Raw genomic sequence first — 55,350 nt, forward strand, 5'->3', positions numbered from 1 at the left:
CTCACGACCTGCACCCCGGTCTACACGTCGAAGTACCGCTACATCGTGTGGGGCGAGCTGGTCCGTACGGAGAAGGTCGACCGCGACCGCACCAAGCCGGCGGAGCTGCGCTGACGCGGGCGTCACGACAGAGGGCCCCGGTCACCTTCGCGGTGACCGGGGCCCTCTGTTCGTGTCCGGGGACGTCTCCTACCGGCCGTTCGGGCCGCCGAAGATGCCGCCGCCTCCGCCCTCGACGGTGTTCAGGGTGACCGTGCCGCCCTTGTCCACCGGCTGGTTGGGCATCGGAGTACTCATGGCCACCTTGGCGTCCGGCTTGTCGACCGAACCGGGACCGAGTGCGACGACCAAGCCCATGGACTCCAGCTGCGCCTTCGCGTCCTGGTACGTCTTGCCCAGGATGTCGCCCGGGACGTTGACCTTTTCGGGCTCGGGGGGCCCTTGGAGACCTTGAGGATGATCGAGGTGTCCTTGCCGGCCTTCGTGTTCGCCTCGGGGTTCTGGCCGATCACCTCGTTCGCCGGCTTGTCGGAGTCCTCGTCGGACCTGCCGATGTTGGTGAAGCCGAGGCCCTTCAGCTGGTTCACCGCGTCATCGTACGAGCGGGTGCTGACGTCGGGCACGGTGAGCAGCTTCTCCGTGGCGACCTTGAGCTCGACCTCGGAGTTCTCCTCGGCCTTCGAGCCGCCCTTGGGCGACTGCTCCAGGACCGTGCCGGGGTCGGCCTGGTCGGACTCGACCGAGGTGACGTTGACCGTGAAGCCCTTGTCCTCCAGGGCCTTGCGGGCGTTGTCCTCGGACTTCTCCGTGACGTCGGGGACTTCGATCTTCGGCGCGCCGCTGGAGACGAAGACCGTGACGGTCTCCTGCTCCTTCATCTGCTCCTTGGCCGTCGGCGTCTGGCGGCAGATCTTGCCCTTGGGCTGGGCCTCGCACTCTTCCTTCGGGCCGACCTCGAGCTTGACGTTCGCGTTGTCGGCGAGCTTCTGGGCGTCCTTGACGGTGATACCGACCATGTTGGGCACGTCGAACGCGCCCTCGTCGCCGCCGTCCCCGCCGAAGACCGCCTTGCCGATGAGGATCGCGCCGATCAGCACCAGGATGCCCGCGATGACCAGCAGGATCGTCGAGGTGTTGCTCTTCTTCTGCTTGCGGCGGTCCGGGCGGTCGTCGTAGCCGTAGCCGCCGTCGTCCGGGTTGACCGGCGGCAGCATCGACGTGCGCTCGCCGTTCGGGTCGGTGGCCCGCAGGGCGGTGGTGGGCTGGTCGTTGTCGTACCCGCCGTAGCCGCCGTACCCCGCCGCTCCCATCGCGGCGGTGGCGGCGACCGGCTGGCCGTCGAGGCACGCCTCGATGTCGGCACGCATCTCGTCGGCCGACTGGTAGCGGTAGTCGGGGTCCTTGGTGAGCGCCTTCAGCACGATCGCGTCCATGGCGGGCGTGATCTCGGGGTCGAAGTTGCTCGGCGGCTGCGGCTCTTCCCGTACGTGCTGGTACGCGACCGCCACCGGGGAGTCCCCGACGAACGGCGGGCGGACTGTCAGCAGCTCGTAGAGCAGGCAGCCGGTCGAGTACAGGTCGGACCGTGCGTCGACCTGCTCGCCCTTGGCCTGCTCGGGGGAGAGGTACTGGGCGGTGCCGATGACGGCCGCGGTCTGGGTCATCGTCATGCCGGAGTCGCCCATGGCGCGGGCGATGCCGAAGTCCATGACCTTGACCTGTCCGGTCCGGGTCAGCATGACGTTGGCCGGCTTGATGTCCCGGTGGACGATGCCCGCCCGGTGCGAGTACTCCAGCGCCTGCAGGATCCCCACGGTCATTTCGAGCGTGCGCTCGGGCAGCAGTCTGCGCCCCGAGTGCAGCAGCTCCCGGAGCGTCGAGCCGTCCACGTACTCCATGACGATGTACGGGATGGAGACCCCGTCGACGTAGTCCTCGCCGGTGTCGTACACCGCGACGATCGCCGGATGGTTGAGCGAGGCGGCGGACTGGGCCTCACGGCGAAACCGGGCCTGGAAGGACGGGTCGCGGGCGAGGTCCGCCCGGAGCGTCTTCACGGCGACGGTGCGGCCGAGCCGGGTGTCGTGGGCGAGGTAGACCTCGGCCATGCCACCACGGCCGAGCACCGAGCCCAGCTCGTACCGGCCGCCGAGGCGACGCGGCTCTTCCATAACTGTTCCAGCCCTCTCCGTCAGTCCTGACCGCACCGGTGTGCGGTCCGGCGGTGTGCTGTTCGCGCATACGCTACCGGCCGCGCATCAGCTGATCGGCCGGGAGGCAATACCTGATATCCGACCGGTATCCGCGGAGGCGCATTTGCGGCCGGATGTGAGCGGCATCACTTCTCGCTGTCGATGACCGCCTTCATGACCGCCTTCGCGATCGGGGCGGCCAGGCCGCCACCGGAGATGTCGTCGCGGGTGGCGTCGCTGTCCTCGACGACGACGGCCACGGCCACCGGTGAACCGGAGTCGGTCTTCGCGTACGAGAGGAACCACGCGTACGGGTTCTCGCTGTTCTTCACGCCGTGCTGGGCGGTACCGGTCTTGCCGCCGACCGTGACGCCGGGGATCTGGGCGTTGGTGCCGGTGCCCTCCTTGACGACGGTCTCCATGATCGACTGGAGCTTCTGGGCGTTCTCCGCCGAGAGGGGACGGCTGAACTCTTCCTTCTCGTGCGTGTAGATCACGTCCAGATTGGGTGCCTTGCGCTCGGCGACCATGTACGGCTGCATGAGCTTGCCGTCGTTGGCCACGGCGGAGGCGACCATCGCCATCTGGAGCGGGGTGGCGCGGTTGGACGCCTGGCCGATGCCCGCCATGGCGTTCTGCGGCCGGTTGTCCTCGGGGTAGACGCTGGCGTTCGAGCGGACCGGGGTGAAGATCTCCTTGTTGAAGCCGAACTTGCCGGCCTCGTCGATCATCTTCTGGTTGCCCAGGTCATCGCTGATCTTGCCGAAGACGGTGTTGCAGGAGTACCGCAGCGCCTTGCGGAGCGAGGCGTTCTTGCACGGGATGTTGCCCTCGTTGGGCAAGGGCTGAGGGGGGCTGGTCAGCGGGAGGTTCCAGGGCAGCGGCGACTTCGTGTCCTCGTCGACGTCGGTGTAGAGCCCGTTCTCCAGGGCGGCGGCGGCGGTGACGACCTTGAACGTCGAGCCGGGCGGGTACGTCTCGCGCAGCGCCCTGTTGAGCATCGGCTTGTCCTTGTCCTTCAACAGGGACTGCCACGCCTTGGTGTCGTCTCCGCCGTTGCCCGCGAAGGTCGAGGGGTCGTACGAGGGGGTGCTGGCGAGCGCCAGGATCGCGCCCGTCTCCGGGTCGAGGGCGACGACGGCGCCCTTCTTCTTGCCGAGGCCCTCGAAGGCGGCCTTCTGCGCGGCGCTGTTGAGCGTGGTGACGACGTTGCCGCCCTGCTCGTCGTCGCCGGTGAACATCGACATGGTGCGGTTGAAGAAGAGCTGGTCGTCGTTGCCGGTGAGGATGCCGTCCTCGATGCTCTCCAGCTGCGTGGCGCCGAATGCCTGCGACGAATAGCCGGTGACGGGGGCCCACATGGGGCCGTCCTTCCAGACCCGCTTGTACTTGAAGTCGCTGTCCTTGGTCTCGGCGGACCCGGTGACGGACTTGCCGTCGACGATGATGTTGCCGCGCTCGTGCGCGTACCGCTCGATGCGGACCCGGCGGTTCTCGTCGCGGGTGTTGAGCGAGTCGGCCTTCACGTACTGCAGGTAGTTGGTCCGCGCGAGCAGGGCGAAGATCAGGACGCCGCAGAAGATCGCGATCCGGCGCAGTGGCTTGTTCACGGTCGGACCACCTGGGTCATCTCGGCGTCGGTCGAGGGTGCGGGCGCGGGCGCGGGGCGCCGGGCGGTGTCGCTGATGCGGATGAGGATGCCGATGAGGGCCCAGTTGGCGAGAACGGACGAGCCACCGTAGGCGAGGAACGGCATCGTCATACCGCTCAGCGGGATCAGGCCCATGACGCCGCCGGCCACCACGAAGACCTGGATGGCGAACGCGCCGGAGAGGCCTGCTGCCAGGAGCTTGCCGAAGGGGTCGCGGGCGGCGAGAGCGGTACGGATGCCGCGCTCGACGATCAGGCCGTAGATCAGCAGGACGGCCATCATCCCCGCGAGGCCGAGCTCTTCGCCGACGGTTGAGAGGATGAAGTCCGCGTTGGCGGCGAACATGATCAGGTCCGAATGGCCCTGACCCAGGCCGGTGCCGATCGTGCCGCCGGAGCCGAAGGACATGAGGGACTGCGCGATCTGGTCGCTCTGTGCCATCGTCGCCTTGCCGAACGGGTCGAGCCAGGCGTTCACCCGCTCCTGCACGTGGGGCTCGAACGAGGCCACACCCACCGCGCCTGCCGCCGACATCAGCAGACCGAAGACGATCCAGCTGGTCCGCTCGGTGGCGACGTACAGCATGATCACGAAGAGGCCGAAGAACAGCAGCGACGTACCGAGGTCGGTCTCGAAGACGAGGATCAGGATGGACAGGGCCCAGATGGTGATGATCGGGCCGAGGTCGCGTCCACGGGGCAGGTACAGACCCATGAAACGGCGGCTGGCGAGAGCCAGCGCGTCCCTTTTGACCATCAGGTAGCCGGAGAAGAAGATCGCGATGAGGATCTTGGCGAACTCACCCGGCTGGATCGTGAAGGAGCCGACGCTGATCCAGATCTTCGCGCCGTTCACCGGGGGGAAGAACATGGGGATGATCAGCAGAACGAGAGCCGCGGCCATCGAGATGTACGTGTAGCGCTGCAGGATGCGGTGGTCTTTGAGGACCATCAGGACCGCGGCGAAGAAGGCGACGCCGATCGCCGAGTAGAGCAGCTGCTTGGGGGCGTCGGGGCTGTACGACCCGTACAGGAACTCCGCGCGCCTGATCAGCCTCTCCGACTGGTCGAGCCGCCAGATCAGCACCAGGCCCAGCCCGTTCAGCAGCGTGGCCAGCGGCAGCAGCAGCGGGTCCGCGTACGGGGCGAACTTCCGCACCACGAGATGGGCGACACCGCCGAGCAGGATGAGCCCCGCTCCGTAGCCGAACATGCCGGAAGGCAGCTTGCCGTCCAGGGCCAGGCCCACGTTGGCGTAGGCGAACACCGAGATGGCGATGGCGAAGACCATCATCATCAGTTCGGTGTTGCGCCGGCTCGGCGCGTTGATCGCGCCGATCGTGGTCGTGTTGGTGACAACGCTCATGGTGCTGAAGGCCCCCTACGGCTCTACTTCTTACCGCACTGCGGGACCAGCTTCTTCTCTTCCTCCGAGAGGCTGGGCCCAGGAGTGGGAGTCGTGGAAGTCTGCTCGGACTTGGTGTCGCCACCGGTCTTGGCGGAGCTGGACGCCTTGGTGGCGTCGGTGTCCGTTCCCTGCGCCTGGCCCTCGTCGCCGTGTTCCTTCTCGGCGGCGCGGCGCTGCTCGTCCTTCTTGCAGGCGGACGCCTGGACGGAGAGCTCGGTGATCTTCTCGCGGGCGTCGGCGAGGCTGCCCTCGGCGATCGTCGCTTCGACCTTCTTGCGCTGGTAGGCGGGGAGGTACTTGAGTTCGATCTCGGGATGGTCCGTCTCGACCTTCGAGAGCGAGAGCCAGCCCAGGTCCTGGCTGATGCCCCGGTACAGCGCGACGTTGTCGTTCTTCGCGCCCACGTAGAACTGGGTCTGGGTCCAGCGGTAGCCGCCGTACAGACCGCCGCCGACGACCGCCAGCGCGAGCACGGTGTACAGGGACCGCTTCAGCCACTTGCGGCCGCCGCGCTTGACGAAGTCGTCGTCCGTGTAGGACGAGAAGGACCCCTCGGGCATGTCCCCGTAGTCGCCGTCGTCGCCGCTGCCGGGAGGGCCGAAGCTGCCCGAGGGCGGCGGTACGGGACGGCCGAGGCCGGCCGCGCGCCCGGCGGGCGTCTGCATCGCGCCGCCGTCGTTCAGCTGGGCCGCCTGGTTCTCGGCGACCGCGCCGACGACGACCGGGGTGTCACTGAGCTGCCCGGCCAGGGTGTCGTTGCTGTCGACGTCGAAGACATCGGCGACGATGCAGGTGATGTTGTCCGGTCCGCCGCCGCGCAGGGCGAGCTGGATCAGGTCCTGGATCGTCTCCTGGGGGCCCTGGTAGCTGGCGAGCGTCTCCTCCATCGTCTGGTGGGAGACGACGCCGGAGAGCCCGTCGGAGCAGATCAGGTAGCGGTCGCCGGCCCGGACCTCACGGATGGAGAGGTCGGGTTCGACGTGGTCGCCACTGCCCAGCGCGCGCATCAGCAGGGAGCGCTGCGGGTGGGTGGTGGCCTCCTCCTCGGTGATGCGGCCCTCGTCGACCAGGCGCTGGACCCAGGTGTGGTCCTGCGTGATCTGGGTGAGCACGCCGTCGCGCAGCAGGTACGCGCGCGAGTCGCCGACGTGGACCAGGCCGAGGCGCTGGCCGGTCCAGAGGAGGGCGGTGAGCGTGGTGCCCATGCCCTCCAGCTGCGGGTCCTCCTCGACCATCATCCGCAGCTGGTCGTTGGCCCGCTGGACCGCCGTACCGAGCGAGGTGAGGATGTCGGAACCCGGGACGTCGTCGTCGAGCTGGACGAGGGTGGAGATCACCTCGGAGCTGGCGACCTCACCGGCCGCCTGTCCGCCCATGCCGTCGGCGATCGCGAGAAGGCGGGGACCGGCGTAGCCGGAGTCCTCGTTGCCTTCCCGGATCATGCCCTTGTGCGATCCGGCGGCGAAGCGCAGGGACAGACTCATGCGCACCTCACCCGTCGGTTCGGGGTACAGCCGGTCTCGAGCCACACTGCCCACCCTCCGGTCGGGAGCCTGGCCGGATCCGATGCCCGGACCCCCGCGGCTCGCTCGCTCCGCTCGCTCATTGTCGTACTACTTCCGCAGCTCGATGACGGTCTTGCCGATCCGGATCGGCGCGCCCAGCGGAACAGGCGTCGGGGTGGTGAGACGGGTCCGGTCCAGGTACGTGCCGTTGGTGGACCCGAGATCCTCGACGATCCACTGGCCGTCACGGTCGGGGTAGATCCTGGCATGCCTGCTGGACGCGTAGTCGTCGTCCAGCACGATCGTTGAATCATGGGCCCGGCCCAGCGTGATGGTCTGCCCCTGGAGCGCCACCGTGGTGCCGGTGAGCGTGCCCTCGGAGACGACCAGCTTGGTCGGGGCTCCCCGGCGCTGGCGGCCGGGCTGCTGGCGCTGCTGCGGCGGTGCCGCGTTGTTCTGGCGCGCCTGTGGCGGACGTGCGTCGGACGCGGTGCGGCGTGAGCCGCGCTGCGTGACGCGCGTTCCGAACAGGTCGCTGCGAATGACCTGGACGGCCACGATCACGAACAGCCACAGAACAGCCAGGAAACCTAGCCGCATGACCGTCAGGGTCAGCTCTGACATTGCCCCCGCTTCACCCTTCGGCTTGCCGGTAAACGATGGTGGTGCTGCCCACGACGATCCGCGAGCCGTCGCGGAGCGTAGCGCGGGTGGTGTGCTGCCCGTCTACCACGATGCCGTTGGTAGACCCGAGATCCTGGATCGTCGAGGGCGTTCCGGTCCTGATCTCACAGTGCCGGCGGGAGACGCCGGGGTCGTCGATCCGCACGTCGGCTTCGGTGCTGCGGCCCATGACGAGCGTCGGGCGGGAGATCTGGTGGCGGGTGCCGTTGATCTCGATCCAGCGCCGCACCTGCACGTTCGGCAGGGAGGTGGGGGTGGCCGGCGGGCGGCGGTCCTGGCCGCCGTGGCGCCCGGCACCCGGCGGCGGGGCCGCGGGCATGGGCGGGGCGGAGGACGGCGGGTAGCCGTAGCCGCCGGGCGCCTGCGGGGCGGGCCGGCCGGGCTGGTTCGGGTAGCCCTGCTGGGGGGACTGGGCACCGTAGCTCTGCCCCTGTCCCTGCGCCTGTGACGAACTCGAGGCCAGCGTGCGGCTGCGGACCCGGTAGAGACCGGTGTCAAGGTCCTCGGCCTTCTCCAGGTGGACCTTGATCGGGCCCATGAAGGTGTACCGCTGCTGCTTGGCGTAGTCCCGGACGAGGCCGGAGAGCTCGTCGCCCAGCTGGCCGGAGTAAGGGCTCAGGCGCTCGTAGTCGGGCGCGCTCAGCTCGACGATGAAGTCATTGGGGACGACGGTGCGCTCACGGTTCCAGATGGTGGCGTTGTTGTCGCACTCCCGCTGGAGGGCACCCGCGATCTCAACCGGCTGGACCTCGGACTTGAAGACCTTGGCGAAAGTGCCGTTGACCAGTCCTTCGAGACGCTGCTCGAAACGCTTCATCACTCCCATGGGGCACCTCCTCCGGTGTCATCGTCCCTGTACTGCTTACTGATCGTATCCACGCGTCGGGAAATCGGCTGGTTCCCCTCGTCTGCCCTGTGGATGAGTGTCCCCCCTCACACGGATCGTAGAGGCGGCCTCCTCACAGTGTCCCGCACGTTGGGCGCACTCAGGAGGAGTGGGGGGCGACCGCTCCGGGTTCCCGGTTTCTTTCGGACGTTCATCGGACATCGGCCGAGCGTGCGGCGAGTGCCCGCCGAGCGGGCGGCGAAACAACGGATGTGAATCCACCCTGTCCAGCGTGCTAATCTTCCGGATGTCGCCAGGCGCTCGCACCGCAAAGTGAGAGAGTCTGGAAACACCACTCATGCGCGAGTGGCGGAACGGCAGACGCGCTGGCTTCAGGTGCCAGTGTCCTTAGGGACGTGGGGGTTCAAATCCCCCCTCGCGCACAAGAAGGAAGCCCCCCAGGCCTTGGCCCGGGGGGCTTCTTCAGTTCGGTCGGCAGTCTCCGCGGGTGTGCTTTGTTTCACGTGAAACGCCCGATTTACGACTGCGGGGCGTCGCCCGTCGCGTTGTAGCGCAGGAGGTAGGCGGCGAACCGGGAGAGGTCGTCCGCCGTCCAGTCCGCGAGGCGTTCCTGGTAGGCGGCCCGGCGGCTGGCCTGGGTGGCGGCGAGGGCCTGTGTGCCGGCCTCGGTGGGGTGCAGGACCTGGATGCGGTGGTCGTCCGGGTCGGGGTGACGTTCGACGAGGCCGAGCTTCTCCAGGGCGCCGATCTGCCGGCTGACCGTGGATTTGTCGAGCATGTAGTGCGCCGCCAGGTCGGTCGCGCGGCAGCCCTGCTGGTCGTCGATGTGGGCCAGCAGCGTGTACGAGACGAGCGGCAGCTCCGGATGGAGCCGGGCCGCCGCGGCCCGCGCGCGGCGGGCGAAGGCGGTCAGTTCGCGCTGGATGACATCCAGCGACTCCTCGCGTTCTCCGGGGGTGCCTGGCACGGGGTTCGCCTTCCTCTGAAGTTCAGTTGTATAGTACAACGGAATTGAAGTTGTAAAAGCCAACCAGTTGGGTTGTAAAAGCCAACTGGCTGCCGGTCGTCTGGAGTCCCCATGTCCGCAGGCCCCAGCGCCGCCGCCGGTTCGCCGGCGGGCGCGCTGCGTCACGTACTGAGCCATCTCGTCACACCCCTGCTGATGTGCATCGGCATGGGGCTCGCCTACCTGGGCGCCTTCCACGCCCCGGAGCCGCACGACCTGCGGGTGGACGTGGTCGGCTCGGGGCCCAGCGCGCAGGTGCTCGCGCAGACGCTCCAGGACGAGGGGGACGGGGCGCTCAGCGTGCGTACCGTCGCCGACCGTGCGACCGCGGCCGAGCACCTGCGCACGCAGGACAGCTACGGCGCCTACATCCCGGGCAGGGCACCCGAACTGCTCGTCGCGAGTGCCGCGTCCGACACCAGCGCGACGGTGGTCGAGAAGGTCTTCACCCAGGTCGCGGCCGGACAGGACGCCCCGCTGAAGGTGACGGACACGGCGCCCACGGCGGACGGAGACCCGACGGGCCAGGGGATCTTCTTCCTGCTGGTCGCCGTGAGCATCGGCTCGTACGCGTCCGTCGCCGTGATCGGCGGCGCCGGGGCGGTCCTGCGGCTGCGGGTGCGGGCGGCGCTGGCGCTGGGGGCCTCGCTGGTGGTGAGTGCCATCGGGGCGGTCTTCGCGGGGCCGCTGTTCGGCCTCGTGGACCACGGGCTCGCGGGCCTCTGGGCCATGGCCTGGCTCTACTCGGCGGGCATCCTGCTGATCGGTGTGGGGCTGCACACCTTCCTCAAGCGCTGGACCACGCTCGGCGTCATGGTGCTGTTCGTCATGCTCAACTTCACCAGCTCCGGCGGGATCTTCCGCCCCGAGCTGCAGCCCGGCTTCTTCGGGGCACTGCACTCCTTCTGGAACGGCGCGGGCTTCGTGGAGGGAGTACGCAGCCACGTGTACTTCGGCGGCCACGCGCTGGGCGGGAACCTGCTGGTGCTGGCGCTCTGGTTCGCCGCGGGCCTGGCGATACTCGGTCTCGCCGGTCTCGCCGAGAGGAAGCGCCGGCCGGCGGCCCCGTTTCCGGCCGCCCCCGCCGCACAGCCGGAGGCCGGGCACGAGGCCGAGGCGTCGGCCGGGGAGGAAGAGGAGATGGAGGAGGCGGTGGGGGTCTGACCAGCCACGGGGCTCCGCAGGGAGTTGTCCACAGGGGGAGACGGCGGTCGGTGTACGGCGGTACCGTCGGCGGCAGTTGATGTTGGGCGGGACCCGGCTGCGGCGCCGGGCGGGGGAGGCTGCGCGCCATGGACGGAACCGGGACGGCACTGCCGCCGGTGCGAGGGGTCGAGCCGGGCGGCGTGGAGGCGGTGGTGGGAGCCCCGCTCCCGGCCGGCTCGGGCGGGCCGCGGATACCGGCCGTGCCGGGATTCGCACGTCGCACGGACGGGGCGTACGCGGAGGCCGCGGCGGCCCCGAAGCAGGCGGGCAAAACGCTGCGTGCGCGAGTGCCCCGCTCTTCGCACGCGACGCTGGCCCTGCCGCCGGACCGGCCCGACGCGGTGCGCGCGGTCGAGGAGTCCAACCGGGGCCGGGTGCCGGGGCTGACGCCGATACGGGTGGGCCGGATGGCCGCAACCCCCTTCGCCTTCCTGCGCGGCTCGGCCGGGCTGATGGCCCACGATCTGGTCGGTACCCCGGTCACCGGAGTGACCGCCCAGCTCTGCGGCGACGCGCACGCGGCCAACTTCGGGCTGTACGGCGACGCGCGGGGCAACCTCGTCATCGACCTGAACGACTTCGACGAGACCGCGGCCGGCCCCTGGGAGTGGGACCTCAAGCGCCTCGCCACGTCCCTGGTGCTCGCGGGCCGCGAGGCCGGGGCCGACGAGGACACCTGCCGCAAGGGCGCGTACGACACCGTGGGCGCCTACCGGCGGACGATGCGGCTGCTGGCCAGGATGCCCGCGCTCGACGCCTGGAACGCCATCGCGGACGAGGAACTCGTCTCCCACACCGACGCGCGGGACCTGCTCGGCACCCTGGAGCGGGTCTCCGAGAAGGCCCGCAACAACACCAGCGCCCGTTTCGCCGCGAAGTCCACGGAGGACTGCGAGGACGGCGGCCGCCGGTTCGTCGACGCGCCGCCGGTGCTTCGCCGGGTGCCGGACGCCGAGGCCGCGGCCGTGGCGGAGGGGCTCGGGGACTATCTGGGCACCGTCTCCGAGGACCGGCTGCCGCTGCTGGCCCGCTACGCGATCCACGACGTGGCGTTCCGGGTGGTCGGCACCGGCAGCGTGGGCACCCGCTCGTACGTGGTGCTGCTGCTGGACCACCGCGGGGAGCCGCTGGTGCTCCAGGTGAAGGAGGCCAGGCCCTCGGTCCTCGCACCGCATCTGGCCGCCGCCGGGTTCGAGGTGCCCGAGGTCGCGCACGAGGGGCGTCGCGTGGTGCTCGGGCAGAAGCGGATGCAGGTCGTCAGCGACCATCTGCTGGGCTGGACGACGGTGGACGGCCTGCCCTTCCAGGTGCGGCAGTTCCGGAACCGCAAGGGCAGCGTCGACCCCGCCGCTCTGGCCGCCGACCAGGTGGACGACTACGGACGGATGACCGGGGCGCTGCTGGCGCGGGCCCATGCGCACAGCGCGGACCCGAGGCTCCTCTCGGGCTACTGCGGCAAGAACGATGAGCTGGACGAGGCGGTGGCGGACTTCGCGGTGACGTACGCGGACCGCACCGAGGCGGACCACGCGGAGCTGGTCCGGGCGATCGGGGCGGGACGGATAGCCGCGGAGCACGGGGTGTGAGGGGCGGGCGCGGCTCGTCGGGTGCGGGCGGCCCCTGCCGCCAGGAGGCGTGAGGGGCCGCGCGGCCGGTCGGGTGCGGGCGCGGTCGGCTGCCGGGCTGGCGGCGCGGGGCCTGCCGGGGCGACCGTGGGTCCACGGTGGGCGGGCCGGGGCCATACGCTGGACGGGTGACCCACGAAGCACCCGGGGTGCCGACCTCCCGGAACGACGATGACCCGCAGGACGAGGCACGGCCGGCCGCCGGCCCCGAGGAGGCGGCCGGGGCCGCGGGGCGGGAGCGGCCCGAGGCGCGGCTCGCGCGTGCCGTGCGGGTGGCCGAGCAGGCGCTGATCGAGTTCGAGATCGCGGTGGAGACGTTCCGGGTCGAGGTGGAGAACTTCTCCCGGCTGCACCACCAGCGGCTGGGCCCGATGTACACGCGGCTCGACGAGCTCGACGCCCAGATCGCCGAGGCGCGGGCGGCGAAGACCGGTGACCCCGAGGACCTCCGCAAGGCGGAGGAGGCGCGGTCGGTCGTGATGCCCATGCCGGGCGTGGACGAGCTCTTCCACGACTGGATGGACGGCGACGGGCTGTCCCCGGAGGCGTCGGCCATGCTGACCGATCAGCCGGTCCGGCCGCCGAAGCGGGTCCGGCCGGCTGAGGAAGCCCGCAAGCTCTACCGCGACCTCGTGCGCCGGGCCCACCCGGACCTCGCTCAGGACGAGACGGAGCGGACCAGGCGCGACGAGTTCATCGCCCGGGTCAACGCCGCCTACGGGCGCGGGGACGAGGCCGTGCTGAGGGAACTGGCCGAGGAGTGGGAGGCCGGACCGGTCGCGCCGCAGCCGGAGCTGAGCGAGGCCGACGAGCTCTACGCCCGGCTGGAGTGGCTGTCCCATCGCAAGGAGCTGCTCACCGAGGTCGCCCAGGACCTGGAGGAGAGCGCGATCGGCGCCATGCTGCGGATGGCTCCGGACGACCCGGACCACCTGCTGGAGGAGATCGCCGAACAGCTGCTGGGTGAGGTCTCACAGCGCGAGGCGGAACTCGCGGCTCTGGTGCAGTAGCGTTTTCGGTGACTCCGGAGCGCACTGACGAGAGAAGGCATGACCCATGAATTTCGGCCCGCTTCCCACGGTCGACGTCGCGTCCGTACCGGCTGACGGCCTCGTGCTGGACGTCCGGGAGAACGACGAGTGGGCGGCCGGCCACGTCGACGGCGCCCTCCACATCCCGATGAGCGACTTCGTGGGCCGCTTCGGTGAGGTGACCGAGGCCGTGGAGGACGGCCGGCGCGTGCACGTGATGTGCCGGGTCGGCGGCCGGTCCGCCCAGGTCACCCAGTACCTGGTGCAGCAGGGCATCGACGCCGTGAACATCGACGGCGGCATGCTCGCCTGGGACGGCGCGGGCCGCCCGATGGTCACCGACAACGGGGCGCCGGCGTTCGTCGCCTAGGGCGTGTCCGGCGCCTCAGGGTCGGACGCGCCCTAGTTCGGCCGGAGTCCCGGGCCGCAACCGCGGCCCGGGACCGGTCGTCGGCCGTCAGCGGTCGAAGTCGAGTTCGACCTCCTCGGTCACCGGGTGCGACTGGCAGGCCAGCACATAACCCGCGTCCGTCTCCTCCGGCTCCAGGGCGTAGTTGCGGTCCATCCGTACCTCGCCCGAGACCAGGAACGCCCGGCACGTCCCGCAGACGCCGCCCTTGCACGCGTACGGGGCGTCCGAACGGCTGCGCAGCACCGTCTCCAGCAGCGATTCCCCTTCCTCCACCGGCCACTTGCCGGACCGGCCGTCGAGGGTCGCCGTCAGCGTGCTTCCCACGGGCGTCTCGATCCGGGGTCCCGCGGAGGCGGCCGGCCCGTCCTCGACGTGGAAGATCTCCTGGTGGATGCGGGAGCGGTCCACGCCCAGGCCGTGCAACGCGCCCTCGGCGGCCCGGACCAGGCCCAGCGGTCCGCACAGGTACCAGCCGTCGATCCCGCCCACCGGCAGCAGCGCGGGCAGCAGCGCGGAGAGCCGCTCGCCTTCCAGTCGCCCCATGGGAAGCCCGGCCTGCTGTTCCTCCCGCGAGAGCGCGGTGACCAGCTGGAACCGGTCCGGGTAGCGGTCCTTCAGGTCGGCGACCTCGTCCAGGAACATCGTCGAGGCGGCGGTCCGGTCGCTGCGGACCAGACAGAACGTGGCGTCCGGCGCACGGGCGAGCAAGGTGGCCGCGATGGACAGCACCGGCGTGATGCCGCTCCCCCCGACGATCGCCGCGAACCGGCCCGGCCGGGGCTCCAGGACGAAGCGGCCCATCGGCGGCATCGCCTCGATCGTGTCCCCGACCAGCAGTTCCTTGAGGGCGTACGTGGAGAACGCGCCACCGTCCACGAGGCGGATGCCCACACGCAGCGCCGGGCCCGCCGGGGACTCGGTCGCCGGTGCGCAGATCGAGTACGAGCGGCGCACCTCCTTGCCGTCCACGGTGTAGCGCACATTGAGATGCTGACCCGGCTTGTGCCGGAAGGCCTCGTGCAGGTCCGGCGGGACGGCGAGGGTGACGGCCACCGAATCGTCCGTGAGCCGCTCGATCCCGCTGACCCGGAGCGGATGGAACATCTACAACTCCTTGAAGTGGTCGAACGGCTCCTGGCACGCCACACAGCGCCGGAGCGCCTTGCAGGCGGTGGAGGAGAACCGGCTCAGCAGCTCCGTGTCGGTGGAGCCGCAGTGCGGGCAGCGCACGGAGAGCGTGAGCGGCACCGGTCCGTCGGACGCGGCGTCGTGGGGCCGGGGCGGCGCTATGCCGAACTCGGCGAGCTTGCGGCGCCCTTCGGGGCTGATGTCGTCCGTCGACCAGGCCGGGGAGAGGACCGTCTGCACGGTCACCTCGGCCACTCCGTGGTTGTGGAGCACGCGCTCGATGTCCGCGGACATGGCCTCGATCGCCGGGCAGCCGGTGTAGGTCGGCGTGAGACGGACTGTGACCCGGCCCTCCGGCTCGCTCACGTCGACGCCCCGGACCACGCCCAGCTCCTCCAGGGTCAGCACCGGGAGCTCCGGGTCGGGGACCGAGCCCGCCAGGCTGAGCAGCTCCTCCTCGACGGAGGTCCAGGTCACCATGACGCCCCCGGGTGGCTGCGGTGCAGATGCTGCATCTCGGCGAGCATCCGCCCGAAGGACTCGGTGTGGATGCCCTGCCGGCCGGCCCCCGCCGTCCAGGCACCGGACTGCGGGCCCGTCGGCACGGTCAGGGTCGCCCGGCCGAGGACATCGGTGACTGTCTCCAGCCAACGGCTGTGCAGTGCCTGCCAGTCCACGTCCACGCCTTCGACCGGCTGGAACAGCTCGCCGGTGAAGCGCCACAGCGCGTCCACCGCCCGCTGCATCCGCTGGTGGCTCTCGTCCGTCCCGTCACCGAGACGCAGCGTCCACTGCTCGGCGTGGTCCCGGTGGTAGGCCACCTCCTTGACCGCCTTGGCCGCGATGCCCGCGAACCGGCCGTCTCCGGCGGCCAGCTGCTCGTACAGGCCCTGCTGGTGGACGGAGAAGTAGAGCTGCCGGGCGATGGTGTGGGCGAAGTCGCCGTTCGGCTGCTCGACCAGCTGGATGTTGCGGAAGGCGCGTTCCTCGCGCAGGTAGGCCAGTTCGTCCTCGTCACCCACGAGCGAGAGCAGCAGCCGTGCCTGGCCGAGCAGGTCGAGGGCGATGTTGGCGAGGGCCACCTCCTCCTCCAGCACCGGGGCGTGGCCCGCCCACTCCCCCAGCCGGTGCGAGAGCACCAGCGCGTCGTCGCCCAGGGCGAGGGCTGCGGTCACAGGTGCTTCACCCCGTCCGGGATCTCGTAGAACGTCGGGTGCCGGTAGGGCTTGTCGCCGGCCGGTTCGAAGAAGGAGTCCTTCTCGTCCGGGGAGGACGCCGTGATCCGGTCGGACGGCACGACCCACAGGGAGACGCCTTCGGACCGGCGGGTGTAGAGGTCGCGCGCGTTGCGCAGGGCCATTTCGGCGTCCGGCGCGTGCAGGCTGCCGGCGTGGGTGTGGGAGAGCCCGCGCCGCGAGCGGACGAACACCTCCCACAGCGGCCAGTCCGTCGAGCTGCTCATGCTGTCGCCTTTCCATTCGGTACGGCCGGGCCGGCGCCGGACGTGTGCTTGCGGGCGTACACGGCGGCGGCCTCGCGGACCCAGGCGCCTTCCTCGTGGGCGCGGCGGCGCTGGTCGAGGCGCTGCTCGTTGCACGGTCCGTTGCCCTTCAGGACCTCCTGGAACTCCGTCCAGTCGATCGCGCCGAAGTCGTGCCGGCCGCGTTCCTCGTTCCACCGGATGTCCGGGTCGGGGAGGGAGAGGCCGAGCGCTTCGGCCTGGGGGACGCAGATGTCGACGAAGCGCTGCCGCAGCTCGTCGTTGGAATGCCGCTTGATCTTCCAGGCCATCGACTGCGCCGAATGGGCCGAGGCGTCGTCCGGCGGGCCGAACATCATCAGGGAGGGCCACCACCAGCGGTTCACCGCGTCCTGGGCCATCTCGTGCTGTGCCGGGGTGCCGTTGCTCAGCGCGAGGAGCAGCTCGTATCCCTGGCGCTGGTGGAACGACTCCTCCTTGCAGATGCGGACCATCGCGCGGGCGTACGGGCCGTAGGAGCAGCGGCAGAGGGGGACCTGGTTGGTGATCGCGGCGCCGTCCACGAGCCAGCCGATCGCGCCCACGTCCGCCCAGGTCAGGGTCGGATAGTTGAAGATCGACGAATAGCGCTGGCGCCCGGCGTGGAGCTTGTCGAGCAGCTCCTCGCGGCCGGTGCCCAGCGTCTCGGCCGCGCTGTACAGATACAGCCCGTGGCCGGCCTCGTCCTGCACCTTGGCCATGAGGATGGCTTTGCGGCGCAGCGAGGGAGCGCGGGTGATCCAGTTGGCCTCCGGCTGCATGCCGATGATTTCCGAGTGCGCGTGCTGGGCCATCTGCCTGACCAGCGAGGCGCGGTACGCGTCCGGCATCCAGTCGCGCGGCTCGATGCGCTCGTCGGCCGCCACCGCGGCGTCGAAGGCCGCTTGCAGGGCGGCCTCCGGCCCTTCCGCACTGCCCGCTGTCGCCTGCGCTGTCTGGCTCGCAGTCCCTGCCGCCATCCCGGACTCCCTACCGACCGATCGTTCGGTTCAATGTCTTCAATGGTGTGTCCGGGGCCCGTAGGGTGTCAACCCTGTGGATGACTGACGCGAGCGGGGCGGGATGGATTCGGACGACGACAGGGGCGCCGGCGCCGGGTACGGGCTCGCTTCCGCCGTCGGGACTTCCGAGGACGGGCCCACCCCGGACGAGGTGTCTCCGGCGGTGGTTTCTCCGACGGTGGTGTCGCCGGCGGTCGGGGGGACGGCCGGGCTCTCGCTCCCGTACCAGCTCATCGCCGCTGCGGCGCTCGCGGCCTTCGCGGTGCTGGCCTGTATGCAGCTGGCCATGGTCTTCCTGCACGTCGCGCCCTCCAACACGCTGACCAAGCAGCACGGCGCGGCCGTCGACGAGTGGGTCTACCCCGAGTTCGAACAGAACTGGAAGCTGTTCGCGCCCAATCCGCTCCAGCAGAACGTCGCCGTGCAGGTGCGCACCGAGATAGCCGGCCCCGAGGGCCCCCGCACCATGCCCTGGCGTGACCTCTCCGCCGAGGACGGCCGGGCCATACGCGGCAATCTGCTGCCGTCCCACGTCCAGCAGAACGAACTCCGCCGGGCCTGGGACTTCTACGTCGGATCGCACGACGACAAGAACCGGGCCAACGGCCTGCGCGGCACCCTTTCGGAGAAGTACGTCCGCCGTCTGGTGATGCTGCGCCTCGGCGCCCACGACGGCGAGACCGTCCTCAGGATCCAGGTCAGGTCCGAGGTGCGGGCCGTCGAGGCGCCCGGGTGGAGCGACGAGAAGATCAGTACCGGCCCGTCCTACCGGGTCCTGCCCTGGTGGAAGATCACCGCGGACGACCTGCCCGAGGGCGCCGACGGTTCCGGGGAGGCCGGACAGTGAGCACACCCCGCCCCGTCCCCGGGCTCGCCCGTGGCATCCAGCGCGTCACCGCCTCGGCCCTGGGCCCGTACCAGAGCGCCGTCATCCGGATCGGCTTCTCCGCCACCTTCCTGCTGTTCCTGCTCCGCGAGCTGCCCCACCGGCACGAGATGTACGGTCCCGACGCGCCCTGGCGCTGGGACCTGGCGCAGCAGCTGATATCCGGGAACCAGGCCTTCACGGTCCTCATGTGGTCGGACAGCGCGTTCTGGTTCGAGATGGTCTACGCGCTGGCGCTGATCTCGTCCCTCCTGCTGATGCTCGGCTGGCACACCCGCGCCGTCTCCGTTCTCTTCATGGCCGGAGTGCTCTCGCTTCAGAACCGCAGCATCTTCATGGGCGACGGTGGTGACAACGTCATCCACCTGATGTCGATCTACCTGGTACTGACCCGCTGCGGGCAGGTCTGGTCACTGGACGCCCGGCGGGCGCGGCGCCGCGAGGCCGTGGCGGAGGACCGCGAGGAGACCGTGCGGCGGCGGGGGCCCGGGGAAGCGGACGGGATCGTGCTGTGGGTGGTCCTCGGGGCCGTTCTCATCGGTGCCACCGTGGGGGGCGGCCTGGGCGGGACCGTATGGATGCCGGTCCTCCTGTGGGCCCTGTGGACCGGCCAGGGCGCCTGGTGGGCCGCGAACCGGTACGCGCCGCGCAGCGAGCTCCGTACTCTCCTCGACGTCATCGCCAACCTCGCCCACAACGCGACTCTCGTCGTGATCATGGCGGAGGTCTGCCTGATCTACGCGACGGCCGGCTGGTACAAGGTCCAGGGTTCACGCTGGCAGGACGGCACCGCGCTGTACTACCCGCTCAAGCTGGAGTACTTCACCCCGTGGCCCGCTCTGTCGGGCCTCCTCGCCTCCAGTGGCGTCATGGTGATGGTGCTCTCGTACGCCACGGTCATCGTGCAGGTGGCGTTCCCCTTCACCCTCTTCAACCGCCGCGTCAAGAACGTCCTGCTCGCCGCGATGATCTGCGAGCACGCGGGGATCGCGCTGCTGCTGGGGCTGCCGTTCTTCTCCATGGCCATGATCGCAGCGGATGCCGTCTTCCTGCCGACCGCGTTCCTGGTGTGGCTGGGCGGCCGGGCGAGTCTGGGGCGGCAGCGGTTGTTCCGGGGGCGGTTGTTCCGGGGGCGCGGCCGGGTGCCGGCGCCGCGTGCGGCCGGCGTCGGTGACGGCGTGGAGGCGGCGGAGTCCGGTGACGACGGGGCGCCTACCCTCGTCGGGTGAGCAGTGAGACCGGCAGCACCGGTACCAGCAGGAGCGGGGGGCCTCTCGGCGAGTCCCTCGGCGAGGGACTCGGCGGGCGGCCCGTCGATGAGGAGCCCGCGCAGTACGACGAGGGGTTCGGGACGCAGGTCGGGGTCGGGCCGCATCCGCTGCCCTGGCCCGAGGGCGAGCGGTACGACCCCGAGCTGCTGGCCGGCGGCGACCGGCGCAACGTGGGCGACCAGTACCGCTACTGGACCCGCGAGGCGATCGTCGCCGACCTCGATCTGCGGCGCCACGACTTCCACGTGGCCGTGGAGAACTGGGGCCACGACTTCAACATCGGGTCCGTCGTGCGGACCGCGAACGCCTTCCTCGCCAAGGAGGTGCACATCGTCGGGCGACGGCGCTGGAACCGGCGCGGGGCGATGGTCACCGACCGGTACCAGCATGTCCGGCACCACCCCGACACCGAGAGCCTGACCGCCTGGGCGGCGGCCGAGGACCTGCCGATCATCGGGATCGACAACCTGCCCGGGGCGGTGCCGCTGGAGAGGACCGTGTTGCCGCGGCGGTGTGTGCTGCTGTTCGGGCAGGAGGGGCCTGGGCTGACGGAGGAGGCGCGGCGGCGGGCGGCGATGGTGTGCTCCATCGCGCAGTTCGGGTCTACGCGGTCGATCAATGCGGGGGCGGCGGCGGCGATCGCCATGCACGCGTGGGTTTCGCGCTATGCGGAGACTTCTGGGTGAGGTGGGGGTGCCGTTGCCGGTGCGGGTGGGTGCGCCTGCGGCGGGCGTTGTCCCCTACCCGCCCCTTCCCGTGACCGGGGGCGCCGTCCCCGGGCCCCCGGTCCTCAAACGCCGGACGGGCTGGGTGGGTGGGGCGCCGCCCCTGGACGGGTCCCCGGGGGCGGGTGGTTCTAGTTCTGGCGGCGGACCTCGATGGTTCGGAAGCGGTTGGATACGAAGGCGCCGTCGCAGAGGGCTGCGTTGGCTGCGGGGTTGCCGCCTGAGCCGTGGTAGTCGGAGAAGGCCGCTGTCTGGTTGACGTAGACGCCGCCGGTGAGGTTCAGGGAGAGCTGGGCGGACTCGTCGAAGCAGACGTTCTCGATCGCGCGCTCGACCTCGGGGGACGTGGTGTACGCGCCTACCGTCATGGCGCCCTTCTCGCGGATCGTGCGGCGCAGCAGCTCCAGGGCGTCCGTCGTCGAGTCGACCGCGACGGCGAAGGAGACGGGGCCGAAGCACTCGGAGAGGTAGGGGGGCTCGTCCTGCGACTTGGCGGCGTCGAGCTTCACGATCACGGGGGTGCGGACGACGGCGTCCGGGAAGTCGGGGTTGGTGACCTCGCGTGAGGGCAGGGCCACGTCGCCCAGCTGGGACGCGGCGTCCAGGCGGGCCTTCACGTCCGGGTTGACCAGGGCGCCGAGCAGGCCGTTAGCCCGGGCGTCGTCGCCCAGAAGGCCGGTGACCGCGGCGGCGATGTCGCCCACCACGTCGTCGTACGTCTTGTCGCCGGCGTCCGTGGTGATGCCGGCCCGGGGGATGAGCACGTTCTGCGGGGTGGTGCACATCTGGCCGCTGTACAGGGAGAACGAGAACGCCAGGTTGGCGAGCATGCCGCGGTAGTCGTCGGTGGAGTCCACGACGACGGTGTTGACGCCGGCCTTCTCCGTGTAGACCTGGGCCTGGCGGGCGTTGGCCTCCAGCCAGTCGCCGAACTCCGTGGAGCCCGTGTAGTCGATGATCTTGATCTCGGGGCGGACCGCCAGGGTCTTGGCGATGCCCTCGCCCGGGCGCTCGGCGGCCAGGGCGACGAGGTTGGGGTCGAAGCCGGCCTCGGCCAGCACCTCGCGCGCCAGCCGGACCGTGAGGGCGAGCGGGAGCACCGCGCGGGGGTGGGGCTTGACCAGGACGGGGTTGCCCGTGGCGAGGGACGCGAAGAGGCCCGGGTAGCCGTTCCACGTCGGGAAGGTGTTGCAGCCGATCAGGAGCGAGATGCCGCGCCCGGCGGGGGTGAACGTCTTGTGCAGCGCGAGCGGGTCGCGCTTGCCCTGCGGCTTGGACCAGTCGGCGGTCCGGGGCGCGCGGAGCTGCTCCTCGTACGCGTAGGCGACGGCCTCCAGGCCGCGGTCCTGGGCGTGCGGGCCGCCGGCCTGGAACGCCATCATGAAGGCCTGGCCGCTGGTGTGCATCACGGCGTGGGCGAACTCGTGGGTGCGGGCGCTGATCCGCGCCAGGATCTCCAGACAGACCAGGGCCCTGGTCTCGGCGCCCGCGTCCCGCCAGGCGGGCATGCCCGCGCGCATCGCCGGGAGCAGCACGTCCAGGTCCGCGTGCGGGTACTCGACGGCGAGCTCGGGCCCGTACGGGGAGACCTCCCCGCCCGTCCAGCCGTCGGTGCCCGGCTGGCCGAGGTCGAGGCGGGTGTGCAGCACGGCGTCGAAGGCGGCCTTGCCCTCGGCGGCCCCGAGGCTACCGGGAGCGCCGCCCTCCCCGTACGCCTTCGGGTGCTCGGGGTGCGGGGACCAGTAGTCCCGCGTGCGGATCGCTTCGAGGGCCCGGTCCAGCGTGGGGCGGTGCTTCTCGGACAGCAGGTGCGGGGAGAGCTCGGCGGCCATGGCGGACCAACTCCTCATCGAGCTGGGCGGGGACGGGCGGACAGAGTTAGAGTAACCGAACGATCGGTCGGGACAAGGGGGCCCACGAAACCTGTAGACAACTCGTAGGGGAGGATCGCGGACATGACCACGGCCAAGCGGGACACGTACACACCGGAGACACTGCTGACCGTCGCCGTCCGTGTCTTCAACGAGCGCGGCTACGACGGCACGTCCATGGAGCACCTGTCGAAGGCGGCCGGCATCTCCAAGTCGTCCATCTACCACCACGTCGCGGGTAAGGAGGAGCTGCTGCGGCGTGCGGTCAGCCGGGCCCTCTACGGGCTGTTTGCGATCCTCGACGAGCCGGGGGCGACGCGGGGCCGCGCGGTCGAGCGGGTCGAGTACGTCACGCGCCGGACCGTCGAGGTGCTGATAGCCGAACTGCCCTACGTCACCCTGCTGCTGCGGGTGCGGGGCAACACGAAGACCGAGCGCTGGGCGCTGGAGCGGCGTCGCGAGTTCGACCAGCGGGTGGCCGGACTGCTCAAGGCGGCCGTCGCGGACGGGGATCTCCGCTCCGACGTGGACATACGGCTCGCGACCCGGTTGCTGTTCGGGATGGTCAACTCCCTGGTGGAGTGGTACCGGCCGCTGCCCGACGGGGGCGCGGAGGGCGAGAAGCTCGCCGACACCGTGGTGCAGCTGGCCTTCGACGGCATGAAGTCCGGTCCTGCGGGTCGTTGACCGGCGCTTCCGCCCCGCGGGCGCTCAGTCGAGTTCGGTGGGGCGGTCCGGTCCCGGCGCCAGATCCGTTTCCTCGAACACCAGCAGCGTTCGGGTGGACAGCACCTCCGGAATGGCCTGGATCCGGGTCAGCACCAGCTCGCGCAGCGTCCGGTTGTCCGGGGTGTGCACCAGGAGCAGTACATCGAAGTCGCCGCTGACCAGGGCGATGTGCGTCGCTCCCGGCAGGGCCTGGAGCTGTTCGCGGACGGTCCGCCAGGAATTCTGGACGATCTTCAGCGTGATGTACGCGGAAGCGCCCTCTCCCGCCCGCTCGTGGTTCACACGTGCGCTGAAGCCCCGGATTACGCCGTCCTCGACGAGCCGGTTGATCCGGGCGTAGGCGTTGGCGCGCGAGACGTGGACGCGGTCGGCCACCGACCGTATCGAGGCGCGGCCGTCCGTCTGGAGCAGTCGCAGGATGGCGCGGTCGATCGAATCCAGCGGGCGCGCCGGAGGAACCCGGCCCGTCTCCTCGGCCCCGTCGGCCATTTGTTCAGCTGCCATGTTCCCGCGCCTCCCCGTCCTGGACGACCTGTTCCCATCCCAGGCTGTGGAGAACCGTTTGTCCACAGGCTGGCGGTGCCTGTAGCCAAAATGCGCTCGCGACCGAACAATCGGTAGGTGAGGCGCGCCACACCTGTGCCCCATGTCGTTTTCGATATATCACCATATGTCGACACCCCTCGATGCTCGGAGGTGCCTGTCATGACGGTCCAAGAGCTGCCCGGTGCGGCCGCCTACCGGCCCACGCCGCCCCCGGCCTGGAAGCCGCTCACCGATCCCGCGCCGCTGCTCCCGGACCCCGAGCCGTACCGGGTGCTCGGGACGGACGCCGTGGCCGACGTGGACCCCGAGCTGTTGCTGCGGCTCCACGCCGAGCTGGTGCGCGGGCGCCGGTACAACGCCCAGGCGACGGCCCTGACCAAGCAGGGCAGGCTGGCGGTCTACCCGTCGAGCACGGGCCAGGAGGCGTGCGAGATCGCGGCCGCCCTGGTCCTGGAGGAGCGCGACTGGCTCTTCCCCAGCTACCGCGACACGCTCGCGGCCGTGGCGAGGGGCCTGGACCCGGTCGAGGCGCTGACGCTGCTGCGTGGTGACCGGCACACCGGTTACGACCCGCGTGAGCACCGCATCGCCCCGCTCTGCACCCCGCTCGCCACCCAGTTGCCGCACGCGGTGGGGCTGGCCCACGCGGCCCGGCTCAAGGGTGACGACGTGGTCGCGCTGGCCATGGTCGGCGACGGCGGCACCAGCGAGGGCGATTTCCACGAGGCACTGAACTTCGCGGCCGTGTGGCGGGCCCCGGTGGTCTTCCTCGTGCAGAACAACGGCTTCGCCATCTCCGTGCCCCTGGCCAAGCAGACGGCGGCGCCGTCCCTGGCGCACAAGGCCGTGGGGTACGGCATGCCCGGCCGTCTGGTCGACGGCAACGACGCGGCGGCGGTGCACCAGGTGCTCTCCGAGGCGGTCGAGCGGGCCAGGAGCGGCGGCGGTCCGACGCTCGTCGAGGCCGTCACGTACCGGATGGACGCCCATACCAACGCCGACGACGCGACCCGCTACCGCGGCGACAGCGAGGTCGAGGCGTGGCGTGACCACGACCCGGTCCAGCTCATGGAGCGCGAGCTGACCGCGCGCGGGCTGCTCGACGACGAAGGGGCGGAGGCGGCGCGGGCGGCCGCCGAGCGGATGGCGGCGGCGCTGCGCGAGCGGATGAACGTGGACCCGGTGCTCGACCCGATGGACCTCTTCACCCATGTGTACGCGGAGCAGACGGCGCAGTTGCGGGAGCAGGCGGCCCGGCTGCGCGAGGAACTGGCCGCGGAGAACGACGAGCACGGCACGCACGACGGGGGAGCAGCACGATGACCACGGCAGCGGCGACGGCCGGGGAGCGGACGGCGAAGGCCAAGCCCGCCACCATGGCACAGGCCCTGGGGCGCGCCCTGCGCGACTCGATGGCCGACGACCCCACGGTCCACGTCCTCGGCGAGGACGTCGGGACGCTCGGCGGGGTCTTCCGGATCACCGACGGCCTGGCGAAGGAGTTCGGCGACGAGCGCTGCACGGACACTCCGCTGGCCGAGGCGGGCATCCTCGGGGCGGCGGTCGGCATGGCGATGTACGGGCTGCGGCCCGTCGTCGAGATGCAGTTCGACGCCTTCGCCTATCCGGCGTTCGAGCAGCTCATCAGCCATGTCGCCAAGATGCGGAACCGGACCGGGGGCGCGATGCCGCTGCCGATCACCGTCCGGGTGCCGTACGGCGGCGGCATCGGGGGCGTAGAGCACCACAGCGACTCCTCGGAGGCGTACTACATGGCGACCCCCGGTCTCCACGTCGTCACGCCGGCCACGGTCGAGGACGCGTACGGGCTGTTGCGGGCCTCGATCGCCTCGGACGATCCCGTGGTCTTCATGGAGCCGAAGCGGCTGTACTGGTCGAAGTCGGACTGGTCGCCCGAGCACCCCACCGCCGTGGAGCGCGTCGGCCGGGCGGTCGTACGCAGGCCCGGCCGCAGCGCCACCCTGATCACGTACGGGCCGTCCCTGCCCGTCTGCATGGAGGCCGCGCAGGCCGCGGTCGAGGAGGGCTGGGACCTCGAAGTCGTCGATCTGCGCTCGCTGGTGCCGTTCGACGACGAGACCGTCGCCGCCTCGGTCCGCCGCACCGGTCGCGCGGTCGTCGTCCACGAGTCCACCGGCTTCGGCGGGCCCGGCGGCGAGATCGCGGCCCGGATCACCGAGCGGTGCTTCCACCACCTGGAGGCACCGGTGCTGCGGGTTGCCGGGTTCGACATCCCCTATCCGCCGCCGATGCAGGAGCGCCACCACCTTCCCGGTGTGGACCGGGTGCTCGACGCCGTCGCGCGGCTCCAGTGGGAGGCGGACAACTGATGCCTCAGGTTCTTGAGTTCAAGCTGCCGGACCTCGGCGAGGGCCTGACCGAGGCCGAGATCGTGCGCTGGCTGGTGGAGGTCGGGGACGTCGTCGCCATCGACCAGCCGGTCGTCGAGGTCGAGACGGCCAAGGCGATGGTGGAGGTGCCCTGCCCGTACGGGGGTGTGGTCACCGCCCGCTTCGGCGACGAGGGCACGGAGCTCCCGGTCGGGGCGCCGCTGCTGACCGTGGCCGTCGGATCGCCCGTCGACCCTTCCGGGGACGGCCCGGCCGCGGATTCCGGTACGGAGGATTCCGGGTCCGGGAACGTGCTGGTGGGGTACGGGACCGGGGCACCGCCCGTGCGGCGCCGGCGGGTACGGCCCCAGGGGGTGAAGGCGGCGGTCGCGGTGCCGGCGGCTCCCGAGGCTGTGGCGCCCGAGCCCGAGCCCGTCGCAGGGCCGGTCGCGGTCGTGTCCCCGCTCGTCCGCAGGCTGGCGCGGCAGCATGATCTGGATCTGCGCCGGCTCGCCGGGTCGGGTCCGGACGGGCTGATCCTGCGGGCCGACGTCGAGTCAGCGATCCGGTCGGCGGCCGATGCGCCCGCGCTGGAGTCCGTGGCGGAGCCTGCGGTGGCCCCCGCTGCCTCAGGGGCCTACGCGTCCCCCGTTTCCTCCGCGTCCTCCGCTTCCTCCGCGTCCCCCGTTTCCTCCGCGTCCTCCGCTTCCTCCGTTTCCGGCGGTGAGCGGGTCGCGCTGCGGGGTGTCCGGGGTGCGGTCGCCGACAAGCTGTCCCGCAGCCGGCGCGAGATTCCCGACGCCACCTGCTGGGTCGACGCCGATGCGACCGAACTGATGGCCGCGCGTGCCTCGATGAACAGCGTCTCCGGGGCCTCGAAGGTGTCCGTCCTCGCGCTCCTCGCCCGCATCTGCACGGCGGCCCTGGCCCGCTACCCCGAGCTCAACTCGACGGTGGACCAGGAGGCGCGCGAGATCGTACGGCTGCCGCAGGTCCACCTCGGATTCGCGGCGCAGACCGAACGCGGCCTGATCGTTCCCGTCGTCCGGGACGCCCACGAGGGCACCGCGGAGTCCATCGGTGCGGAGATCGCCCGGCTGACCGAGGCGGCCAGGACGGGGACGCTGACCCCGGCGCAGCTGACCGGCGGCACGTTCACGCTCAACAACTACGGGGTGTTCGGTGTCGACGGTTCGACGCCGATCATCAACCACCCCGAGGCCGCGATGCTGGGCGTCGGCCGCATCGTCCCCAAGCCGTGGGTGCACGAGGGGCAGCTCGCCGTCCGCCAGGTCGTCCAGCTCTCCCTGACCTTCGACCACCGCGTCTGCGACGGCGGCACCGCCGGGGGCTTCCTCCGGTACGTGGCGGACTGCGTGGAGCGGCCGGCGCTACTGCTGCGGAGTCTGTAGGGCGGGCCCGGCTGGGCCCCGGTGGCCCCGGTGGCCGGAGCCCGGGCATCCCCGGTGGTCGGCAGGAGGCTGCCCGGACCACCGCCCGGCGGGGCCCGCATACTCGGGGCATGACCGCCTACGACGCCATTGTTCTCGCCGGAGGGGCCGCCAAGCGGCTCGGCGGTGCCGACAAGCCCGGGTTGCGGGTGGGCGGCCGGACCTTGCTCGACCGGGTCCTCGCCGCCTGCGCCGACGCCCGGGCCACCGTGGTGGTGGGGGACCGGCGGCCCACCATGCGCGCGGTGACCTGGGCGCGCGAAGTTCCGCAGGGCGGCGGGCCGTTGGCGGCGCTCGACGCGGGGGTGCGGCACACCTCCGCGGAGCGCCTGCTCGTGCTCTCCGCGGATCTGCCGTTCCTCGGCGCGGACACGGTCCGGGGCCTGCTGGCGGCCGCGGCGCGGGGCGAGGACGCCGACGGTGCCCTTTGCTGCGACGAGGACGGGCGCGAACAGCCGCTGGTCGCCGTCTACCGGGCCGAGCCGCTCCGCCGCGAACTCGCCCTTCTCGCCGCGGAACACGGCGGTCTGGCCGGGCTGCCGCTGCGACTGCTCACCGGGGAACTGACGCTGCGCCGGGTGCCGGCCGGTCCGCTCGCCTCGTTCGACTGCGACACCTGGGAGGACATCGCTTCGGCCCGGGCCCGGATCAGGGACCATGGGACGGTGCTGGACGAATGGATCACCGCAGTCAAGGAAGAGCTCGGCATCGAACTCGACGTCGACACCGCCCTCCTGCTCGACCTCGCCCGTGACGCCGCCCACGGCGTCGCCCGGCCCGCCGCGCCGCTGACGACCTTCCTGGTCGGGTACGCGGCGGGGCGGGCGAGCGGCGACGGCCCCGAGGCGGTGGCCGAGGCCACCCGCAAGGCGGAGGCGCTGGCGCTCCGCTGGGCGGACGAGAACGAGACGCCGTGACGGGGTCCGGGGGGCCCGGGGGCGCCGGGGGCTTCGGGGACCCTGCCTCCACCGGGCCCTCTGCCTCCACCGGTCACCCCGCCCCTACCGGTCACCCCGCCCCTACCGGGCGCCCTGCCCCCACCGGTCACCCCGCCCCCACCGGGCGCCCTGCCGCCGACGACCGCATCTCCGGCGAGAGCGAGCACCGAGTCGGCGCGCGGACACGCGCCGCGGCGGAGGGCCGGTTCGATGAGGACCGGTTCGATGAGGTCCGGGCCGACGAGGAGCGGGCCGTCGCCCAGGCACTGGCCCTGGTGAGCACGCAGGCTTCCCGGAACGCGGAACGCAGGCCCACGGGCGGGCCGTCCGGCCGGCCCGCCGCGTCGTCGGGGGACCCGGCCCCCGAGCCGAACGACTGGCTCACCAGCTTGCACCACGACTGGCAGGACGCCCAGACAGCCGCCGAACCGGACCACCGCCCCGCCGAACCGGACCACCGCCCCGCCGAACCGGACCACCGCCCCGCCGAACCGGACCACCGCCCCGCCGAACCGGACCGCCGCCCTGCCGAACCGGACCACCGCCCTGCCGATAAGCCGCACGCTCAGGACCCCGAACCCGACCCCGGCCCCGACCCCGGCCCCGCTCTGCCGGACGGCGCCCCGACCACCGACGGCCCTGGCCCCCGCCCGGCAACCGACAGCACCTCGGCCTGCGGCGGCCCCCGCCCGGCAACCCCCCGCCCCGCCGAGGAGCCCCACCACCCCGCCCTCCCCTGGCGGGCAGCCCGGCGTATCGCTGAGCGGGCCGGGGGGACCGGTGCCGTTCGGGTCGAGCGGGTGGGGCTCGGGGGTGCGGTCGGACGGGTGCTCGGGGAACCGCTGGCCGCGCTCACCGACCTGCCGTCCTTCGACACCTCGGCCATGGACGGGTGGGCCGTCGCCGGGCCCGGCCCCTGGCGCATCCGGGGCGACGGCGGCATCCTCGCCGGCCACGGCGCCCCCGCCGCGCTGTCCGACGGAGAGGCCGTCCGGATCGCCACGGGTGCCCGGATCCCCGCAGAGGTCACCGCCGTCATCCGCAGCGAACACGCGCACGCCGACGAGGCCAAGGGGCTGCTGCACGCGCAGCGGTCCGTGAGCCAGGGGCAGGACATCCGGCCGCGCGGCCAGGAATGCCGCTCGGGGGAACACCTGCTCCCCGCCGGAGCGGTCGTCACCCCCGCCGTGCTCGGCCTCGCCGCGGCCGCCGGGTACGACGAGCTGCCCCTGCGCGTCCGGCCGCGCGTCGACGTCCTCGTGCTGGGCGATGAACTGCTGACCGCCGGGCTGCCGCGAGACGGGCTGATCCGCGACGCGCTGGGGCCCATGATCGGACCCTGGGTGCACGCGCTGGGCGCCGAGGTCTCTCCGCCGCGCCGCATCGGCGACGACGCGGAGGCGCTGTGGAAGGCGCTCACCGGTTCCGACGCCGACCTGATCATCACGACCGGGGGCACCGCTGCCGGGCCCGTCGACCATGTCCACCGCGTTCTCGCCCGGATCGGCGCCGAGCTGCTGGTCGACGGGGTCGCCGTGCGCCCCGGCCATCCGATGCTGCTGGCCCGGCTCGGCTCCGCCGGGCCGTATCTCGTAGGGCTGCCCGGCAACCCCCTGGCCGCCGTCTCCGGACTGCTCACGCTGGCCGGCCCGCTGCTGGGCGGACTGGCCGGCCGCACCCCCGATGATCCCTACCGGGTGGCCGTGCGCGACGATGTGCACGGGCATCCGCACGACACCCGGCTGGTGCCCGTGGTCCATCGGGCGGCCGGAGAACCCGGAACCGCAGGCGGGGCGGAGCACGTCGTACCACTGCATTACAACGGTCCCGCCATGCTGCGCGGGATCGCCGCCGCAGACGGGTTGGCCGTCGTGGAGCCGGGCGGGGTACGGTCCGGCACCGAGGTGGAGATCCTCGATCTACCGTGGGCCTCGGCGACGCCGTGGACTGAAGGGTGTTTCACGTGAAACTTCCCGGCCATGACGCGATGGCCAGGCGGGCCGACGAACAGGTCGTCCCCACCCGGGTGATGCTTCCGCGCCGGGTCGTGGACGGACCGGCGCGCCAGGTCGCCAAGCGGCTGATGATGGCTCTGATGGTGCTGGCCATCACCGTGTTCATCGTCTGGATCGACCGCGACGGCTACCACGACGCGGCCGACGGCAAGGTCGACCTGCTGGACGCGGTCTACTACGCGACGGTCACCCTCTCCACCACCGGGTACGGCGACATCACCCCGTACAGCGACGGTGCCCGTCTCATCAATGTGGTGCTCGTGACACCGCTGCGCGTGCTCTTCCTCATCATCCTGGTCGGCACCACTCTTGAGGTCCTCACGGAGCGGACCCGGGAGGACTTCCGGCTGAAGCGTTGGAGAACCAACTTGCGTGACCACACTGTCGTCGTCGGCTTCGGCACGAAGGGCCGCTCGGCCATCCAGACCCTGTGCGCCACCGGGCTGAGCAAGGAACAGATCGTCATCGTCGACCCGCAGTCCAAGGTGATCGAGATCGCCAACGCCGAGGGCTTCACCGGGGTCGTCGGGGACGCCACGCGCAGCGATGTGCTGCTCCGCGCCGAGCTTCAGAAGGCCCGTCAGGTCATCATCGCCACCCAGCGCGACGACACCGCGGTGCTGGTCGCGCTGACCGCCCGCCAGCTCAACCGGGGCGCCAAGATCGTGGCCGCGGTGCGCGAGGAGGAGAATGCCCCGCTGCTGCGGCAGTCCGGTGCGGACGCCGTGATCACCAGTGCCAGTGCGGCGGGCCGGCTGCTCGGCCTCTCGGTGCTCAGCCCCAGCGCGGGCACGGTCATGGAGGACCTCATCCAGCAGGGCAGCGGCCTCGACCTCGTGGAACGGCCGGTCATAAAGAGCGAGGTCGGCAAGGGCGTGCGGGAGACGGAGGACCTGGTCGTCAACGTGCTCCGGGGTCACCGGCTCCTCGGGTACGACGACCCGGCGGCGAGCCCCCTGCAGCTGACGGACCGCCTCATCACCATCGTCCGCGCCTCGAACGAGCCGCCCGCCCAGCCGCCGCACCAGGGCATCCCGCGTTCCTGAGTCCACCCGGCCCACGGAGTAGCCTCGCGGCCATGCATGCGATCACGATCCCCGAACCCGGTGGCCCCGAGGCGCTCGTGTGGGCCGAGGTGCCCGATCCCGTACCCGGCGAGGGCGAGGTCCTCGTCGACGTCGTGGCCGGCGCGGTCAACCGGGCCGACGTGCTCCAGCGGCAGGGCTTCTACGACCCGCCGCCAGGCGCCTCCCCCTACCCGGGCCTGGAGTGCTCGGGCCGGATCTCGGCGCTCGGCCCCGGGGTGACCGGCTGGGCCGTGGGCGACGAGGTGTGCGCGCTCCTGGCGGGCGGCGGTTACGCGGAGAAGGTCGCCGTTCCGTCCGGCCAACTGCTCCCCGTACCGAAGGGGCTGGACCTGACGCAGGCCGCGGCGCTGCCCGAGGTGACGGCCACGGTCTGGTCCAACGTGTTCATGGTGGCCCATCTGCGGCCCACCGAGACCCTGTTGGTGCACGGCGGGTCCAGCGGCATCGGCACGATGGCGATCCAGCTCGCCAAGGCGGTCGGGGCACGGGTCGCCGTGACGGCCGGCAGCCCCGAGAAGCTGGCCCGCTGCGCGGAGCTGGGCGCGGACATCCTGATCGACTACCGCGAGCAGGACTTCGTCGAGGAGATCCGCGAGACCACGGCCGGGGCGGGCGCGGACGTCATCCTCGACCTCATGGGCGCGAAGTACCTCGACCGGAACGTGCAGGCGCTCGCCGTCAACGGCCGGCTCGCCATCATCGGGCTGCAGGGCGGTGCCAAGGGCGAACTCAACCTCGGCATGCTGCTGAACAAGCGGGCGGCGGTCACGGCGACCTCGCTGCGCGGGCGCCCGCTCGCCGAGAAGGCGGCGATCGTCGCGGCCGTCCGCGAGCACGTCTGGCCGCTCGTCGCGGACGGGATCGTGAAGCCGGTCGTCGACCGCACGGTGCCGATGCGGGACGCGGCGGAGGGGCACCGCGTCATGGAATCCAGCGCCCACATCGGCAAGGTGCTGCTCCAGGCGCCCACGGCCGCCTGAACCAGTACGACGAGGGGCCCGGCACACCGCGGTGTGCCGGGCCCCTCGGACGTGGTCGGTCGGACAGTGCGCGGGTTACAGGTACGGCCCCGAGCGGACCGGGCCGTGCGGGTCGATCCCGCCGTCCTCCTCCGGGCCGGTGCCGGGCGGCAGCGCGCGGCGCATCTGCTCCAGCTGGGCGCGGGCCGCCATCTGCTGGGCGAACAGGGCGGTCTGGATGCCGTGGAAGAGGCCCTCCAGCCAGCCCACGAGCTGCGCCTGGGCGATCCGCAGCTCCGCCTCGGAGGGGACGGAGTCCTCGGTGAACGGCAGGGACAGCCGCTCCAGCTCCTCCACCAGCTCCGGCGCGAGGCCGTCCTCCAGCTCCTTGACCGAACCGGCGTGGATCTCCTTGAGACGCACGCGGCTCGCCTCGTCGAGAGGAGCGGCCCTGACCTCCTCCAGGAGCTGCTTGATCATGCTGCCGATGCGCATGACCTTCGCGGGCTGTTCGACCATCTCCGTCACCGGGACCTCCCGCGACTCGTCGTCATTGCCACCGCCGCCGATCGCCATTCCGTCCTGTCCCACTACCAGGACCTGGGGGTGCTCCTGCGACCGTTCATTCCTCGGCATCTCCATGCCGCCATTGTCTCGCACACACGGCGTTCACCACTGTGGTGCCCCCGGTAACGGATGATCCACCGTCCCGGGGGCACCGAACAGCCCAGTGGCTCAGCCGGCCCGCCGCGCCAGGGCCACCCGCGAGCGGGTGAACGCCGCGGCGAGGACGCCCGCCAGCAGCGGGACCGCGACGGCCAGCAGCCCGATGCTCGCCCAGGGCAGCACGATCGGCGTGTACGCGGACTCCATGGGCTCCGTCCGCATGTACTCCATCGCCTCGCGCAGATCGACCAGGCGCAGGGCCACGGCGGGGACCAGCCCTGCCGCCGTGCCGAGCAGCACCCCGGTCAGGGCCACCACCAGGCACTGGAACCCGGAGAGCGTCCGCCGCACGCGCGGGGGTGCGCCCACCGCGCTGAGCGTGGTGAGGTCGGCCTCCGCGTCGGCCTTGGCGAGACCGGTCGTGATCGCGGCGGCACCCACGGTCACCACCCCGGCGAACAGCGTGAGGATCAGCAGGATGGTGCTGTCGCGGCCCTCGTTGGGCCCCTGGTTGGCCTGCACCCAGAAGCCGCCGCCGGCCTGTTCGATGGCGGCCGCCACCCGCTGGTCCTCGGCGTCCGTGGGCTGGTGGGCGACGGCGTACAGACTGCCCCGCGGCTCTGTGTGCAGGCCCAGGCGTTCGGCGGTTTGCTGCGGAAGGATCATGCGGATGCCGGGTGTGGTGGCGTACTGGGGCTTCGCCACGTACACCTTCAGCCGGTCCGTGGTCTTCCGGGCAGGGCCTGGGTGCAGCTTGCGGCCCTCCTTGTCCTTGGGGCTGTATGTGTGCACGGCCTTGAGCGTGACCTTGTCGTTCTCCGCGTACGCCTCGTTGAGCAGGACCGGCGTTCCGGCCTTCAGGGCGGCGGCCGCCGCCGGGTCGTGGAGCTTCACATACGTGTCAAGCAGGGCCGCGTCGCCGATGACGATGTTGTGGGATTCGTAGCCGAACGTGCCCGTGGAGGTGTGCACGTCCACGCACGCGGGGGTCCGCATCATCGCGCGGTGCTCATCGGCGGACAGCCGGGCCGCGAGCTCCTTGGCGCCCTTGGTGTCGAGCGGGCACGTGTGTCCCTTGCCGGTGGGCTTGACCAGTTCGAGGGTGCCGCAGCCGTCCTCCTCGGCGTAGTAGACGTTGCAGTCGCTGCCCGCCCAGGGCCGGGAGATGTCGGCGCGGCCGCCGGTCACCGCCAAGTTGTGCTCGACGATGGACCGGGCCGCAGGAAGCCGCCCGGCTGCCTCGGCGTCACTGGCCGACAGGTAGATCGTGCCCTCGGTCAGCGAGGGTGTGTAGTCGTAGTCGGACTCCGCCTGGCTGCTCGACATGTACGTGGCGATGGCCACCGAACCCGCGACCGCGGCCATCACGGCGGCCACCGCCGGGGCGGTACGGCCCCGGTTGCGGGCCGCGTCGCGCAGCGCCATCCGGGGCGAGAGCGGGAGCCTGCGGCCGAGCCGGCCCAGCACTCCGACGATCACCGGGATGCAGGCGAGCACCCCCAGTTCGGCGACGACCGAGCCGCCGGCGACCAGGGCGGAACTGCCGCTGGTCCCCCCGTATACGGCGACGAGCACGCCGAGCGCGAGCACGCAGGCGCCCGTGACGGGCAGCACCCGGGAGCTGCGGCGCACCCCGCGCCGGCCGGTCAGCGACTCCAGTACGGACTGGCGGCCCGCCACGATCGCCGGGGCGAACGCCGCGAGCAGACCGGTGACCAGGCCGAGCACGGCGATGACCAGGAGTTCCGCGGGGCGCAGCACCAGGCCGCCGAAGCGGTGGCCGGCCCAGTTCTCGATCATCGGACGGAACACCACCGTCAGCAGCAGCCCGACCGCGACACCGGCGACCGCCCCGACGCCGCCGAGGACGAGACCGCCCCCGAGGACGACCGCGCGGACCTGACTCCGGTCGCCGCCGCACGTGCCGAGCAGCCCCAGCTGACGCCGGGAGCGGCGGGCGCCGACGGCGAACGCGGGTCCGGCCAGCAGCACGACCTCCAGGAGCGCCATCGAGACGACGGTGATCAGGGCGGCACTGGTCTCGCCGGACTCGTAGGTCCTGGAGTTGGCGTACTGCGGGTTCGTCTTGAGCAGCGGGATCTCGGAGTGCGGCGGCGGGTTCTCGGAGACCTGCCGGGAGGTGACGAGAGCGCCGGCCTTGTTGGCCGCCAGCACGTCCTTCCAGCCGATGCCGTCCTGCCCGGCCGCGTCGACCAGCCAGTGTGCCGTGTCCGGGCGGGGCACCGGCACCTTCTTGTCGTGGTCCGCCAGGGCCTGCCAGGGGGCGATCACCGCGCCGGGGTCGGCGTACAGCTGTTTCGCCTTCAGGTCGGCGGGCAGCTCGACGGCGCCGGTGATCGTGTACTTCCTGCCGGATGTCGTCACCGTGACGCCGGAGCCCACGTGCAGGCCCGCCGACTTCAGAAACGCCTCGGTGGCGACCATGTCGCCGGTGCCGCGCGGGAACGCGCCGTCGACCAGGTCGATTTTTCCCCGGACCATCGGGTCCGAGGCCTTCAGCTCGGTGATCTCGGTGCTCGCTATGCCGTACGAGGTCGTGACCGTGGCGGACACCGACTGCTCGCTGATCGCCCGGGCGCCCTTCGGGAACACGGCCCGCATGTCGACCGGCGGCACGTCCTCCTCGGGCGTCTCGCCGCTTTCCGTGTAGTACATGTCGCCGTCGGGCATCTGCTGGATCGGGCCCATGCCCGAGTCGCCGTACATCGCGTCGGCCGAGCCGATCCGGGCCGTGAGCTGCTCGGCCGGACTCTGGTCCGCACTGCGGTACGTGATGTCGGCGGCCGTCACCCCGAGGACCGGCAGTGCGATCATCGCGACCACCAGGGCGCTGCGGCCCTTGGCCCGCAGCGCGTCGCGGCGGGCTATACGGAGGGCGGCGCGCCACCCCGTGAAGACGCTCACTCGGCTCCTCCGGCGGCCAGCAGCGAGTCGGCCCCGGCCGTCAGCGTCTGGTCGACGATCGAGCCGTCCCGCAGGAAGACGACCCGGTCCGCCCAGGCGGCGTACCGCGGTTCGTGCGTGACCATCACCCCGGCCGCGCCCTGGTCGCAGCGGTTGCGCAGGAGCGCGAGGACGGCCTCGCCGGTCTCGGAGTCGAGCGCGCCGGTCGGTTCGTCGGCGAGGACCAGGCGCCGGTCCCCGACCAGCGCGCGGGCGATGGCGACGCGCTGCTGCTGGCCGCCGGACATCTCGTCCGGGAAGCGGTCCGCGATCTCCAGTAGGTTCATCTCCTCCAGCGCGGCGCGGGCCTCCTTGCGGGCCTTGCGGACCGAGACGCCGTCGAGCTCGCGGGGCAGGGCGATGTTCTCGGCGGCGGTGAGGGCGGGGATCAGGTTGTAGTCCTGGAAGACGTAGCCGACACTGCGGCGGCGCAGGGCGGCGAGGCCCTTGCGGCCGAGCGTGGAGATGTCCTGGCCCTCGATGATCACCTGGCCGCCGCTGGCGGTGTCGAGACCGCCGGCGAGGGTGAGCAGGGTGGACTTCCCGGAGCCGGACGGGCCCATCACGGCGACGAGTTCACCGGCGTACACGGACAGGCTGATGCCGCGCAGCGCGTGGACCTCGGCGATTCCGGTGCCGTGGGTGCGGGTGAGCGAGCGGAGTTCGAGTACCGGTGCGTCCACCGTCAGGGGCGGTGCGGCTGGGGACGGGACGTGCAGGGACATGGTTCCCTCTCGGAACGGGTGGATGTAGGGGGTTGCCGGACTCAGCGGCGCGTGCGGGAGCGCCCGGCGGTGCGGGCGGCGGCGCCCGGGGGCGGCCCCGGCTCCGGCTCCGTGGCGGCGGCCTCGGCGAGGCGGATCAGCCGGGACTCGCAGTGGTCCAGCCAGCGGGCCTCGGCCTCCGCCTGGAAGATCAGCTGCTCCACGACGAGCAGCCAGGCCACCTCGTCGCGGTTGGCGGGCGCCTGGCCGAGGGACTGCGCCTTGAGGCGGGTGTAGTCCTGCATGGCCTTCACCGTGTGGTGGCGCTGGGCCTGGATGACGGCCCTGATGTCGACGCCGGGCGCCCCGACCGCCATGGCGAGCTTGATGGCCAGCTCGTCACGGGGCGGGTTGGTGCGGTCGACGGGCGTCTCGAACCAGGCGCGCAGCTCCGTGCGCCCGGCGTCGCTGATCGAGTAGAGGGCGTGGCCCTGGTCGTCCTCGCCGTCCTGCGCGACCAGGCCGTCGCGCTCCAGCCTGCTCAGCGTCGTGTACACCTGCCCGACGTTGAGCGGCCAGGTGGAGCCGGTGCGCGACTCGAATTCGGTACGGAGCTGGGAGCCGTAGCGCGGCCCGCGCTCCAGGAGGGCGAGGAGCCCGTGACGGATCGACATACCGAGTATGTATACCGAGTATGTCGATCACCGCAAGTCTTGGGGGACGCGGTTCGGGAGGAGGGCCGTACGGTCAGCGGGCGCGGCGCATCCGCAGCGCGAGGAAGCCGAGACCCAGCCCCACCAGGGCGATTCCCGCCCCGAGCGACACCTGCTGCACCCGCTCGACGGTCGCCCCGTTCAGCGCCCGGCGCCCCGCCGGAAGCGGGCCGGGAAAGTCGTCCGGATCGGGCGTGAAGGCCGGCAGGGCGGCCGGTGCCGTCTCCTCGGCGCGCTGCGCGCGGTCCTCCCGCGCGTCCTCCCGGGCCACTTCGGCGGCCGACCGCCCGGGCCGCTCCCGCCCGGCCCCGGCGGGCCACCCGGCGAGCGGCGTCTGCATCTCCCCGGCGTGCGGCGAACCGCTGGAGGAAGGGGAGGGCGAGGGCGGCCCGGAGGCGCCCGGGGCGGCGGCGGCACCCACGGCCGCGGCCGCCGTCAGCGCCAGGCAGACCACGCCCCGGAAGGAGCGTGCACGCAGCTGTCCCGAAGCCATGCGGCCACCGTCACACGCGCCGGTACGACCGGCACCCCGGGTGAGGCGTACGGATGGCTCCGATCGGCGGGGCTACGCCGGGTCGCCGGTGGCGATCTCCACCTCGAAGTGGGCGCCGGTCTTCGGGACCGCCGTCCCGGGCGACGGGAACTGGTTGACGACCTGGTCCTCCGCGTACGCGTTGCCCGGGACCTTCTTCTGCTTGATCGTCCAGCCCGCGGCGTCCGCGCAGGCGCGCACCGAGAGGATGTCCTTGTACATGAAGCTCGGGGCGTCGACCTTCTGCGGGTCGTCGGTGTCCTCGTACGCGTCCGTGCACTTCTCGGAGTCGATCGTCCGGTTGCGTTCCGGATCGCGGTGCTCGCCGGACACGGGGGACGCGCTGGCCTTGCCCTCCGTGCCGCCCTTCTTCTCCTCGCCGTTGAGCGCGATGACCGTGATCAGGCCGCCGATCGCGACGAGCGCGACGACGATCGAGCCGATGATCACCGGCATGTTCCGCTTGGAGCCACCGCCCGATGCGGGGGTCGACGCCGTCTGCGGGGAGATCGTGTACGGCGCCGGCGTCTGGTGCTGGAGGGGCGCCTGGTTCGCGTAGGCGGGGACGCCCGTCTGCGGGTAGCCGTACGACGGGTTCGTGGCGGGGGCCGGGGTCGCCGGGCCGTACGGGCCGGGCTGCTGCGGCTGGTAGGGGCCCGGCTGGTACGGCGTCTGGACGCTCTGCGGGGCGGGCGCGGACTGGTCGACCGGCGGGAAGACCGCCGAGCCGACACCCGAGCCGCTGTTCGCCGGGGCTCCGGCGTCTCCGACGATGACCGGGGCGCCGGTGTGAGCACTGGCGCTGAGCACGCGCGCGATCTCGTCCTGCATGGCCGCGGCGCTCGGGAAGCGCTCGTTCGGGTTCTTCTTGAGCGCGCGGGCGACGAGCGCGTCCATCGCCGGGGTCAGCGAGCGGTTGATCGTCGACGGGGCGACCGGCTCCTCCTGCACATGCGCGTACGCGATGGCGAGCGGGGAGTCCGCGTCGAAGGGGAGGCGGCCGGTCAGCAGCTGGAAGAGCATGATGCCGACCGAATAGAGGTCGGAGCGCGCGTCCACCCCGCGGCCCAGGGCCTGTTCGGGGGAGAGGTACTGCGGGGTGCCGACGACCATGCCGGTCTGCGTCATCGACGTGACGCCGGACTGCATGGCGCGGGCGATACCGAAGTCCATGACCTTGACGACACCGCGCTTGGTCACCATGACGTTGCCCGGCTTGATGTCGCGGTGCACCAGGCCCATCTCGTGGCTGGTGTCCAGCGCGGCCAGCACGTCCGCGGTGACCTTGAGCGCCTTGTCGGCCGGCATCGCGCCTTGGGCGCGGATGTCCGCCGCCAGGACCGAACCGAGCGGCTGCCCCTCCACGTACTCCATGACGATGTACGGCATCAGCGCGCCGCCGAGCTCGTCCTCGCCCGTGTCGAACACCGAGACGATGTTGGTGTGCTGGAGCTTGGCGACGGCCTGCGCCTCACGGCGGAAGCGCTCGCGGAACGACTGCTCACGGCCCAGCTCGGTGTGGAGCGTCTTGATCGCGACCTGCCGGTCGAGGGCGGAGTCGTACGCCAGATATACGGACGCCATCCCGCCTTCGCCGAGCAGGTCACGCAGCTGGTAACGGCCGCCGGCGACCGAACCGCCCGCGTAGCGACCCTGCGTACCGTGTCCGCCGTCCTGGCTCATGACTTGCTTCCCCCTCGGCGCGCGACTCACGCGAACTCGGCGTGCCACTCACGCGATGATCCGTATTACTGGCCAAGTCTGCCCGAGGGGTACGACACGTCAAGCCGGGTGCCCGTTCCGTGACCGTACGCGCTGGAAGCGTCTCGGAAGCGTTACAGGATCAGCATGGAATTTGCGTCGGCGGCGCGCCAGCCGATTGGATGGCCGGTCCGGCGCCGGATCGGCCTGTCGTACAGAGGCTGTAGCGTGACGGGGCAACGCGGCCGGCAGTGCAGCCGGCAACGCAGCAGGGCACCGTGAGACCCCGCGGACGCGCGGACAGAGCGGACAGAAACGACGGCGAGGACTGATGGCACCCGAACCCGAAGCAAACGGCGGCGGAGTTCCGGATGGCACCGAATCCTTCGGTATCGGCGGGGTCGTCGGCGACGGACGGTACCGGCTGACCCACCGCCTCGGCCGGGGCGGCATGGCCGAGGTGTTCGCGGCGGAGGACGTCCGGCTGGGGCGCACGGTCGCGGTGAAGCTGCTGCGCTCCGACCTCGCCGAGGACCCGGTCTCCAAGGCCCGCTTCACGCGCGAGGCGCAGTCGGTCGCCGGGCTCAACCACCATGCGGTCGTGGCGGTCTACGACTCCGGCGAGGACACCGTCAACGGCCAGACGGTCCCGTACATCGTGATGGAGCTCGTCGAGGGCCGCACGATCCGCGACCTGCTGATCAACGCCGAGGCCCCGCCGCCGGAGCAGGCGCTGATCATCGTCTCCGGGGTGCTGGAGGCGCTCGCCTACTCGCACCAGCACGGCATCGTGCACCGCGACATCAAGCCCGCCAACGTGATCATCACCCACTCCGGTGCGGTCAAGGTGATGGACTTCGGCATCGCCCGCGCGCTGCACGGCGCGCAGTCCACGATGACGCAGACCGGCATGGTCATGGGCACGCCGCAGTACCTCTCCCCGGAGCAGGCGCTGGGCAAGGCCGTCGACCACCGCTCCGACCTGTACGCCACCGGCTGCCTGCTGTACGAACTGTTGGCGCTGCGGCCCCCGTTCACGGGCGAGACGCCGCTCTCCGTGGTGTACCAGCACGTGCAGGACACCCCGGTCCCGCCGTCGCAGATCCTGGACGCGGTGCCGCCGGAGCTGGACGGGCTCGTCATGCGCTCGCTGGCGAAGGACCCGGACGACCGGTTCCAGAGCGCCGAGGAGATGCGCGGTCTGGTCCAGTACGGCCTTCAGATGCTCCAGGTGCAGGGCGGCCACACCGGCACGTGGAACACCGGCCCGGTCGTCCTGGCCGACGGCCCCGGCACCCCGCCAGGCGGCATGACCGGCGCCACGCGCGCCATGGGCGGCTACCCGCAGCACGGCGACACCTCGCAGGCCCCGATCCTGCCGCCGATGAACCCGGACGACGGGGGTTACGACGGCGGCAGCACCCGGCAGGGCGGCGGCGGTCGCGGCAAGCTGTGGCTGTTCGTCGTGCTCGCCCTGATCGCGATCGGCGCGGGCGTGGCCATCGCACTCAACGCGGCGGGCGACAGCGGCAAGAAGCACGAGAAGCAGCCGACGGAGACCTCCAGTTCGCCGACGCCGACGGAGGACTCCCCGACGCCGACGCCGGAGAAGACCGAGGAGAGCGAACAGCCGGGCGACAGCAGCGGCGGCCAGTGGGACAACACCTGGGAGCCCTCGCCGACGCCGAGCCGGACGGCCGAGAGCCCCTCCGCCACCGCGACCGACCCGGGCACGGGCGGCACGGACGACGGCGGCACCGACAACGGCGGCAGCAGCAGTAGCGGGTCGGGCGGCAACAGCGGCAACGGCACCGGCAACGGCGGTACGGGGACCAACGGCGAGACCGGTGACAGCGGGGGCAGCACCGGCACCAGCGACGGCGGCAGCACGGGCACCAGCGACGGCGGCAGCACCGGTACCGCCGAGGGCACGACCGAGGGCACGGACGGGGCCGCCGGCGGTGCCGCCGAAGGCGCGTCCACCGGCACCACGGCGGGCGCTCCGGGCGCGGCCACCGGCGGCTGAGCCGCCCGCCTCACCCCGTGAACGCCGCGCGCACCGCCTCGTATTCACGGGTCCACCAGACCGCCAGGGCCGACACCGCGGGGAACTGCGGGTCGGCCCTGCGGTCGTCCAGGCAGTAGCGCCAGCGCAGTATCCAGAAGTCGTTGAGCCGCTCCCACCACACCCGGTGCACCGCCGCCGCCAGTTCAGCCGCGTCCGCCCCGGCCGCCCGCCGGTAGGCCCGGGCGTAGGCGCGTACCTTCGTCAGGTCCAGCGCACCGGCCGGCTGGACGAAGAAGATCGCCGCCGCGCGCACCGCCTCCTCCGCCCGGGGCTGGACGGCCAGCCGGTCCCAGTCGAGGATCGCGACCGGTTCGGCGCCCCGGTAGAGCACGTTCAGCGGGTGGAAGTCGCCGTGCACCCAACCGGTGGCGGGCGCGCCCGGATCGGGCGGCCGGCGGTCGGCGTACCGTTCCAGCAGAACGCGCCGCTCGCGCAGCCGGTGCTCGGCCAGTTCGTCGAAGGCGTCCCGGCTCCCGCGCCCGCGCGCGGCGGCGAGCAGGTCGCCGATCAGCGCGAAGGTGTCGGCCGCCTGCGGACTCGCGTAACCGGGTGGCCGCCCGCCGCCCGTCCCCGTGTCGCGCTCGGTTCCCATGACCTGCTCAAGACCCGTGTGTACGGCTCCGAGGAGCGTCCCGAGACGCATGGACTGGGCGAGGGTGAGCTGGGCGCCGCCCCGGTGCAGGCCCTCGACCCAGGGGTGGAGGGCGTAGCGGCGGCCGGCGATCTCGGTGACGGTCTCGCCGTCACGGGCCCCCAGCGGCGGGGCTACGGGCACTCCGAGTGACTGGAGGCGCCGGGTCGCGCGGTGCTGGCGGACGATGGTGGCGCGGTCGCGGGTGGCGTCGTCCGAGTGGTGCTTGAGGAAGTACGAACCCCGTGTGGTGGACACCCGGTAACCGTGGTTGAGCAGGCCCTGGGAGAGCGGGGTGCAGGTGAGCGGCTCACCGGCGTCCGGGTAACGGCGAAGCACCTCGCCGACCGGCGGGACCGGCGGGGAGGCGACAGATGAGCGCGACACGCTTCAGATGTTAGATCACGCTGCGTTGCGGATTTGCTGAGTTGCGTGGAAGTCCAGAGTGTGCACCGTGACGAAGTGGGGTTCGAGCCAGAGGTACGACGGGGCGAACGGTTCTCCGTTGACCTCGACGGGCGCGGGACCGAAGCGCTCGCGCTGGGCGGGGGTCGGCTCGACGATCCGGGCGGGCCCGGTGAACTGCACGGACCACAGGTCCTCGGTGCCGGCGGGGGCCGTGTTGAAGTTGTCCGCGCCGTAGGCCACGACCGCGCCGTCGCAGGCGCCGTGGTGGCCGAGACCGCTGTGCATGCGCAGCACGACGCGGCCGTCGATGACGATGTGCCGGGCCACCGTCAGCATCGGGAGGGCCCGCATGCTGGTCGCCAGCCGGCCGTAGGGGACCCGGCCGAGCAGGTCGATCGCGTGGAGTTCCTCGTGGGACATGTCCTCCACTGTCGGCCACCGTGTGAGGGCCGGATAAGAGGCCGGGGCCCCCGTTTCGCCGGGACCAAAGTCCCTCCCGGCTCCCTCTCAGCGCTTCTCCGCCTGGAGTCGTGCCACGTACGCGGCGGCCTGCGAGCGGCGCTCCATGCCGAGCTTGGAGAGCAGGCTGGACACGTAGTTCTTGATCGTCTTCTCGGCGAGGTGCAGCCGTTCGCCGATCACCCGGTTGGTCAGGCCCTCGCCGATCAGGTCGAGGATCTTGCGCTCCTGGTCCGTGAGGCTCGCGAGCTTCTCGTCGCCCCGGGCCGTCTTGCCGTCGCGGAGCCGCTCCATCACGCGCGCGGTGGCGACCGGGTCCAGCAGCGACTTGCCGGCTGCCACGTCCCGTACGGCCGTCAGCAGTTCGTTGCCCCGGATCGCCTTGAGCACGTAGCCCGCGGCGCCCGCCATGATCGCGTCGAACAGCGCCTCGTCGTCGGCGTACGAGGTCAGCATCAGGCAGTGGATGGAGCCGTCCTGGGACCGGATCTCGCGGCAGACCTCGACCCCGCTGCCGTCCGGCAGCCGCACGTCGAGCACCGCCACGTCGGGGCGTACCGCCGGAATCCGCACCAGCGCGTCCGCCGCCGTGCCGGCCTCGCCGACCACCTCGATGTCGTCCTCCATCGCCAGCAACTCATGGACGCCGCGCCGGACGACTTCGTGGTCGTCGAGCAGAAATACGGTGATTTTTCCTTCTTCGCGCACAATCGCAGTCTCACACACTCACCTCTTCCCTGCCGCTGTCGGGCGGGATAACGTGCCGTTGTTCCGGCGGCCTGCGAGGCTGTGATCAGTGCTGTGACCAGCGAGACTCCCCGAATTCCTCGATTTACTTGGATATCCAAGCAAAATCGCAGGTCAGGAAGGGTTTCGCAGTTACGGGACCCACTGGGTAACGTGCCTTGGACAGGGCGCTCGCCGGGGCACCTGTCACGCCTGTTTCCCGGACCGAGCGGCACCCACCCCGTGCACGGGTACGGACACAGGCGAGCCGCACTGGTCTCCCGGCAGACCCCGGGGGCCGGACCGACGGAGGAGCACGCACGTGACCGTGGAGAGCACTGCTGCCGCGCGTAAACCGCGACGCAGCAGCAAGCGGACCAGCGCCGCGAAAACGCCCGCGAAGACGCCGGAGGGTTCCACGCCCGAGCTCGTACAGCTGCTGACGCCCGAGGGCGAGCGGGTCGAGCACCCGGACTACTCGATCGACCTGAGCGCGGAAGAGCTGCGCGCCCTGTACCGGGACATGGTCCTCACCCGCCGCTTCGACGCCGAGGCCACCGCCCTCCAGCGCCAGGGCGAGCTGGGCCTGTGGGCCTCGCTGCTGGGCCAGGAGGCCGCGCAGATCGGCTCGGGACGGGCCCTGCGCGACGACGACTACGTCTTCCCGACCTACCGTGAGCACGGTGTGGCCTGGTGCCGGGGCGTCGACCCGACCAACCTGCTCGGGATGTTCCGCGGTGTGAACCACGGCGGCTGGGACCCGAACACCAACAATTTCCACCTGTACACGATCGTCATCGGCTCGCAGACCCTGCACGCCACGGGTTACGCCATGGGCGTGGCCAAGGACGGCGCGGACTCGGCCGTGATCGCGTACTTCGGGGACGGCGCCTCCAGCCAGGGCGACGTCGCGGAGGCGTTCACCTTCTCCGCCGTCTACAACGCCCCGGTCGTCTTCTTCTGCCAGAACAACCAGTGGGCGATCTCCGAGCCCACCGAGAAGCAGACCCGGGTGCCGCTCTACCAGCGCGCCCAGGGCTTCGGCTTCCCCGGCGTCCGGGTCGACGGCAACGACGTCCTGGCCTGCCTGGCCGTCACCCGTTCCGCCCTGGAGCGGGCCCGGCGCGGCGAGGGCCCGACCCTGGTCGAGGCGTTCACGTACCGCATGGGCGCGCACACCACATCCGACGACCCGACGAAGTACCGGGCCGACGAGGAGCGCGCGTCCTGGGAGGCCAAGGACCCGATCCTGCGCCTGCGCACGTACCTGGAGAGGGAGGGCGCGGCCGACGAGGCGTTCTTCACCGCCCTCGACGAGGAGAGCGAGACCCTCGGCAAGCGCGTCCGCGAGGCCGTACGGGCGATGCCCGATCCGGACCGGATGGCGATCTTCGACCACGCCTACGCCGACGGGAACCCGCTCGTCGACGAGGAGCGCGCCGAGTTCGCCGCCTACCAGGCATCGTTCGCCGAGGAGGGCAAGTAACCATGGCCGTGGAAAAGATGTCCCTCGCCAAGGCGCTCAACGAGTCGCTGCGCAAGGCCCTCGACACCGACCCCAAGGTCCTCATCATGGGTGAGGACGTCGGCAAGCTCGGCGGCGTCTTCCGGATCACCGACGGCCTCCAGAAGGACTTCGGCGAGGACCGCGTCATCGACACCCCGCTCGCCGAGTCCGGCATCGTCGGTACGGCGATCGGCCTGGCCCTGCGCGGCTACCGGCCTGTCGTCGAGATCCAGTTCGACGGCTTCGTCTTCCCCGCGTACGACCAGATCGTCACGCAGCTCGCGAAGATGCACGCCCGCGCGCTCGGCAAGATCAAGCTCCCCGTCGTCGTGCGCATCCCGTACGGCGGTGGCATCGGTGCCGTCGAGCACCACAGCGAGTCGCCCGAGGCGCTGTTCGCGCACGTCGCGGGCCTGAAGGTGGTCTCCCCCTCCAACGCGTCCGACGCGTACTGGATGATGCAGCAGGCCGTCCAGAGCGACGACCCGGTCATCTTCTTCGAGCCGAAGCGGCGCTACTGGGACAAGGGCGAGGTCGACACCGAGTCCATCCCCGGCGCGCTGCACGCGGCCGCCGTCGCCCGCACGGGCACGGACCTCACGCTCGCCGCGTACGGCCCGATGGTGAAGGTCTGCCTGGAGGCCGCCGCGGCCGCCCAGGAGGAGGGCAAGTCGGTCGAGGTCGTGGACCTGCGCTCGATGTCCCCCATCGACTTCGACACCATCCAGGCGTCCGTCGAGAAGACCCGCCGCCTGGTCGTCGTCCACGAGGCGCCCGTCTTCTACGGCTCCGGGGCCGAGATCGCCGCTCGCATCACGGAGCGGTGCTTCTACCACCTGGAGGCGCCCGTGCTTCGGGTCGGCGGCTACCACGCCCCGTACCCGCCGGCGCGGCTGGAGGAGGAGTACCTGCCGGGCCTGGACCGGGTGCTCGACGCCGTCGACCGCTCGCTGGCGTACTGAGGAGAGAGGAGCGTGACCACGATGACCGACACTTCCAACGCTGCTCGCTTCCGTGAGTTCAAGATGCCCGACGTGGGCGAGGGACTGACCGAGGCCGAGATCCTCAAGTGGTACGTCCAGCCCGGCGACACCGTCACCGACGGCCAGGTCGTCTGCGAGGTCGAGACCGCGAAGGCCGCCGTCGAGCTGCCGATCCCGTTCGACGGCGTCGTCCACGAACTGCGCTTCCCCGAGGGCACCACGGTCGACGTGGGCCAGGTGATCATCGCGGTGGACGTGGCGCCGGGGTCGGGCCCCGCCGCCGCGGAGCCCGAGGCCCCCGCTCCGGCCCCCGAGGCCGAGGCGCCCAAGGGCCGCCAGCCCGTGCTGGTGGGCTACGGGGTGGCCGAGTCCTCCACGAAGCGCCGGGCCCGCAAGGGCGCCGAGACCGCGCCCCCGGCGGCCGCCCCCGCTGCGGTCCAGGCCGAGCTGAACGGCCAGGGCACGGCAGCGGTTCCGGAGGCCCGTCCGCTGGCCAAGCCGCCGGTCCGCAAGCTCGCGAAGGACCTGGGCATCGACCTGGCGACGGTCACCCCGACCGGCGTGGGCGGTGTGATCACGCGCGAGGACGTGCACGCGGCGGCGACGCCGGAGACACCTGCGGTGCCTTCGGTGCCCGAGCCGTCCGTCGAGGCCCCGGCCCCCGTACAGGCCCCCGCTCCCGTCCCGGCCGGCGCCCGCGAGACGCGTATCCCGGTCAAGGGCGTGCGCAAGGCCATCGCCCAGGCGATGGTGGGCAGCGCGTTCACCGCCCCGCACGTCACCGAGTTCGTGACCGTCGACGTGACGCGCACGATGAAGCTCGTCGCGGAGCTGAAGGAGGACAAGGACATGGCGGGGGTGCGGGTCAACCCGCTCCTCGTCATCGCCAAGGCCCTCCTGGTCGCGATCAAGCGGAATCCCGGGGTCAACGCGGTCTGGGACGAGGCGAACCAGGAGATCGTCCAGAAGCACTACGTGAACCTGGGCATCGCCGCCGCCACTCCGCGCGGCCTGATCGTCCCGAACATCAAGGACGCCCACGACCAGACGCTGCCGCAGCTGGCCGGGTCCCTGGGCGAGCTGGTCGCCACGGCCCGGGACGGCAGGACGTCCCCGGCCGCGATGGCGGGCGGCACGGTGACCATCACCAACGTGGGCGTCTTCGGCGTCGACACCGGTACGCCGATCCTCAACCCGGGCGAGTCCGCGATCCTCGCGGTCGGCGCGATCAAGCTCCAGCCGTGGGTCCACAAGGGCAAGGTGAAGCCCCGTCAGGTGACCACGCTGGCCCTGTCGTTCGACCACCGTCTGATCGACGGCGAGCTGGGCTCCAAGTTCCTGGCGGACATCGCCGCGATCCTGGAGCAGCCGAAGCGGCTGATCACCTGGGCGTAGCCGGGTGTACGAGGGGCCCGCGCGAGGTTCGCGCGGGCCCCTCGTCATGTTCGTGGCAGCCCACGCCGGGCGGGACGACACGGTCCTCCTCCGGCTGTGTAACAAGGGTGTATTAGCCACCGGTTGGGCGCAACGCACCCCCGTCCCGGACGGTTCTTGCTGATCGGAAGCGTTCGCTCAACGGATACCGAGGACGAAACCATGCGCGCCCACAAGATCACCTTTGCCGCCCTGGTCGTCGCCGCGGGCCTCTCGCTCACGGCCTGCCAGAACGACGACGACGCCGCGGCGCAGACCGACCCGTCGTCCGTGACGACCGCGTCCCCGTCCAGCGGCGATTCGGGCTCCGACGGCTCGGACCCGGCCTCCCCCGAGGCGAGTCCCGGCGGGAAGGACACCTCTGCCGGGGCCGGGTCCGGCGAGAGCGGCAAGGCCGCCAAGTGCCGCACCGACGGGCTGAAGATCACCGCCATCGACAACTTCATCGACGGCGACCCGCAGGGGACCGTCGCGGTGGAGATGAAGAACAGCGGCGGACAGGACTGCGTGATCGCGGGATTCGCGGGCGTCGACCTCAAGACCGACTCGGGCACGCTGTCCGCCGAGCGCAAGGGGGAGCCCGGAGACCCGTACGTCCTCAAGTCCGGGAAGTCGATCGGCTTCTCCGTCACCTACCCGCTCAACGAGACGGGCGGCACCGGCGTCCGCATCACCGGGCTGGTGGTGACCCCGCCCAACGAGACGAAGTCGGTCACCCTCGCCTGGCCGGGCAAGCCCTCGCTGCCCGTCACGGACGGTTCCGGCGAGCCGGTGAGGGTCGGCCCGATCGGCAGCGCGGGCCAGGGCGGCTGAGCCGTACGTTCCGTGCCCGTGGGGGTCCCGCTCGATGCGGGGCCCCCACGTTCGTGTGCCGGCCGGGTTCCTCAGGTGGCCGTGGACTCCCAGGCGGCCTCGATCATCCCGAAGATCTCGTCCACCGCGGCCTCCGGGTCGGCCGCCTCGCGGGCCAGCGCGTGCGCGTCGACCACGAACCCGGCGATAGTCCGGCAGGCCGTCGCGGTCCGGGACAGCCCGGGGTCGGCGGCGATGGCCGCCGCCAGTGACTTCGCGTGCCGCAGCCTCATCGACTCCTCGTACTCCCGCAGGGAGGTCGATCCGTCGATCATGCGCCAGACGGGGGCGGCGCCGTCCGCCGTGCAGTGCCGGACCATCGCGTGCATCTCGCGGCGCAGCGCGGGCATGAGCGGTTCGTCCGGTGCGCGGCCGGTGACCGCCTGCGCGAGCCGGTGCTCGAAGTCGGCGTCCTGTTCGAACACGAGCGCCTCTTTCGAGGCGAAGTGGGAGAAGAGCGTGGTGACGGCCACGTCCGCCTCGGCGGCGATCTCCCGGATGCCCACCGCCTCGTATCCGCGTTCCAGGAAGAGCCGCAGCGCGGTGTCGGCGATCTTCTGGCGGGTCGCGGCCTTCTTGCGCTCGCGGCGCCCGGACTGCACGGTCATGCGCTCACGCTAGCAGGTACGTATCCGTAACAGCCTCGAAAAGCTAACCGTTTCGATACCCTAACCGTTAGTGTTACGGTCCCCGGCATGAAGAAAGTGAGCTTCGCCGAGTTCGGCGGCCCCGATGTCCTGCGCCTCATCGACGCCGAGGAGCCCCATGCGGGTCCCGGCCGGATACGGATCGCCGTGCGGGCGGCAGGGGTGAACCCCGTCGACTGGAGGGTCCGCGAGGGCCAGGTCCTGGGTGCCCATCCGACCGTGCTGCCCTCCGGCGTCGGGCTGGACGCCGCCGGGATCGTGGACGAGGTGGGTGAGGGCGTCGAGGGCGTGGAGACCGGCGACCGCGTGTTCGGCGAAGGCGCCGACACCTACGCGGAGTTCGCCGTGCTGTCGGCCTGGGCCCGGATGCCCGAGGGGCTGACGTTCGAGGAGGCGGCCGGGTATCCCTCCGTGGTGGAGACCGCCCTGCGCGTCATCGACGAGGTCGGCGTACGACCGGGCGAGACGCTGCTGGTGAGCGGGGCGTCCGGGGGCGTCGGGTCGGCGGTGCTCCAGATCGCCCGCGAGCGCGGCATCACGGTGATCGGCACGGCCGGGGCCGCGAACCAGGACTACCTGCGCGGTCTGGGTGCGCTCGCCACGACGTACGGGGAGGGCTGGGCCGGGCGGGTGCGGGGGCTCGGCCGGGTCGACGCGGCCCTCGATCTGGCCGGTTCGGGCGTGATCCCCGACCTCGTCGAGCTGACCGGGGACGCGCGCAAGGTCGTGACCATCGCCGACCTCGGCGCGCCGGAGCACGGTGTCCGGTTCTCCGGAGTGGCCGGGAGCGTGCCGGACGCGCTCGCCGAGGCCGTGGACCTCATCGCGCGAGGGCGGCTGCGCATCCCCGTCGAGAAGACGTACACCCTCGCCGAGGCCGCCCAGGCGCACATCGACAGCCAGGCCGGTCATACGCGTGGCCGGCGGGTGGTGGTGGTCCGGTCGGCCCCCTGAGCGGGGCTCGCGTCGAGCCGGTGCGGACCCCTCGGTGTCTCCGGCTGCCGTAGCGCGAGTTCGGCGAACACGGTCTTGCCGACGGTGCGCGGCTCGACGCCCCACCGGTCGGCGACCGCGTCCACGAGGGCGAGCCCGCGCCCGTAGCACTCGTCCCGGCCCGCCTCGCGGAGCCCCGGCAGCCGTTCCCCTCGCGGGTCGCTGACCTCGATACGGATGGCTCCGCCGGTGACGGTGAGATGGACCCGGAAGAGCCGGCCGCGCAGGCTGCCGTGGATGAGCGCGTTGGTCGCCAACTCGGATACGAGGAGCGCTACTTCGCCGGCGCGGTGGGGGTGCCCCCAGGCGGTGACGAGCCGCGCGGCGCGTCGCCGGGCGAGGGTGACGCTGCGGGCGGTGGGGGTGTAGTCGAGGCAGTCCTCGTGGAGCGGCGAGCTGTCCTCGGGGAGCGCTTGGGCTGCGGTCATGGGGGGCCTCTCCGGGTGGGGCGGTGGCATTGCCGCGGTGTGCCCGTGCGGGCAGGGCGGTGCGCTTCCGCTGCGCGGTGCCGTTACGTAACCGGCTCGACGCTGAACGTAGCGGTACCGGTGCCGGGGATACAAGGGCTCGGGACATATATTCCCCGTACGGGTGGCGCATGCGGATACAGTCCCAACTAGCTGCGACACTGGTCCCGTTCACCGGGAGGTCGATATGCAGGCATCTGGCAAGAGGGCGACAGGTAACCGGGTGTCGACGGTTCTCGGTCGACGCCTCGGCGGCGAGTTGCAGCGTCTGCGGGTGGCGGCCGGCAAGACACAGCGCGAAGCGGCGGAGGTCTTGAGCGCCACCCAGACCAAGGTGGTGAAGATGGAGAGCGGGTGGGTTCCCATGCGCGATCCGGACATCCGGGCGCTGTGCGCCTTCTACGGCGTTGAGGAGTCGCGACTTACCGCGCAGCTCCTGGAGCTGGCCAAGACGGACCGCGAGCGGCGGAAGGTCAAGGGATGGTGGGACGACGGCTTGGTGCCGGGTGCGGCGTCGTACATCGCCATGGAGGATGCGGCGATTCGTAACCGGCAGTGGCAACTCGCACTGATTCCCGGACTGTTCCAAACGCCTGAGTACATCCGGGCGATGGGCGTCGCCGACTCCATGTGGGAAGACTTGGACCAGATCGAAGCCGTGGTGTCGACCCGGGCCAGACGTCAGCAGCGGTTGCACGGTGAGCGCCCGTTGGTCATGCACGCGGTGATCTGGGAAGCTGCCCTGCGACAACTGGTCGGTGGGGCGGAAGTCATGAGGCGCCAGCTCAATCATCTGTGTGATCTGGCCGAACTGCCGAACGTGCACCTTCAGGTGCTTCCGTTCCGTGCGGGAGGGCACAGTGGCATCGGAGGACCGTTCAACATTCTGTCCTTCGGCGAGGATGAGGCACTGGACGTCGTCCACATGGATACGCCGCGCTCGGAGATCTGGATCGAGGACGCGGAACGTAGCGTGGCGTTTGTCGACATGTTCAACAGCCTGTCGCGTTCGGCCTTGGCGCCCTACGACTCGGTTCAGCTCATGCAGAGCATCGGCAAAGGAATGAGTGAGTGAAGGTGTTTCAGTTCGTCAAGTCCAGCTACAGCACGCTGGAGAAGGACTGTGTCGAGGTGGCCCGCAACGTGCCCGGTGCCGTCGCCGTACGCGACTCGAAGCGGGCCGCCGGGCCCGTCCTCGTACTCACCCCCACCGCGTGGAACGCGTTTCGGGCGTCGCTGTCCCGCCAGCCGTAAGGGCGGCCCCGGGCCCGGGAATCCCTTACGCGGATAGGGCGTTCAGCAGAGCATGACTCAACGTCCCGCGCCGCGCGCGCTGTCCGACGCCTCCTTGTCCGCCCTCCTGGAGGCGCAGCAGTTCGGCACGCTCGCCACCGTCAAGCGCAGCGGCCACCCCCATCTGACGACCATGCTGTACAGCTGGGACGCGGAGGCCCGCATCGCGCGGTTCTCGTCGACCGCCGACCGGGTCAAGGTCGGGCACCTGCGCCGCGACCCGCACGCGGCGCTGCACGTGCCGGGCGGGGACGTGTGGTCGTTCGCGGTGGCGGAGGGTACGGCCGAGGTTTCCGAGGTCACGGCCGTTCCGGGCGACGCGGTCGGGCGGGAACTGCTCGCCATGATCCCCTCGGACGCGCGGCCCGGGGACGAGGCGGCGCTCCTGGAACAGCTGGTGGCCGAGCGCCGGGTGGTCATCCGGCTGAAGGTGGACCGGCTGTACGGAACAGCTCTGGACGTCAACGGCTGACGGGGCCCGGGCCGGGCCATGGCCTCCCGGCGGGCTCGGCCGTCACCGTCCGCCCTGGGCGACCCGCACCGCGAGTACCGCCACGTCGTCGCGGCGGGGGATCTCCGCGAGGCCTGCGGAGACGGCTTCCAGGAGGAGGGGCAGGGGCGCGTCGCAGTGGCGGGCCAGTACCGAGGCCGTGTGCGCGGTGCCCGCGTCGATGTCCGCGTCGCGGCGTTCGACCAGGCCGTCGGTGTAAAGCAGGAGCACGCTGCCCGGCGGGAGTTCGCGGCTGTGGTCGTGGCGGGACGAGTCGTCCGACGTGCCGAGCAGGAGGAGGTCGTGGTCGGCCAGGGGTGAGACGCCCGACTCCGGGGCGTACAGGAGCGGCGGGGGGTGACCGGCGTTGGACCAGGTCAGGCGGTGGCGGCCCGCGTGGAGGTCGAGGCGGGCGTGGACCGCTGTGGCGCCGACGCCCAGCGGCAGGACGTCGATGGCCTTGTCGATGGCGTTGAGGGCGGCGGCGGGTGAGTGCGCCGGGTCGTCCAGGCTCGCCTGACGGAGCATGCTGCGGATCTGGCCCATCACGGTGGCGGCCCGGACGTCGTGGCCGATGACGTCACCGATCGAGATCATGAGGGCGGGCGGGGCGGCGGGCGGCGCCGTGGGCAGCGGATAGGCGTCGTACCAGTCGCCGCCCACCATGTCCTGGTCGGCGGCGGGCAGGTACAGGGCCGCCATCTCCAGCCCCGGCACGTCCGGCAGTTCGGTCAGCATCGCGGCCTGGAGCTGCTCGGCGGCACTGAGCCGGTTCGCCACGAAGCGGGTGCGCTCCACCGCCTGGCTCACGTACCCCGCCACCGTGGTGAGGACGGCCTCCTCGGTCGGCGCCATGACGTGCGGGTGGGACCAGCACCACGTCAGCACGCCGTGGCCGTTCGGCAGCGGGACGCACAGGACGGACTGGAGGCCCAGCGAGTCGTACCCGGCGACGGCCTCGGACCCGAAACCGGCCACGAGCGCCGCGCGGTCCGGTACGAAGACGGTGCGCTGTTCGCGCACGGCCAGGGCGCTGGGGAAGGCCGCGTCCCGGCCGAGACGGTCGATGGAGCTCTCCGCCGGGGACACGTCGTCCGGGTCGATGACCCGCCACAACCCCTGGCCGTCGGCCAGGAGCAGGCCCACGAAGGCGGGCTCCGCGGGGCCCTGGAACAGGCGGCGGAGGCGACGGGTGAGGTCCGTGAGGTCACGGGCATGGGCGAGTTCGACCGCGGCGCGCAGCAGGATGCCGGCATGGTCGCGGTCCCGCTGGAGCAGCTCCGATGCGATCCTCAGGCGCAGCTCCATCGAGCAGGCGGCGGTGAGGTCTTCGAGGTCGTGCAGCTCGTCCGCCGTCCACTCCCGGGGCCTGTGGTCGATGGCGCAGAGCGACCCGAGCACGCGTCCGTCGGCGTCGGTGAGCGGCATACCGGCGTACGCGATCACCTGGAGGTCGGGGATGGCGAAGCTGGTGCAGGTGCGGGGGTGCGCCCGGGTGTCGCTGAGGATGAGCGGCTTGCGGTCCGCGACGACGTGCTGGCAGAAGGAATGGCTCAGGGGAGTCTCGCGCCGGGCCGCCCACGGGCCGGAGAGCCCGATCATGCCGGGGAACACCTGCCGGTCGACCTCCAGCAGCGAGACCAGGGACACCGGGACGCGCAGGAGGCGCGAGACCAGCCTCGCGAACCGGTCCATGCCGGGATCGGCCGCTGCGGTCAGCCCCGCCAGCCGCAGTGCCTCGAGCCTCCCGGGGTCTCTCACCCCACGGCCTCCGTCCGGGCGGGGAGGGAAAGCCCGATGCCCACAAAGCGCATTTTATGAATATAAGGGGGATGGTCCACGATGTCCTGGTCTGAAGTGGCTCCCCTACCCCCGGTGGGCCTCCGTGTCGCCGTTGACCGTGCGCAGGGTCAGGCGGTGCGTGCGGTCCGAGGGCTCGGCGGCCGGGACGTCCGTGGTCGAGCGGCCGTTGACCGTCCGCGCGTCCGTCGCGTACGCGGGCGCGTCCGCCGGGAGGGACACACGCGCGGAGCCGTTGCGGGTCACGCCGTCGACCGTGTCCGGAGCGGTGGCGCACTGCACGTCGACGTCGCCGTTGACCGTCTCGGCGTCGATGCCGACGCCCCGGAGGCCGGTCGCGCGGACGGAGCCGTTCCGGGTGACCAGGTGCTGGCGGGCGCTCTTCGTCCCCGAGTCCTGCACGGTGACGTCACCGTTGACGGTGCTCAGGCTCAGCTCGCCGCGCACGTCGCTCACATCGATTCCGGCGTTGCGCGCCCGTACGGTGAGGGTGACGCCGGCGGGCACGCGTACGAGGGGCATGCCTCCGCAGTTCTCCTTGGCCCGGTCGTCGCCCTCGTCGCAGGGCAGGTCGAGGGTGTACGTGCCCCCGTCCCCGTCCCCGTGGGCCAGGACCGAGTCGTCCACCGTGACGTGGTCGCCGTCCGTCCCGACGACCCGGACACCGCCCTGGGTGGTGATGACGAGGCGGGTGTCCCGCGCGAGGGAGGCCGTCCGGAATTCCGCTCCCCCTGCGTCGTGCGCCGTTTCGTCCGCGCCGCCGTGACCGCAGGCGGTCAGGACCAGCAGGGGCAGCAGTGCGCATCCGGACCGGACCGCGCGTCCGGCGTGCCGGGTCTCCCGCCGGTTGCGGCGGCTCGCTTCGCTCCGCGATGAGGTCATGGAGGGCGTGTGCCCCGGAGGGCGGGGGTTCACCGGGGAGACCCGTGCCGCGTCAGGCGGGAGGGGCGATCTCCGTGATCAGGTTCTCGACGAGGGTCCGGATCTCGTCGCGGATCGGGCGTACCGCTTCGACGCCCCGGCCCGCCGGGTCGTCCAGCTTCCAGTCCAGGTAGCGCTTGCCGGGGAAGACGGGGCAGGTGTCGCCGCAGCCCATGGTGACGCACACGTCCGACTCGCGGACCGCGTCCACCGTGAGGATCTTGGGCGTCTCGGCGGAGATGTCGATGCCCACCTCGGCCATGGCCGCGACCGCGGCCGGATTGACGGCGGCACCCGGGGCGGAACCGGCCGAGCGGACCTCTACGCGGTCGCCGGCCAGGTGGGCG

52 protein-coding genes, 1 tRNA gene and 1 pseudogene (2 of these 54 only partly in view) are annotated in these 55,350 nt (G+C 71.6%); 26 read left to right on the top strand and 28 right to left on the bottom strand.

Annotated features, from left to right (window positions below; genetic code table 11):
* On the top strand, window positions 1–114 hold the 3' portion of the coding sequence (locus BLW14_RS15975) for a class E sortase (RefSeq protein ID WP_093707941.1). It extends 615 nt beyond the left edge of the window; the window shows 114 of its 729 coding nt (coding positions 616–729); its start codon lies off the left edge, out of view; the stop codon is at window positions 112–114.
* A gap of 75 nt (window positions 115–189) precedes the next feature.
* Here the strand turns inward: BLW14_RS15975 and pknB are convergent.
* From pknB to BLW14_RS16005, 6 genes and pseudogenes are all read right to left on the bottom strand, one after another.
* Window positions 190–2,171 (bottom strand): annotated as a pseudogene (gene pknB, locus BLW14_RS15980) (Stk1 family PASTA domain-containing Ser/Thr kinase).
* Between the two features lie 167 nt (window positions 2,172–2,338).
* Window positions 2,339–3,802: a peptidoglycan D,D-transpeptidase FtsI family protein gene (locus tag BLW14_RS15985; protein ID WP_093707942.1), complete on the bottom strand. Its 1,464-nt coding sequence runs from the start codon at window positions 3,800–3,802 to the stop codon at window positions 2,339–2,341.
* Entirely contained in the window at window positions 3,799–5,208 is a 1,410-nt protein-coding gene (locus tag BLW14_RS15990; RefSeq protein WP_093707943.1) for an FtsW/RodA/SpoVE family cell cycle protein, read from the bottom strand. Before BLW14_RS15990 ends, BLW14_RS15985 begins: the two co-directional genes overlap by 4 nt.
* A 23-nt stretch (window positions 5,209–5,231) precedes the next feature.
* Entirely contained in the window at window positions 5,232–6,734 is a 1,503-nt protein-coding gene (locus BLW14_RS15995; protein ID WP_093707944.1) for a Stp1/IreP family PP2C-type Ser/Thr phosphatase, read from the bottom strand.
* Window positions 6,735–6,863: 129 nt separating this feature from the next.
* Entirely contained in the window at window positions 6,864–7,379 is a 516-nt protein-coding gene (locus BLW14_RS16000) for an FHA domain-containing protein FhaB/FipA (protein ID WP_018522117.1), read from the bottom strand.
* A 10-nt stretch (window positions 7,380–7,389) separates the two neighbouring features.
* Window positions 7,390–8,265 (bottom strand): FhaA domain-containing protein, encoded by an 876-nt coding sequence (locus BLW14_RS16005; RefSeq protein ID WP_093707945.1) that lies wholly within the window; start codon window positions 8,263–8,265, stop codon window positions 7,390–7,392.
* Between the two features lie 360 nt (window positions 8,266–8,625).
* On the opposite strand from BLW14_RS16005, the gene BLW14_RS16010 reads away from it, so the two are divergent.
* A tRNA-Leu gene (locus BLW14_RS16010) sits at window positions 8,626–8,708 on the top strand.
* Between the two features lie 95 nt (window positions 8,709–8,803).
* Here BLW14_RS16010 and BLW14_RS16015 read toward each other — a convergent pair.
* Window positions 8,804–9,253, bottom strand: coding sequence for a MarR family winged helix-turn-helix transcriptional regulator (locus BLW14_RS16015; protein WP_018522119.1), 450 nt, complete (start codon window positions 9,251–9,253; stop codon window positions 8,804–8,806).
* A 111-nt stretch (window positions 9,254–9,364) separates the two neighbouring features.
* On the opposite strand from BLW14_RS16015, the gene BLW14_RS16020 reads away from it, so the two are divergent.
* From BLW14_RS16020 to BLW14_RS16035, 4 genes are all read left to right on the top strand, one after another.
* A complete protein-coding gene (locus BLW14_RS16020; protein ID WP_093707946.1) occupies window positions 9,365–10,456 on the top strand; it encodes an ABC-2 transporter permease in 1,092 nt (363 codons plus the stop codon).
* A 128-nt stretch (window positions 10,457–10,584) separates the two neighbouring features.
* The gene (locus BLW14_RS16025) at window positions 10,585–12,084 is read left to right on the top strand and encodes a DUF2252 domain-containing protein (protein ID WP_093707947.1); all 1,500 of its coding nucleotides are present in this window, start codon (window positions 10,585–10,587) and stop codon (window positions 12,082–12,084) included.
* Between the two features lie 167 nt (window positions 12,085–12,251).
* Window positions 12,252–13,133 (top strand): J domain-containing protein, encoded by an 882-nt coding sequence (locus BLW14_RS16030; RefSeq protein WP_177153995.1) that lies wholly within the window; start codon window positions 12,252–12,254, stop codon window positions 13,131–13,133.
* 46 nt (window positions 13,134–13,179) lie between these two features.
* Entirely contained in the window at window positions 13,180–13,524 is a 345-nt protein-coding gene (locus BLW14_RS16035; RefSeq protein ID WP_093707949.1) for a rhodanese-like domain-containing protein, read from the top strand.
* Between the two features lie 87 nt (window positions 13,525–13,611).
* Here BLW14_RS16035 and BLW14_RS16040 read toward each other — a convergent pair whose 3' ends face one another.
* The 5 genes from BLW14_RS16040 to paaA are packed head-to-tail and all read right to left on the bottom strand — an operon-like array spanning window position 13,612 to window position 17,172.
* Window positions 13,612–14,670, bottom strand: coding sequence for a 2Fe-2S iron-sulfur cluster-binding protein (locus BLW14_RS16040; RefSeq protein WP_093707950.1), 1,059 nt, complete (start codon window positions 14,668–14,670; stop codon window positions 13,612–13,614).
* Entirely contained in the window at window positions 14,671–15,174 is a 504-nt protein-coding gene (gene paaD, locus BLW14_RS16045) for a 1,2-phenylacetyl-CoA epoxidase subunit PaaD (protein ID WP_093707951.1), read from the bottom strand. It abuts the gene before it with no gap.
* Window positions 15,168–15,869: a 1,2-phenylacetyl-CoA epoxidase subunit PaaC gene (paaC, locus tag BLW14_RS16050; RefSeq protein ID WP_093707952.1), complete on the bottom strand. Its 702-nt coding sequence runs from the start codon at window positions 15,867–15,869 to the stop codon at window positions 15,168–15,170. The genes paaD and paaC overlap by 7 nt, the downstream gene beginning before the upstream one ends.
* Entirely contained in the window at window positions 15,866–16,156 is a 291-nt protein-coding gene (gene paaB, locus BLW14_RS16055; RefSeq protein ID WP_093707953.1) for a 1,2-phenylacetyl-CoA epoxidase subunit PaaB, read from the bottom strand. The genes paaC and paaB overlap by 4 nt, the downstream gene beginning before the upstream one ends.
* Window positions 16,153–17,172 carry a 1,2-phenylacetyl-CoA epoxidase subunit PaaA gene (paaA, locus tag BLW14_RS16060; RefSeq protein WP_093707954.1) on the bottom strand — a complete coding sequence of 340 codons (1,020 nt, stop codon included), beginning with the start codon at window positions 17,170–17,172 and terminating at the stop codon, window positions 16,153–16,155. The genes paaB and paaA overlap by 4 nt, the downstream gene beginning before the upstream one ends.
* A 103-nt stretch (window positions 17,173–17,275) precedes the next feature.
* Between paaA and BLW14_RS16065 the strand changes: the two genes are divergently transcribed.
* The 3 genes from BLW14_RS16065 to BLW14_RS16075 are packed head-to-tail and all read left to right on the top strand — an operon-like array spanning window position 17,276 to window position 20,057.
* Window positions 17,276–18,061, top strand: a complete 786-nt coding sequence (locus tag BLW14_RS16065) for a DUF5819 family protein (protein ID WP_093707955.1) — start codon at window positions 17,276–17,278, stop codon at window positions 18,059–18,061.
* Window positions 18,058–19,329 (top strand): HTTM domain-containing protein, encoded by a 1,272-nt coding sequence (locus BLW14_RS16070; RefSeq protein ID WP_093707956.1) that lies wholly within the window; start codon window positions 18,058–18,060, stop codon window positions 19,327–19,329. The genes BLW14_RS16065 and BLW14_RS16070 overlap by 4 nt, the downstream gene beginning before the upstream one ends.
* Window positions 19,326–20,057 (top strand): TrmH family RNA methyltransferase, encoded by a 732-nt coding sequence (locus BLW14_RS16075; RefSeq protein ID WP_093707957.1) that lies wholly within the window; start codon window positions 19,326–19,328, stop codon window positions 20,055–20,057. Before BLW14_RS16070 ends, BLW14_RS16075 begins: the two co-directional genes overlap by 4 nt.
* Window positions 20,058–20,227: 170 nt before the next feature.
* Here BLW14_RS16075 and paaN read toward each other — a convergent pair whose 3' ends face one another.
* Entirely contained in the window at window positions 20,228–21,928 is a 1,701-nt protein-coding gene (paaN, locus tag BLW14_RS16080) for a phenylacetic acid degradation protein PaaN (protein ID WP_093707958.1), read from the bottom strand.
* 123 nt (window positions 21,929–22,051) lie between these two features.
* Here paaN and BLW14_RS16085 point away from each other — a divergent pair, with 123 nt between their 5' ends.
* Window positions 22,052–22,654, top strand: coding sequence for a TetR/AcrR family transcriptional regulator (locus tag BLW14_RS16085; RefSeq protein WP_093707959.1), 603 nt, complete (start codon window positions 22,052–22,054; stop codon window positions 22,652–22,654).
* A gap of 24 nt (window positions 22,655–22,678) precedes the next feature.
* Here the strand turns inward: BLW14_RS16085 and BLW14_RS16090 are convergent, their stop codons facing one another.
* A complete protein-coding gene (locus BLW14_RS16090; protein WP_093707960.1) occupies window positions 22,679–23,185 on the bottom strand; it encodes an Lrp/AsnC family transcriptional regulator in 507 nt (168 codons plus the stop codon).
* A 216-nt stretch (window positions 23,186–23,401) separates the two neighbouring features.
* Between BLW14_RS16090 and pdhA (BLW14_RS16095) the strand changes: the two genes are divergently transcribed.
* From pdhA (BLW14_RS16095) to BLW14_RS16125, 7 genes are all read left to right on the top strand, one after another.
* Window positions 23,402–24,565, top strand: coding sequence for a pyruvate dehydrogenase (acetyl-transferring) E1 component subunit alpha (gene pdhA, locus BLW14_RS16095; protein WP_093707961.1), 1,164 nt, complete (start codon window positions 23,402–23,404; stop codon window positions 24,563–24,565).
* Complete coding sequence (locus BLW14_RS16100; protein WP_093707962.1) at window positions 24,562–25,593, top strand: alpha-ketoacid dehydrogenase subunit beta; 1,032 nt, start codon at window positions 24,562–24,564, stop codon at window positions 25,591–25,593. The genes pdhA (BLW14_RS16095) and BLW14_RS16100 overlap by 4 nt, the downstream gene beginning before the upstream one ends.
* Window positions 25,593–27,005, top strand: a complete 1,413-nt coding sequence (locus tag BLW14_RS16105; RefSeq protein ID WP_093707963.1) for a dihydrolipoamide acetyltransferase family protein — start codon at window positions 25,593–25,595, stop codon at window positions 27,003–27,005. Before BLW14_RS16100 ends, BLW14_RS16105 begins: the two co-directional genes overlap by 1 nt.
* Window positions 27,006–27,115: 110 nt before the next feature.
* Entirely contained in the window at window positions 27,116–27,961 is an 846-nt protein-coding gene (locus tag BLW14_RS16110) for a DUF6457 domain-containing protein (protein WP_093707964.1), read from the top strand.
* A gap of 287 nt (window positions 27,962–28,248) precedes the next feature.
* Window positions 28,249–29,949 (top strand): molybdopterin-binding protein, encoded by a 1,701-nt coding sequence (locus BLW14_RS16115; RefSeq protein WP_256333007.1) that lies wholly within the window; start codon window positions 28,249–28,251, stop codon window positions 29,947–29,949.
* Window positions 29,950–29,969: 20 nt separating this feature from the next.
* Window positions 29,970–31,043, top strand: a complete 1,074-nt coding sequence (locus BLW14_RS16120; RefSeq protein ID WP_093707966.1) for a potassium channel family protein — start codon at window positions 29,970–29,972, stop codon at window positions 31,041–31,043.
* Window positions 31,044–31,075: 32 nt separating this feature from the next.
* The gene (locus tag BLW14_RS16125; RefSeq protein WP_093707967.1) at window positions 31,076–32,065 is read left to right on the top strand and encodes an NAD(P)H-quinone oxidoreductase; all 990 of its coding nucleotides are present in this window, start codon (window positions 31,076–31,078) and stop codon (window positions 32,063–32,065) included.
* A 75-nt stretch (window positions 32,066–32,140) separates the two neighbouring features.
* On the opposite strand, the gene BLW14_RS16130 is transcribed toward BLW14_RS16125, so the two are convergent.
* The 6 genes from BLW14_RS16130 to BLW14_RS16155 all read right to left on the bottom strand — a co-directional run bounded on the left by BLW14_RS16130 (window position 32,141) and on the right by BLW14_RS16155 (window position 39,306).
* Entirely contained in the window at window positions 32,141–32,686 is a 546-nt protein-coding gene (locus tag BLW14_RS16130; RefSeq protein WP_093707968.1) for a bacterial proteasome activator family protein, read from the bottom strand.
* Between the two features lie 93 nt (window positions 32,687–32,779).
* Window positions 32,780–35,635 (bottom strand): FtsX-like permease family protein, encoded by a 2,856-nt coding sequence (locus BLW14_RS16135; protein WP_093707969.1) that lies wholly within the window; start codon window positions 35,633–35,635, stop codon window positions 32,780–32,782.
* The gene (locus tag BLW14_RS16140; protein WP_093707970.1) at window positions 35,632–36,399 is read right to left on the bottom strand and encodes an ABC transporter ATP-binding protein; all 768 of its coding nucleotides are present in this window, start codon (window positions 36,397–36,399) and stop codon (window positions 35,632–35,634) included. The genes BLW14_RS16135 and BLW14_RS16140 overlap by 4 nt, the downstream gene beginning before the upstream one ends.
* Window positions 36,400–36,440: 41 nt before the next feature.
* Window positions 36,441–37,052, bottom strand: a complete 612-nt coding sequence (locus BLW14_RS16145) for a PadR family transcriptional regulator (RefSeq protein ID WP_093707971.1) — start codon at window positions 37,050–37,052, stop codon at window positions 36,441–36,443.
* A gap of 73 nt (window positions 37,053–37,125) precedes the next feature.
* Window positions 37,126–37,584, bottom strand: a complete 459-nt coding sequence (locus BLW14_RS35160) for a hypothetical protein (protein WP_256332802.1) — start codon at window positions 37,582–37,584, stop codon at window positions 37,126–37,128.
* 72 nt (window positions 37,585–37,656) lie between these two features.
* Window positions 37,657–39,306, bottom strand: a complete 1,650-nt coding sequence (locus tag BLW14_RS16155; protein ID WP_093707972.1) for a protein kinase domain-containing protein — start codon at window positions 39,304–39,306, stop codon at window positions 37,657–37,659.
* Window positions 39,307–39,655: 349 nt separating this feature from the next.
* On the opposite strand from BLW14_RS16155, the gene BLW14_RS16160 reads away from it, so the two are divergent.
* Window positions 39,656–41,350, top strand: coding sequence for a protein kinase domain-containing protein (locus BLW14_RS16160; protein ID WP_093707973.1), 1,695 nt, complete (start codon window positions 39,656–39,658; stop codon window positions 41,348–41,350).
* Between the two features lie 10 nt (window positions 41,351–41,360).
* Here BLW14_RS16160 and BLW14_RS16165 read toward each other — a convergent pair whose 3' ends face one another.
* The 3 genes from BLW14_RS16165 to BLW14_RS16175 all read right to left on the bottom strand — a co-directional run bounded on the left by BLW14_RS16165 (window position 41,361) and on the right by BLW14_RS16175 (window position 43,598).
* Window positions 41,361–42,362, bottom strand: coding sequence for a phosphotransferase (locus tag BLW14_RS16165; protein ID WP_093710750.1), 1,002 nt, complete (start codon window positions 42,360–42,362; stop codon window positions 41,361–41,363).
* Between the two features lie 63 nt (window positions 42,363–42,425).
* A complete protein-coding gene (locus BLW14_RS16170; protein ID WP_093710751.1) occupies window positions 42,426–42,851 on the bottom strand; it encodes a pyridoxamine 5'-phosphate oxidase family protein in 426 nt (141 codons plus the stop codon).
* Window positions 42,852–42,938: 87 nt separating this feature from the next.
* On the bottom strand, window positions 42,939–43,598 hold the full coding sequence (locus BLW14_RS16175; RefSeq protein ID WP_093707974.1) for a response regulator: 660 nt from the start codon (window positions 43,596–43,598) through the stop codon (window positions 42,939–42,941).
* Between the two features lie 340 nt (window positions 43,599–43,938).
* Here BLW14_RS16175 and pdhA (BLW14_RS16180) point away from each other — a divergent pair, with 340 nt between their 5' ends.
* The 4 genes from pdhA (BLW14_RS16180) (at window position 43,939) to BLW14_RS16195 (ending at window position 48,353) form a co-directional block, all read left to right on the top strand.
* On the top strand, window positions 43,939–45,102 hold the full coding sequence (pdhA, locus tag BLW14_RS16180) for a pyruvate dehydrogenase (acetyl-transferring) E1 component subunit alpha (protein WP_093707975.1): 1,164 nt from the start codon (window positions 43,939–43,941) through the stop codon (window positions 45,100–45,102).
* A gap of 2 nt (window positions 45,103–45,104) precedes the next feature.
* The gene (locus BLW14_RS16185) at window positions 45,105–46,085 is read left to right on the top strand and encodes an alpha-ketoacid dehydrogenase subunit beta (protein WP_018101959.1); all 981 of its coding nucleotides are present in this window, start codon (window positions 45,105–45,107) and stop codon (window positions 46,083–46,085) included.
* A 12-nt stretch (window positions 46,086–46,097) separates the two neighbouring features.
* Window positions 46,098–47,501: a dihydrolipoamide acetyltransferase family protein gene (locus BLW14_RS16190; protein WP_093707976.1), complete on the top strand. Its 1,404-nt coding sequence runs from the start codon at window positions 46,098–46,100 to the stop codon at window positions 47,499–47,501.
* A 201-nt stretch (window positions 47,502–47,702) separates the two neighbouring features.
* Window positions 47,703–48,353 carry a DUF4232 domain-containing protein gene (locus BLW14_RS16195; RefSeq protein ID WP_093707977.1) on the top strand — a complete coding sequence of 217 codons (651 nt, stop codon included), beginning with the start codon at window positions 47,703–47,705 and terminating at the stop codon, window positions 48,351–48,353.
* Between the two features lie 71 nt (window positions 48,354–48,424).
* Here BLW14_RS16195 and BLW14_RS16200 read toward each other — a convergent pair whose 3' ends face one another.
* Window positions 48,425–49,000, bottom strand: a complete 576-nt coding sequence (locus BLW14_RS16200) for a TetR/AcrR family transcriptional regulator (RefSeq protein ID WP_093707978.1) — start codon at window positions 48,998–49,000, stop codon at window positions 48,425–48,427.
* Between the two features lie 87 nt (window positions 49,001–49,087).
* On the opposite strand from BLW14_RS16200, the gene BLW14_RS16205 reads away from it, so the two are divergent.
* Window positions 49,088–49,993, top strand: coding sequence for an NADP-dependent oxidoreductase (locus BLW14_RS16205; RefSeq protein ID WP_093707979.1), 906 nt, complete (start codon window positions 49,088–49,090; stop codon window positions 49,991–49,993).
* Here the strand turns inward: BLW14_RS16205 and BLW14_RS16210 are convergent.
* A complete protein-coding gene (locus BLW14_RS16210; protein ID WP_093707980.1) occupies window positions 49,948–50,460 on the bottom strand; it encodes an ATP-binding protein in 513 nt (170 codons plus the stop codon). The genes BLW14_RS16205 and BLW14_RS16210 overlap by 46 nt on opposite strands.
* Window positions 50,461–50,722: 262 nt before the next feature.
* On the opposite strand from BLW14_RS16210, the gene BLW14_RS16215 reads away from it, so the two are divergent.
* Genes BLW14_RS16215 through BLW14_RS16225 form a run of 3 tightly spaced genes read left to right on the top strand, consistent with a single transcriptional unit; the run spans window position 50,723 to window position 52,264 of the window.
* Window positions 50,723–51,574, top strand: coding sequence for a helix-turn-helix domain-containing protein (locus BLW14_RS16215; RefSeq protein ID WP_256332803.1), 852 nt, complete (start codon window positions 50,723–50,725; stop codon window positions 51,572–51,574).
* Entirely contained in the window at window positions 51,571–51,753 is a 183-nt protein-coding gene (locus BLW14_RS16220) for a DUF397 domain-containing protein (RefSeq protein WP_093707982.1), read from the top strand. The genes BLW14_RS16215 and BLW14_RS16220 overlap by 4 nt, the downstream gene beginning before the upstream one ends.
* Window positions 51,754–51,805: 52 nt before the next feature.
* Entirely contained in the window at window positions 51,806–52,264 is a 459-nt protein-coding gene (locus BLW14_RS16225) for a TIGR03618 family F420-dependent PPOX class oxidoreductase (protein WP_093707983.1), read from the top strand.
* Between the two features lie 42 nt (window positions 52,265–52,306).
* Here BLW14_RS16225 and BLW14_RS16230 read toward each other — a convergent pair whose 3' ends face one another.
* The 3 genes from BLW14_RS16230 to BLW14_RS16240 form a co-directional block, all read right to left on the bottom strand.
* On the bottom strand, window positions 52,307–54,043 hold the full coding sequence (locus tag BLW14_RS16230) for a GAF domain-containing SpoIIE family protein phosphatase (protein WP_093707984.1): 1,737 nt from the start codon (window positions 54,041–54,043) through the stop codon (window positions 52,307–52,309).
* 105 nt (window positions 54,044–54,148) lie between these two features.
* Window positions 54,149–54,964, bottom strand: a complete 816-nt coding sequence (locus BLW14_RS16235) for a DUF4097 family beta strand repeat-containing protein (RefSeq protein WP_093707985.1) — start codon at window positions 54,962–54,964, stop codon at window positions 54,149–54,151.
* Window positions 54,965–55,016: 52 nt separating this feature from the next.
* Window positions 55,017–55,350: the 3' portion of an arsenate reductase ArsC gene (locus tag BLW14_RS16240; protein WP_093707986.1), read on the bottom strand. The gene runs 74 nt beyond the window's last position; 334 of the gene's 408 nt are visible here — the last part of the coding sequence; its start codon lies beyond the right edge, outside the window; its stop codon occupies window positions 55,017–55,019.

It is taken from the genome of Streptomyces sp. 2131.1 (assembly GCF_900105515.1).
Lineage (GTDB): Bacteria > Actinomycetota > Actinomycetes > Streptomycetales > Streptomycetaceae > Streptomyces > Streptomyces drozdowiczii.

Bases quoted from the DNA above. Each gene is read 5' to 3' on its own strand.
- BLW14_RS15990 (WP_093707943.1), bottom strand. From the start codon at position 5,208: ATGAGCGTTGTCACCAACACGACCACGATCGGCGCGATCAACGCGCCG.
- BLW14_RS15995 (WP_093707944.1), bottom strand. From the start codon at position 6,734: ATGAGTCTGTCCCTGCGCTTCGCCGCCGGATCGCACAAGGGCATGATC.
- BLW14_RS16000 (WP_018522117.1), bottom strand. From the start codon at position 7,379: ATGTCAGAGCTGACCCTGACGGTCATGCGGCTAGGTTTCCTGGCTGTT.
- BLW14_RS16005 (WP_093707945.1), bottom strand. From the start codon at position 8,265: ATGGGAGTGATGAAGCGTTTCGAGCAGCGTCTCGAAGGACTGGTCAAC.
- BLW14_RS16020 (WP_093707946.1), top strand. From the start codon at position 9,365: ATGTCCGCAGGCCCCAGCGCCGCCGCCGGTTCGCCGGCGGGCGCGCTG.
- BLW14_RS16025 (WP_093707947.1), top strand. From the start codon at position 10,585: ATGGACGGAACCGGGACGGCACTGCCGCCGGTGCGAGGGGTCGAGCCG.
- BLW14_RS16035 (WP_093707949.1), top strand. From the start codon at position 13,180: ATGAATTTCGGCCCGCTTCCCACGGTCGACGTCGCGTCCGTACCGGCT.
- BLW14_RS16040 (WP_093707950.1), bottom strand. From the start codon at position 14,670: ATGTTCCATCCGCTCCGGGTCAGCGGGATCGAGCGGCTCACGGACGAT.
- paaD (WP_093707951.1), bottom strand. From the start codon at position 15,174: ATGGTGACCTGGACCTCCGTCGAGGAGGAGCTGCTCAGCCTGGCGGGC.
- paaB (WP_093707953.1), bottom strand. From the start codon at position 16,156: ATGAGCAGCTCGACGGACTGGCCGCTGTGGGAGGTGTTCGTCCGCTCG.
- paaA (WP_093707954.1), bottom strand. From the start codon at position 17,172: ATGGCGGCAGGGACTGCGAGCCAGACAGCGCAGGCGACAGCGGGCAGT.
- BLW14_RS16065 (WP_093707955.1), top strand. From the start codon at position 17,276: ATGGATTCGGACGACGACAGGGGCGCCGGCGCCGGGTACGGGCTCGCT.
- paaN (WP_093707958.1), bottom strand. From the start codon at position 21,928: ATGGCCGCCGAGCTCTCCCCGCACCTGCTGTCCGAGAAGCACCGCCCC.
- BLW14_RS16085 (WP_093707959.1), top strand. From the start codon at position 22,052: ATGACCACGGCCAAGCGGGACACGTACACACCGGAGACACTGCTGACC.
- BLW14_RS16090 (WP_093707960.1), bottom strand. From the start codon at position 23,185: ATGGCCGACGGGGCCGAGGAGACGGGCCGGGTTCCTCCGGCGCGCCCG.
- pdhA (WP_093707961.1), top strand. From the start codon at position 23,402: ATGACGGTCCAAGAGCTGCCCGGTGCGGCCGCCTACCGGCCCACGCCG.
- BLW14_RS16100 (WP_093707962.1), top strand. From the start codon at position 24,562: ATGACCACGGCAGCGGCGACGGCCGGGGAGCGGACGGCGAAGGCCAAG.
- BLW14_RS16105 (WP_093707963.1), top strand. From the start codon at position 25,593: ATGCCTCAGGTTCTTGAGTTCAAGCTGCCGGACCTCGGCGAGGGCCTG.
- BLW14_RS16110 (WP_093707964.1), top strand. From the start codon at position 27,116: ATGACCGCCTACGACGCCATTGTTCTCGCCGGAGGGGCCGCCAAGCGG.
- BLW14_RS16120 (WP_093707966.1), top strand. From the start codon at position 29,970: ATGGCCAGGCGGGCCGACGAACAGGTCGTCCCCACCCGGGTGATGCTT.
- BLW14_RS16125 (WP_093707967.1), top strand. From the start codon at position 31,076: ATGCATGCGATCACGATCCCCGAACCCGGTGGCCCCGAGGCGCTCGTG.
- BLW14_RS16130 (WP_093707968.1), bottom strand. From the start codon at position 32,686: ATGGAGATGCCGAGGAATGAACGGTCGCAGGAGCACCCCCAGGTCCTG.
- BLW14_RS16140 (WP_093707970.1), bottom strand. From the start codon at position 36,399: ATGTCCCTGCACGTCCCGTCCCCAGCCGCACCGCCCCTGACGGTGGAC.
- BLW14_RS16145 (WP_093707971.1), bottom strand. From the start codon at position 37,052: ATGTCGATCCGTCACGGGCTCCTCGCCCTCCTGGAGCGCGGGCCGCGC.
- BLW14_RS35160 (WP_256332802.1), bottom strand. From the start codon at position 37,584: ATGGCTTCGGGACAGCTGCGTGCACGCTCCTTCCGGGGCGTGGTCTGC.
- BLW14_RS16155 (WP_093707972.1), bottom strand. From the start codon at position 39,306: ATGAGCCAGGACGGCGGACACGGTACGCAGGGTCGCTACGCGGGCGGT.
- BLW14_RS16160 (WP_093707973.1), top strand. From the start codon at position 39,656: ATGGCACCCGAACCCGAAGCAAACGGCGGCGGAGTTCCGGATGGCACC.
- BLW14_RS16170 (WP_093710751.1), bottom strand. From the start codon at position 42,851: ATGTCCCACGAGGAACTCCACGCGATCGACCTGCTCGGCCGGGTCCCC.
- BLW14_RS16185 (WP_018101959.1), top strand. From the start codon at position 45,105: ATGGCCGTGGAAAAGATGTCCCTCGCCAAGGCGCTCAACGAGTCGCTG.
- BLW14_RS16195 (WP_093707977.1), top strand. From the start codon at position 47,703: ATGCGCGCCCACAAGATCACCTTTGCCGCCCTGGTCGTCGCCGCGGGC.
- BLW14_RS16200 (WP_093707978.1), bottom strand. From the start codon at position 49,000: ATGACCGTGCAGTCCGGGCGCCGCGAGCGCAAGAAGGCCGCGACCCGC.
- BLW14_RS16205 (WP_093707979.1), top strand. From the start codon at position 49,088: ATGAAGAAAGTGAGCTTCGCCGAGTTCGGCGGCCCCGATGTCCTGCGC.
- BLW14_RS16210 (WP_093707980.1), bottom strand. From the start codon at position 50,460: ATGACCGCAGCCCAAGCGCTCCCCGAGGACAGCTCGCCGCTCCACGAG.
- BLW14_RS16225 (WP_093707983.1), top strand. From the start codon at position 51,806: ATGACTCAACGTCCCGCGCCGCGCGCGCTGTCCGACGCCTCCTTGTCC.
- BLW14_RS16235 (WP_093707985.1), bottom strand. From the start codon at position 54,964: ATGACCTCATCGCGGAGCGAAGCGAGCCGCCGCAACCGGCGGGAGACC.